We start from the raw sequence: 57,671 nt of genomic DNA, 5'->3' as shown, positions 1-57,671 counted from the left end.
GGACAGCTTCTGTACCCGATCGAATAGCTTTTTCCGCATATCCGATTCGATATTAATACCCAGCTTATGTCCCCAGTAGGTGACTACAAAATGCATGAACGAGCTAACCACATAGATGCCCAACAAGCCCAAGCAGGAATATAGAATTACCCTCCAGTTGCCGCTAGGCAGGAGATCATCCACCACCCGGTTGACCGCGAGCGGGAATACAAGTTCCAGCAAAGCAGCGGCGATAGCACAAGTGAAATCTAGGATAAACAGCCCCTTATAAGGCCGATAGTAAGCAAAAAAACGACGCAGCATTTCCAGTTACACTCCTTACCGATGGTCCGAAGAAGAGGGAGCTGCAAGCCCCCGGTCTGCTTCCTCCGGACAGAATGATTACAGCAATAGTGAGGCCTTTGCCCCGCTAGGATTTCTTGCGTCCCAGCAAATACAGGAAGTAAGGAGCGCCAATAACGGCAACTACAATACCGGTTGGAATTTCCGATGGCTGCAGAATCCAGCGACCAATCGTATCGGCTGTAATGACGAGCAGTGCCCCCAGCAAGGCCGAAGTTGGCAGCATATACTGGTGCTTCGGACCAACCAGCCGTCTTGCCAGATGGGGAGCCACTAGACCGACAAAACCAATCCCGCCACTCACAGCCACACTTGCGCCAGCAAGGCCGACCGCAGCAGCCAAAAGGCGGAACTGTTCCCTATTGACAGGTGCGCCAAGACCGATCGCTGTCTGTTCCCCCAGATTAAGCACGTTCATAACCCGCGACTTGTAGAATATGTAAGGAAGCAAGATAACAACCCATGGTAGTAGAGAAAGCACAAACTTCCAGCTTGTTCCCCAGATACTACCGGCGAGCCAGGTTGCGACAAACTGATATTTGTCCGGGCTCAGACGAAGCGTAAGTACGATCATCGCAGCACTCATTCCAGCCGCAACCGCAACCCCGGTCAGCAACAAACGCGTAGGCGACAAGCCCTGATGACGTTTGTAGGCAAGTATATAAATCAAGGCTGCGGTTAAGCTTGCGCCGACAAAGGCCACAACGGGTAGCAGAAAGACCGGAGCCGCTGCGGTAGTCGGATAAAAGGAAATCAACAGCATAACCATGAGTCCCGCTCCGGCGTTGATACCGAGAATACCAGAGTCCGCCAGCGCATTACGTGAAATCCCCTGCATAACTGCACCACATACGGCCAGTGCAGCCCCAATCAACAGGGAGATGACAATACGTGGCAGCCGAAAATCAAACAGAATCAAGCTTTGCTTGTCTGTGCCTTGGCCGAACATCGTCCGGAGCAAGTCCAGAGGACTCAAGCGTATGTATCCAGTGTTAACACTGATTATAAAGACAACCACAATGAGAATAGACAAAATAGTCATGACAAAAAGTCCACGCCGATGTCTGATTTGCTCAAAAGATGAGAATACGGACTTCTCCATTATTACAGCTCCCTCCTTTCTTTACGCGCCAGATAGAGGAAGAAAGGCACACCAATCAGAGCAATGATCGCGCCAAGCGGCGTCTCATGCGGCGGGTTGATCATTCGTGCGGTAAGATCGGCAAAAACCGTTAGCAGACTGCCCAGAATCGCCGAGCATGGAATAATCCAGCGATAGTCCACACCAACCAAGTACCTGGTTAAATGCGGAATAATCAGTCCGATGAAACCCACTGTACCAACCACAGCAACCGAGGAACCAGCTAAGATCAGCACGATGATGACACCAGCCAATTTAACAAGACCCGTTCGCTGTCCAAGACCTTTGGCGATATCCTCACCCAAACTCAGCATCGTAATAGAGCGGGACAAAATAATTGCCCCCAGAATGGCAGCGCCAACCCAAGGGAACATGATCTTCAGCTGCAACCACTTCGTTCCAGCTACACCACCTGCATACCAGAAGGCCAGGTCTTGTCCAATCCGAAAATATAAAGCTATTCCTTCACTGAGTGCCTGCAGTAGCAAGCTGAATGCGGCACCAGAAAGAACCAGACGTGAAGGCGTTAACCCACCTTGGCCCAGTGATCCCACACCATATACGACACCTGCCCCCAAGCCGGCTCCAATAAAGGCATACATAATCAAATACATAAACGAAAGACCCGGGAAAAAGGCGAAACATAACGCAAGCGCAAAGCCCGCTCCAGCATTTATCCCCATCAGCCCTGAATCCGCGAGTGGATTTCGGGTCATCCCCTGCATAACAGCTCCTGCCACTGCAAAGCTCGCACCAACCATGGCACCACCAAGCACCCGTGGCAGACGTAAATCCTGAATAATCTGATGATCCGTCAGGTTCGGATTAAAATGGAAGATAGCTTGCCATACCACGGAAAGCTTGATGTCTGCCGCACCAAATGAGACCGATATCGCGATCCCCAGCGCCAGCGCAATCAATCCGCCAATCAATATCAGCGTTGCTGCCCATGGACGTGAACGGATTTTTTGCTTTTCCGCCTCGCTACTGGCCTCTATTCTACCTGTTGCCTGTAAACTCATGCATGTCACCCGTTTTCGTATGAAATTGATTCTCATTATCATCTTTGTATTGTAAATGAAATCTCTTCCTTTTGGCAATGGATAATTGTGATCTTATTATTTTTCTTTTCTGCATGAGCGTACATTTCTCCATCCCTTTTTCTGAAATCAAGTCAATTTCGTTGACAGGTTCACAAGTAATTTGGTAGATTCTATATTAATGTCCAAAATGATAATGATTATCATTATCTGATTGGTATCCACTATTTATACTGGGAGGTCCATCATGTTAAAGAAAAAGTCCCTACTGTCAGTCGCCGCGCTGATGATGCTATTCACGATCATTTTGACGGCTTGCGGAGGAACCAGCAACAATGCTTCAAGCCCTTCCCCGGCAGCTACTGCGGAAGCTTCAGCACCGGCGGCATCAGAACAACCGGCCGCTACCGATACACCGGCTGCTGAATTCCGTGATTACGAGACTCCCAAAGGGACCGTGAAAATTCCTACGAAACCCCAGCGCATCGTAACTGATTTTTACGGCGGTGAACTGCTCTCGGTGGGAGCCAATGTCGTTGGCGTTGAGCCAAGTGCTTTTGAGAATCCATTCCTGACCGATCTGCTCAAAAATACCACGGACGTCGGTTATCCTATCAGCGCCGAGAAAACCCTGGAGCTTGCTCCTGACCTGATCGTTGTCATGTACGATGGTAACTACGACGCGTTATCCAAAATCGCTCCTACAATCTATGTACCTTACGGAACTGCCACTAACATCTATGAGACTGTCAAGCTGTTCGGCGACATCGTTGGCGCTCCTGACAAAGCAGAGGCCTTCTTAACTGACTTTGACAAAAAAGCAGCCGAAGGCCGCGAGAAACTGAAAGGCATTGTCAAAGAAGAGGACACCTTCGGAATCTACGAGTTGACTGACAAAGGTGAACTGTGGATCTTCGGAGACAACGCCGGCCGTGGTGGACAAGTTCTCTACAATGCGCTCAAGCTGAAGATGCCGGAGAAAAACAAAAACGATAACCAAACACTTCAGCTCTCTATGGAACTGCTGCCGCAATACGCCGCAGATTATATGTTCCTGACTACCTATGATCCTGAGAAAAAAGGCGACAAGCTTAAAGAGCTGAAAGATTCCCCAGTGTGGAAAGGACTTCCGGCTGCCAAGAACAATCACTTGTTCTACAATGATTTCGATACCTACTACCGTTATGATCCCATCGCCATCACCGCGCAGATCGATCTGTTCGTGGATATGATCGTTGCACGGAATGAGGAGAATAAGAAGTAACTCGGGTGGGGATGGTGCTTATGAAAAGGAACGGGGTTTGGAACTGTAAGCGCGATGTGCTTGCCTGGATGCCTTCCATAGGAAAGCTTCCACTCGTACCGGGGCGCAGGCTGTCGACAGATTTCATCCGCTAGAAGCGGTACATTCCCTTTACCAGTTGCCTTAACAATGAAGAATAGGGTCCGCCTCCCTAACTAAGAGCATTTTTGCACCATATTTTCCTTCAATGCAGATAAATGAGGGATATAAGGACATTTTTGTATCTTATTTTTCGAAAAAGTATGCTAACCAGGGGATTCTGGAAGATTTAAGGTACAATATTGCACTTATTTTACGATCGCCCCTAGTTTTAGAAGATTTAAAGTACAAAAATGCCGTTAATCACACTCAAGACTCTTATAATAAGCTCTCTTTTCTCTTGGCTTTCTGGTTATTTTCATACGTTCTATATAGAGGTTTATTACAGAAAGTTGGAGCAACCGCGTCCAGTGCGAATGCGATGTTCCAAAATTAGGTATATTCCTTTGTGCGAAGCCTATCTGTCTGAAAAATCATACAAAAAAAGGAAATGGCAGTGCTCAGGAAGATTCCTGAACCTGCCGTTTCCTTTTTTCGTTCTACGCGCACCTGTTTGAGCAAGTGATGCGCAAACAAAAGCCACCCGGCCTCCGGGCGCAGGTACAATTCTTTTCTATTTGTAATTTCTAAGCTTCATGCACTGCGTTTTAAAATAAAAACCTACTCTACCGCATCAACTTTTTGATACCTTCCATTGTTAAATTCGCGGAGTAACGACAATCTAAAACTTCTGGATTCCCCAAGATAAACCAATAGTTCACTTCATCATATCCTATGATCTCAGCCCTAACTATTAAGTCCGTATGCATATTAGCTTTTTGTGAGTTTTTGGTACATTCATCATAATCAGCTACTCCCAATGCTCCATGACTTGGGATGCTCACCATCACCCCTTGCGGATAAAACACTTCGATATATCCTTCTACTTTGGTTCCAAGAGGGAGAAGCACTTTCAGCTCAAGCCATGTCTCCAATTGATTTATATTAATGTCATTCCATACTTTTTCGAATATTTCCTTAGGTATTCTTTTCAAATTTGGATCATCTAAAGACAACTCCTGATCTGATAAGAAAAAATCAAACTTCTTCAGATTAGAAATCTTACTTTCTTTCCCCTCTTCGATTAAAACCTGTCTGAATGCGGTTCCCTCTTCATCTACTTCAAAGTACCATGTTTGTTTGGCATAACAATCAGTTAAATAAATCATCTTCTTTCTTCCATGCCCAATTATATCTCTTCATTAAAAATGCCATTTGAGGTTATAAATTGCTAGTAGGGAAAATTCATAAGTTCATTCTATACATTAAAATACTGCTTTTTTCTTAACACGCCATCTCTTCCAAAAAACTGAAATTATAATGATTTGAACCACAAAAAATTGCATTGGAAAAAAATAAACCATCTCAAAATAATATTCCGTAAATTTAAACTCAACCAGGTTAACATATTCGTACTTAGATTGACCCCATTTCCAATCTACAGTTCCTTTTATAGTAATCAGAAGCAACAAACCAGATAAAATACTTGATATTATCCATATCATTAATTTTTTTGAATCAGCTTTTTTCAAACATAGGAAACAGACTAAATAAGATAGTGCTATTGGCGCAATATACGTAATGCATATTTCCAATAAAACGCCTGACCTCCAGCCATCTGAACGTATCCCTAAGGCATAGATCATAAAAGCATGAACTAAAATAACTAACAGTACATAGAACATTGCTTTATAGACGACCTTCTTCAAAAGATCACTCCTCAACGTTTCTCTTCTTTGTCGGGTTGCATCAACCAAAGCATAAATATTAAGAACAATTGTGTTGTTAGATAGAAAAATGGAAACGAGATAAGTAAGTCTATTAGAGTATAGGGTGGCTTTATACTTAAATAGTTCAGATCGATCAAACCAGCTACATTAGATTTTTGCCCATGAAGTCCTTTTAAATAATTTAAATACTTTAGACTAGGGGAAACACTAAAAACAAACCAAAGAATATTAGGTACGAATTTCCCCGCTTTTAATGACATCTTACAGCTTATGTATGTGAGAATTGTTAGAATCGAATAGACTAGAAAACATAGTCCTGCTTCCCCTCCGCCCCATTTTTCTAATCCGGCATACAAAAAAGAGATCGTGAGAACGTGTATAACAACCACAAAGAGAACTTCTATTATTGATATAATCTTTACTTTTCCTTTCAAACACTCCTCCCCCTTGTACTTAATCTGAAAATATAGAATTGGAAAAATATCACATAAATGAAAAATTACCCTTTAAGTATAATTATCGGATAATTCAGATCAACTATTGATTCCGACACGAAAAAAAGACAGCCCTTCTATAAAGAAGAACTGTCTCTTACGCCTTCTACACGCCTTTCAGATCCTACAACAACTTCCCAATCACAGTTCCACTCAAAATCTGCCCCAGCGTCTTATCCAGCGGCAACGGCTTGTTGCCGAGACAGGTGCGGACTGCGGTCAGCAGCACACGAACGTCGTACTTACTTGGGTGTACTGGAATCACTTCTTTTTCAAGCTTCAACAGCCCGTATACGGCCATCATGGCGGTGCGGACGGAGTATTCGACGGTGAAGACGCAGTCGTCCGGCACTTCGGCGAACTGGCCAAGGAAAGCTAAGTTCGTGCTGCCCTGCGGGATAACCTGCGGACGGTCGCCCATGACGCGTGGCATGAACTGTGAAGTGATGTATGGCATCATGCACGGAATGACGTTGGTCGTGTGGGCGAGAATTTCTGGAATGCGATCCTTCAGGCCCATATGGTAGCAAAGTTCCTCGAACAGCTCGCGTCCGGTACAGTCGGACATTTTCTTCTTGATATAGTCACCCTCTGCATCCGGGAACAGACCATATGCCCACAATACTTTGACGTTCTCAGGCTGGTTGATAAAGTGCGGTTGGGTTGGTGCGGTCCAGGACATGAGCCAGCTGGAATCCTTGATTGTGACTACGCCACCCATGCCCGGTTTGTCGCCAGTCCATTCCAGCAGGTGCGGGAACACGATGTCATCATCGGTTAGGGTGATGGTGAAGGACAACCATTTCGTTTTGTCGATATCGCCGCAGAAGACTTCAGGATGGCCGAAATCCGGAGACTTGGCGGCCAGCTTCTCCCATAGACTCCAGCAGCCCCGTTCGGACACGGAACGGTTCAGGATCGCCGGATGATTGAAATCGCCTAAGGTTGAATTTTCAGTCATAGAACCGTTAGTGACCAGCACTAAATCGCTATCTGATACCTTGATCACCTTCGGTGCGCCGCCTGCCAGTACATGAATTCCCGTTACCGTCTTCTCCCCATTCGAAAGATCGAGGTCGAAATCCACCACCTGATGGCCTTTATCGAAGTTGACGCCCTTCCCTTCCAGCCATTTGATCAACGGCAGAATCAGCGAATCGTATTGGTTGTATTCCGTATGCAAAATCCCTTTGAGCTGGTTCATACCACTAATGAGGTGCATAAAACGTTCCATATATCGCTTCACTTCAACTACGCTGTGCCAGTTCTCAAAGGCAAACATCGAACGCCAGAAGTACCAGAAATTCGTCTCCAAAAAGCTCGGGTCAAAGAACTCTTCAATCGTAGTCGCTCCCAGCCGCTCCTCGGTCAGCATGGTCAGCTTGCCAAGCTGCAACGAATCGGCAGTTGAAAGGCCCAGTGTGGAGAAATCGGCTTTCTGTCCAGCCTTCTCCACCAGACGGCAATGCGACTCTACAGGCTCAGCCAGGTTGAATTCACGGAATTCGTCCAGCACACTGCGGTCGGGATTTGTGAGGGATGGAATAAAGCCATACAGCTCCATAAAACATTCAAAATGCTCTTCAATTTCTCTACCTCCGCGCGCGCTGTAGCCATCCTTGGCGTTGCCTGCACCGTCCATAGAGCCGCCGTACACTGTCGATTCCTCTAAAATGTGAATGTTCTTGCCGGGCATATGCCCGTCGCGGATCAGGAAAGCCGCCGCCGATAGCGAGCCAATCCCTCCACCGACCAAGTAGGCTTTTCGTGAAGCAATACCTTCCGGCATTACAGGGTGAATCCGTTGATAAGTTCCCATGTTCATCTTCCTTCCGGGTTGAAGTAGTAAGGTTACTCATGAGCTGCCCTCACTATAACTCCATCCCGAAAAGAAGCCTATGGACAGCTTCCGCCATCTGTACAGAGATTGCACAATCACTCGCTTTTGTGTTCATTATGAAGAGTCTATGGCATACAAAAGCACCTCACTCCCGATTACGTTTCGGGAAATGAGGCGCCTCTAAGCTGTCTATCTGTTCAGGATAGCATCTACATCTTTCGCCAGTGCATCCAAGCTTTGCTGAACATCTTTATTATCTGTAAGAATGTCACCTAAACGGGACACAACCAGTGTCTCAACTTCATGATAAGCCCCGGTTGTTGGTCTCATTTTACTAAACTTCAGCTGATCTACTGCGACCTTATAGCCTGGAGATTCAGCCATAGTCTTTTTCATAAGATCCGTGTCCAGTGAGGAGAGCCGGGTTGGCAGATATCCTGTGCTTGCAGAAGCGAATGCCGCTTGGTCAGTGTCAGACAACCACTCCATGAATTCAAAGGTTGCTGCTTTCTCGATTTCCGTACCTGTGTTGGCCATGTAGACATTGGAACCGCCGACAGGTACGCCACGGGTACCCCCTTTGCCTTCAGGGATCATAGAAACTCCGAGGTCAAAATTGCCTTTTGCCGCCATCCCCAAAAAGATCTTGTAACCACCAATACTGGAGAAGGTCAGTAGTGTATCCGGACTTGACACAGCACCGATAAAGTCGTTCATCTGTGTAGCATTCAATACTTTGATCAAACCCTTGGATACGGCATCTCGCAGGAAAGTAATCAGTTCGACAGCACCCTTGCTGTTGATATTCGTAGCAGTTTCCTCGGCATTGAGCATGGACGTATCAGAGTACGAGAATAGCAGTGCCTCCAGAACCCAGAGGTCATTATTATACAGGTACATCGGTGTTTTCCCTGTCTCTTTGTAAGCGGCTTGCAAGTAAGACTCTAGCTCGTCAAATGTACCCGGTCCATTTTCATTCAAACCTACTTTTTTAGCCAAAGTCTTGTTCACATACATCACGGGCAAGCTTCTCATATGCGGAAAAGCATACATATCCTTGTCTACATAGAGATTCCCGAGATCACCAATCTTGAAGTCGTCATTCTTGAAATCGTTCACCTTCATAAAAGGTTCCAGATCCACAATTGTATTGCTGTCTGCAAAACCTTTGGTCTGGGATACTTCACCAATGAAAGCATTCGGAAGCGTTTGTGCTACCGCTGCTGCGTTAACTTTTTGCTGCATCTCTGAGTAATCGCCCTGATACTCCGCATTCACGTGAATATTCAGCTCAGCACCCTTGGTCTTATTGAACTGCTCCACCAGATCTTTATTAACCTGCTCCATGGCCGACGTCCAAAAATTAATCTCGACTACCTTATCACTTTTGGTGTACTTTTCTGCCCCTTGATTAGCATCTGCTTGTCCACACCCACTAAGAATGACAGTTGTTCCTACGACTGCTGTTAAAACTACTGCAAGTTTCTTCTTCATGTTAGTCATAACATCCTCCAGGTCATGTTGTTAGATTTACTTCACACCACTGTAAGTGAATGCTTTGATAATGTGTTTTCTCGCGAACATAAAGATGATCAGAATAGGAAGAATCAGCATCATATTACCTGCCATTACGATATTCGGATTCATCCCTTCTGCATCCTGAAGCTTCTTAACCCCGAGCGGCAAAGTACGTACTGTGTCAGTAGTTGTCCATACCAACGGGAAGAAGTAGCTATTCCATGTCCCGATAAACGTAAGCAGCGCCAGTGTAGATAGCGTTGGAATCGCCATTGGTAGCATAATCGTGCGGATGATTTTCCACTCACTGGAATTATCCAGCCGTGCAGCCTCCAGAATAGAATCGGGAACCTGCATAAAAGTCTGCCGGAGCATGAATATTGCCATTCCGCTCGCGATAAAAGGTACAATTAGTGACACATAGGTATTCAATAGTCCCACATTTGCAAACATCACGAACACAGGAAGGAAAATGAGCTGTCCGGGAACCATCATCGTCGCAAGTACGAGACCGAACAGTACCGACTTTCCTTTGAATTCATATCTGGCAAACGCATACGCGGCCGGTACAACAACCAGCATCTGTCCAACAAGCGTACCCAGAGTGATAATGATAGAGTTCTTCGTATAATGAAGAAAATTGATTCGGGTAAACGCATCTTTGAAGTTGCCCCATTGCAGCTTATCCACCCAGAACTTCGGAGGAATAGCAACCACCTCATCCAGTGTCTTGAATGCGGTCAGAAGCATCCAATAGAACGGAGCCAAAAAGATGATAATCAATAACACAGACAGCAGCAGTCTAACAGTTACTTTAGGGAGTCTCAGCCACATCTGTTTCTTTCTCCCCCTTATCTGTAATGCACACGGTTATTCAATACTTTAAAGTATAGGATCGTGATGAGTCCGACGATCAGCATCAGTACGACAGCCATAGCTGAAGCATATCCTACCCGGTAATACTCAAAGCCTTGCTTGTAAATGCTGTAGATCAAGGTATTGGTTGAATTGGACGGCCCACCATTCGTCATGACACTGATCGTCTCAAAGGCCTGAAACGAGCCAATAATGTTCATCAGAATTAAGAAGAACAACGTAGGCGAGATCATTTTCAGCGTAATTTGAAAAAATACCGAACGCCGGCTGGCATTATCCAAAGCTGCAGCTTCGTATAAATATGGAGGAATGGACCCCAGTGCTGAGAGAATGATCAGGACATTGAAGCCGAGCGATTTCCACACCGAGACCAATACGACAGAGAACAGAGCCACGCGCTTGTCTGTCAACCAGCCAACAGCATCCGCTCCAAACAGAGAAAGGATATAGTTGAACAATCCCTTGTCCGTATTCATGAGCCACATCCAGATCAACGATACCGATACCAGTGAAATAATATTGGGGGTAAAGCTGATGGTCTGAATAAAGCGGTTAATGAACGTATTTTTCTGCAAAAATAGCGCCAGCAATAAACCTAGTATGAGAACCATACTTACTTCCATCACCATGTACCCAATAGTGTTCATTAACGTATGGGCAAAGTCACTGCTGGTGAACAGCTCTTTGTAATTCTTCAAGCCAATAAATTTCATTGGCCCGCGCATATTCCAGGAAAAGAAGCTCAAATACATATTGTAGCCAATCGGATAAATGTAGAATGTCACCAGAATCAGGACGGCTGGAGCGATCATCACATAAGGGAGGATTCGCAGCGTGTTATTGTCTTGCTTCATACTCTGTTCGCTCCGTAGATTCTCTGTTCGTTCCCGTCAAAGAAGACTAAACTGGATTCTTCCACATACACCGTTACAGGTTCTAAAGGACGCTCCTGACTGTCAAAGCATTTGATGGCAATACTAGAGTTACTACCCAGCTCTGCTTTGTATATGATTTCAGAGCCCAAGATTTCGCGTGTAGTCAGCATGCCGTCGAAAGAAATAAATTGCGAGTTGCCCCCTGCTTTTTCATCCGCTAAAGTGAACTTCACCTTCTCTGGTCTAAACCCTACATACTTGGCTCCCGCAGGTGCAAGAGCCTGCAGTTTGCGATCATCACATTGCTCCAGTTCAAGAACGTTCATAGCAGGCGTACCGATAAATTTACTGGTGAAAATATTGTGCGGATCATGATAAATGCCCCGAGGCGTATCCTCCTGCATCACTTTGCCGCCATTCATTAACACAATTTTGGTGCCCATACTCATGGCTTCAACCTGATCATGCGTAACATATACGAAGGTTGCGCCCAGTCTTTGATGCAGTTCGATCAATTCGGAGCGCATCTGCTGCCTGAGTTTGGCATCCAGATTGGAGAGCGGCTCGTCCATCAGGAAGATCGCCGGTTTTTTAACCATCGCTCTGGCGAGTGCCAGGCGCTGTCTCTCCCCACCAGAGAGAAATTCCGGTCTCTTATGCAGATGCTTGGTTAAGCCAACCGTATTGGCAATATCCGTAATCAGCTGCATCCGCTCATCTTTAGGCACCTTGTTATTCTTCAAACCATACTCAATGTTCTGTTCTACCGTCATTGTCGGATAAAGGGCATAATTCTGGAAAACCATCGCCAGATTTCGTTTGCCCGGTTCCACACCGTTCATGTTCTTGCCACCAATGATGATCGAGCCTCCGGTATTATTCTCCAGACCGGCAATCATGCGCAGGGTTGTGGATTTCCCGCAGCCGGAGGGACCCACCAGAACCGTAAAGCTGCCGCTTTCGATATTCAGGTTGAGGTTCTCAATGATGGACTTGTCCCCGTATTTCTTCTCCACACGTTCCATTACAATACTGCTCATTTCCCATACCTCCGCCTAGCTGTCGATAATTGTGAGGGCCGATATAATAGTTAAGCTAGCCCAGATGGTTTAACCAGATTGGCGCAGATATCAGGATAATCTGTGATAATCGCGTCTACACCTGCATCGATCATTTGTTTCATGACCGAGACCTGATTGACAGTCCAGGCATTGACTTGAATACCGGCCTGATGGGCCTGCTCCACCACATCAGAGTCCACACAGATAAACAATGGATGAAGCGCATCAGCATGAACGGTCTTGGCATATTGCTCTCCTCTATGCAATTTGGAAAAATGCAGTAGAGCTGTTTTGATCTCCGGGCAAGCTTGCTTAAGCTCAAACATGGATTTGTGATTGAATGAGGAGAAGATCACCTGATCTACCAGATCATAGGTTTTCACCAATTCAGCCGCTGCCACGTTCAGGCCATCATACTTTTGCGATTGGAGCATAATATCCTTGACCTCGATATTCAGGTACAGATCATGTTCCTTGACCAGCTCCAGCACCTGCCGCAATGTTGGAATCTCTGCAGTAGCATACTTATCTTCAAAACGAGCGTTATAGTTATACTGCTTCAACTCCGCCAGTGTAAAATCGGTAACGTTCCCCTTGCCGTTCGAAGTTCTGTCGATGGTATCATCATGGATCACCACGATTTCCCCGTCTTTCGTAATATGAATATCTATTTCAAAGCCGTCCGCTCCCTGCTCTATGGCCAGCTTGAAAGCCTCCATCGTGTTCTCCGGAGCATACGCGCTGGCTCCCCGGTGTGCCAATACTTTGAGACTGCTCATGATTCCTGGCCCTCCTGTACTTCGTTCTTAGCCATCCTGTCATATAAGCTTTCTAAAAAAGAATAGGATTTCACTTCGCCATAACCGGCTCTAAAATTCACTTCATCAAGCCCGTCACGGGTGGCCTTATCCAGACCTCTAAGATCTGAGCAGATATCTGGGCAATCCGTAATGACAACATCCACCTCTGCATCGAGCATGGATTTAATAAAGGGAACATCGTTTACAGTCCAGGCATGCACCTTCACGCCGGCCTCGTGCGCCGCATGAACTTTTTCACGGCTGATACTTATAAAAAAGCCATGGAGTGCATTAGCGTCTACGGCTTTGGCGTAGGCTTCTTCGTGATGCAATTCCTCAAGATACAGAAGTCCGGTGCTGATATCCGGAAAATCTTGTTTCAGCCGGGCCATCGAGCTATGATCAAAGGACGAGAAACTAACTTGCTTCATCAAGCCATGCTCCGCAACCAATCTTGCAGCTTCCAAATGGATATCGGAACGATCAGCATTCGAAAAGATGAAATTCTCCTCAATGTTCAGCGCAAGATTATTCTCTTTAACAAATTGCAGGACCTCTACAAAAGTAGGAATCTCAGCTCTGGTATACTCCTGCTCAAACCTAGCATTGAAGTTGAATGCCTTCAGCTCTGCAAGGGTATAATTGGCAACTTCGCCAGTACCATTGGAGGTTCTGTCGATGGTATCATCATGGATAACCACAATTTCCCCGTCCTTCGTACGATGAATGCTGATATCCAGTCCATCGGCCTGCTGCTTGACAGCAAGCTTGAAGGCTTCCATTGTATTTTCCGGAGCATAAGCGCTTGCTCCCCGGTGTGCCCATATTTTTAGCTGCTCCATAACCAACTTCCTTTTTCATTTTATTGTTGAGCTGAGTTCCAGAGACTACGTGTACGAGTGTCTTGTTTGTTGTACTACCTTTATAGATTAGAGAATATTTATTCTCGTGATTTAAAAGAAACATTAAATATATCCGCAATTTTAAACATCAAATTTGTCCATATTTTCATATGAATGCGGATTCTTTCATCAAATCGTGGGATAATACAGAATTATTGTCTTAATTTCGGAAAAAAGACCGGTCTTTCATTTTACATTGGATTGATCATTCACTCCACATGTAAGCTATTTCTTCTGATACTGAGCTAGGCTTCTTTCTACACAACCACCCATAATTCTACTGACTTTATGCACAATTACGTCCGGATCGGTGTTGGCTCCAGCCTTCAACCATTGGATCACTTGTTCCAAAATAGCGAGCGTATAGAAGTCCGCTATCTCTTCCCTAGCTTGTGCGCTTGTCGTGTGCTCCCTCGCCAGCTCTTCAACGACTTTAATAGCTACGCCATAGATTACATCATACAGAAACTTCTCCAGATGCTCGCGGCCTAGTGAATGAAACGTATTGAGGCAGATCGTCTTATTCTTCTCGGTATAGTGCAGTACGCTACGGAAGCCCTGCTGCCAGCCGGCATAATTGCGGTATTGGTCCAGGCCCTCGATAATTTCCGTCTGATACACCCAGCCAAGCAGCTCATAAATATCGCGAAAATGATTATAAAAGGTATGCCGGGTCAGTCCGCAATCGTCGGTTATCTGACCGATTGTAATTTTATGAAGAGGTCTCGTCAGCATCAGTTTTTTCAACGAACGGGCCAGGGCGTTTTTCGTAATTTGCGAATAAGACATATGGTACCTCCTTGGAATGGGGTGAGTTGGTGTTTTAAAAATGTGCGTCATCGTACATGGGCGTGATCGCTGCGGGGCGAAGGGTGCTTACGATCGCTGTTAAAGTCCGATTTCAGTAATTGAATATTGCTAATGTGGAAATCGGACTTTAAAGGCGAACGCTTCGCTTCTTCAGCATCCCTTCGCCCCTCCGCTATGCGGCTTTTGTGCGTAAATCAACGTTTTTAAAACCTTAAAGATGGACGCTTCGATTCTACAACATCTCTTTGTTCCTCCGCTGTGCGGCTTATGCCCATAGGCCAATATTGTTCCATAGATACAGAAGCATAGAATTCACATGAAAATGAAGTGCTTGGTCTTACGTCAGAGAGGGCCTCTCTTGCGCAATAGTTGAAATATTCAGTATGAAAAAACAGCATTCAGTCTACCTTAGTTTAAGGATCTATACATAATTCTATATAAATGTGAAAAAAGGAACAAATAACTCATATAAAAAGGCGACCCCCGAAAATGCAGAAGTCACCTTGTTATATGAATCCTTTTATTGTCATACTCCTACTTCATCCATTTATAGCTCACTGGGCAATCTGCTCCCTGATATTCGCCAGGATCTTCTTCTCCAGTCTCGACACCTGAACCTGAGAGATGCCAAGCCGGCTGGCGACTTCGGACTGCGTCTGATCTCGGTAGTACCGCAGATAGACGATCAGCCGCTCCCGCTCGCTCAAGGCTCCGATGGCCTCGCTGAGCGCCAGTTTATCGAACCAGCGCTCCTGGGTGTCGTCGGCGATCTGATCAATCAGCGTAATAGGATCACCGTCATTCTCGAACACGGTCTCGTGAATCGAGGTTGGCGGCTTGTTGGCCTCCTGGGCAAACACGATTTCTTCCGGTGTTACGCCTAGTGCTTCGGCCACCTCGCCGATGGTCGGCAAGCGGTCCAGCGTCTTGGACATCTCATCCTTCATCTTACGCACCTTGTTGGCCATCTCCTTAAGGGAGCGACTAACCTTCAGGGTGCCGTCGTCGCGTAAGAAGCGCTGAATCTCACCGATAATCATCGGTACGGCATAGGTTGAGAATTTGACATCATAGCTGAGATCGAATTTGTCAACGGACTTCAGGAGTCCGATACAACCGATCTGGAACAAATCGTCAGGCTCATATCCGCGGTTCATGAACCGCTGCACCACCGACCAGACCAGGCGGATATTGCAGCTTACGAGCGTGTCACGGGCCAGGTTATCCCCGGCCTGACTAAGCGCGATAAGACGTTTGACCTCCGCATCGTCCAAGTAGGTCGGCGGAGCTTTTTTAGCTTCAGCATCCATGGCTCCAACCCCTAATTGTATAAAGCTTTTTTCGAGACGATGGTTTTCTTCATTGTGATGGAGGTACCGCGCCCCGGTTCACTGGTTACTTCAAACTCATCCATGAAATTCTCCATAATCGTAAAGCCCATTCCCGACCGCTCCAGCTCCGGCTTGGAGGTATATAGCGGCTGCTGTGCCAGCTCCAGATCCTCGATCCCCCGTCCCTTGTCCTCAATGGTCAAGCGTACGGTCTCGTTATCAATGGATGCCGAGATGCTGACAACACCGCTGGGGTCACTGTCGTACCCGTGGATAATGCAATTGGTGACGGCCTCCGACACGACGGTCTTCAGGTCATTCAGCTCATCCATCGTTGGATCAAGCCGGGAGACAAAAGCCGCCACAACCACACGTGCGAACGACTCATTCTCCGAGAGCGCAGCGAACTGCACCTGCATGAAGTTACCGGCTTGGCTATTAGTCATAACGCAACCTCCAAATCCGAGAGTGCAGCGCTCTCGTCGTCATATAAGGGCATAATCTTGAACAGGCCCGACATTTCAAGCAGACGCTGTACGGGTGCTGTCGCGTCGCACACCGCCATTTTGCCGCCTTTTGCGCGGATCAGCTTGTACCTTCCCAGAATAACACCAAGGCCGGAGCTATCCATGAACTGCAAATGTTTGAGACTCAGCACCAGATGCTCGACCTGGCCCCGCATGATCGCTTCATCCATATCCATCCGTACATAATCGGCGGCGTGATGGTCCAGCTCCCCTGACAAACGGACAATCAGCACTCCCCGGTGATGCTCCATTTCCACATGAGAATTCATGCTTGCCACTCTCCTCTTCGTTGCTTTGAAAAACTGCCCATGAACAGGAATCACTTGCTCACTCTTCACAGGACAAGGTTTTCTACGCGGCAAATCAGGAATCCTGCCTCCCGACAAAACTAGAAGAAAACCCCTATGAATCTACAGAATGCATAGGGGGCATCTACAAAATGTACGGAATTAATCCGCGTTGAACAGCGACCCTGCCGTCCGCTTGAACAGCTTCCACCAGCCTGCCTTCGCCACTGCCTGATCAGCCTTCAGCTCATATTCCTTAATTACGCTGGTGCCCTGGTATACGACCAGCTTACCGACAGTCTGTCCTTCGGCAACAGGCGCTTTAATGCTCTCCGGAAGCACCAATTCGTGCCGGATGCCCTCCTGAGTGACGCCTTTCTTCAGCAGAACGCTGTAGGCATCCTTGGCTGTAATCGGCAGCGTCTTCTTCTCGCCCTTCTCAATGTTAAGCGTGGCAATGGTATCACCGGTCTTGTGGATCGTATGCAGTTTATACTGCGAGAACAGGTAGTCGAACATGCCAGAAACCTCGCTGTTGCGGGTCTTCGTATTCGGCTCGCCCAGCACAACGGCCACGGCGCGCAGCCCATCTCTTGCAGCTGTTGCGGATAGGCAGAACTTAGCTTCCGAGGTATAGCCGGTCTTCAGACCGTCTGCTCCAGTGTAAAAACGGACCAGCTTGTTCGTGTTCACCAGCCAGAACGGCTTGCTCGAATCCTTGCGTAGGTAATCCTGATAAGAGCCGGTATATTTGATAATCCGCTCATGCTTCAGCAGCTCCCGGCTCATCACGGCGATATCATGGGCTGAGGAATAATGATTGGTCGCTGGAAGACCATTGCAGTTAGCGAAATGGGTATCCTTCAGCCCCAGCTCCTCCACCCGCTTATTCATCATATCGACAAAAGCACTCTCCGAGCCGGCCAGCTTCTCCGCCATCGCCACCGAAGCATCATTGCCGGAGGCCATAGCGATGCCTTTCAGCATCTCATCTACTGTCATTTCTTCACCCGGCTCCAGAAAAATCTGCGAGCCGCCCATCGACGCAGCATATTCACTGGTCCGCACTTTGTCATCAAGCTTAAGCCTTCCATCATCCAGCGCCTCTACCGTCAGTAACATCGTCATAATCTTGGTGATGCTGGCCGGCGGCAGCTTGTCATGGCTGTTCTTCTCATAGATCACTGTACCGGTGCCCGCATCCATCAGGATGGCGGAACGTGCCCCTGGCGCCAGGTCAACAGCGGCAGGCGTGCTGCTCTTCGCCTTGCCTTTTTCCTCCGCAAAAACACCTGAGGCCGGACCCAGGGCCGCGGTACTGATACAGAATGCTAGTAGCAGAGCTGCATAACGTTGTTTTCTCACAATAGTCCCCTCCTGAACGTTAACCCTCATTTCACAGGTACTGTGTTCCAGTTTCGTCAGAAAGGGACATTAATATTCCATTTTGCAGGGAAAAATCAGAATTATTTTCTGGCAGAATCCATCTCATAATGCGGATTTCAATCCGAATAGGTGCGATAACTAGCGACTTGGAAGTAATGTTTAATAGGCTTTAGGCTTAGAAAACTATTTTTTTACAGCATGAATATAATGTATTGTCTCGAATGCAGACAAATAATCCGTCCTATTCTTAAATAGGAGTTTGTTCATCATTTCAGGTGATAGATGCTCTTTAATTTGTAATCCTGACTTTTCCAACATGCTTGTAATTTCATCATATGTAAATCCTGATTTCATCGGTTCCCCGCTTGCTTCAGCAAATTTCACCAGGTTTTCCACCCGATTCGACATTCCCTTTTCTTCAAAAAGTTTTTCAGTTGCATAATCAAACACAATAGAACTACCTGATGGGACATTTGCAAAAAAATGTTGCAGCAAGGAAGCGTTTTCTTCTTTTGATAAATAATATGTGACACCCAACAGGCTAAAGAACGTTTTCTCGTTTTCAAATCCTTCCTTTACCAAGCTCTGATGAGAAAACTCAGTAGTAAAGTCCATTGCTACAAAATAAAGATTATCAGGGATGTCGAATTTAGCAGCTGTTAGCTTTCTTTTCTTTAACACTTGTGTATCCGGATGATCAATTTCAAAGATCTTTAAACTGCTTTGTAATTCCGGAAACCGGAGTGCGAAAGTATCCAGGCCAGCGCCTAATATGACATATTGCTTTAGGCCAGACTTCACTTCATTAAGTAATATTTTTTCACAATAGGCAGAGCGCGCTAGAGGTACTGAAGATACCTGAACTTGTGTAATCCATTTTAAAATTTTATCTGGTTCATCTTTAAACCTTTCTCCGATATCTTTATTAAAAAATTGTATACCGTCAATCAAATTTTTACTGATAGCTGAAAATTCCTCTTTGGAAAGCAACTTATTTACAATAAAATCATCTACCACTTTCGGTGAATCATACCTACTATGATACGCCTTACCAAAAGCTGATATTAAGGAAGTTAAACTAGCCCCATTTTGTTCTGAATCTGTTTCCACAGAAGTGTCTAATTCTTCTGGTATGTCGCTTTCACTATTGTATGTTCGGTCAAATGCTGAATCTAAAGCTGTTACGTTCGACTCAATTGGTTTCAATACGTTTTCCTCCCCAAATAATAATATAATTTTCCACGACTTAGAGTCAGTCCTATTCAACACAATATAATTGAATCATCAACAATAGCTGTCCGCACCGGGAATTGAAAATGTTACCACCTGCTCAAAGCAGGTGGTAACTCAAGTCTTTTTTTGACATTATTCTCTATCTGATTATGACTCAAATAGGTTTGCATACAGTCTCTAGTTATACCTAAACCATGTACAACTAGTTATCGATGATTAGATGCTCACTTATGGATTTATGAAATGGATTCGGTGCTAACGGCATTCTGGGCCGCTCCACGCTCATTGTAGCTTACAGCTGGACGGCTTTTGCCACTATGGCCGAGATAGAGTCTCGACAGAACTGGAAACCGGATGATCACCATAGCGAGTAACAGCGGAATCACCACACCCACCAGCGTGAACGCTACCAGTCCATAATCCGTCCCCAGTAGATACTTCAGGGCATAATTGATCGGCAAATGCAGGTACATGATCGCAATCGTATTACGTCCCAGATCTCCCAGCCATTTCAGCGGTAACAGCTTCGACAGCCAGAACACCAAGGCGCAGATCGTCAACGAGATGACTAGCGGAATGACCAGATCCAGCAGCAGCGCATCATATTGCTTGTATTTCATATTTAGGCTGTAGCTGATTATCCCGGCATGATCCAAATAGAACGCAGTCGCGCTTAGCAGCAATATGAACGGAACTATGAACCAGCGACCAATAATAGCCGGAATCGCCTTCTTCCCATAGTACCCAAGGGCATAATAAGTAATCGCCAGCAAGGACACATCGATGTTCCAAGGGAGATTATAGTTCTTCAGGGAAGTCATAGAAATCACATGAGCCAGCAGGTAACACGAGACGATCAGGATGAATTGGGTCGCGCCGCGGAAACGGGTAATGTACCCGAAGATCAGTTGGGTGAACAACAAGCAGGTAATGAACCAGAACACACCGTAGGGACCCGTCAGCGACAAGCCTCCATAAAGTAGCCTAGCGATATTTTCGGCAAACCCTTTTAAATTAAGTGTAGACAAGAGCAGAATAATCGTAATGAGTAATCCGTAGGCAATATAGGGCGTCATCAGCCCCTTAGTCCGTTTCACTGCCCACTCGATGTAGCGTGCCGGGTCCACTGGCTTGAATACCATACCGCTCAGCAAGAAGAACAACGGCATCCGAAACCAGGACAAATACTGATTGGCGAAGGCATCACCCGAATGTCCCATCACCACAAAAATAATACTTAGGCCTTTAGCCGCGTCAATCCACAGCTCGCGCCTTTTCTCCATGCGTACTCCAACTCCTCCCATATGTGTTCTCTTTTGTGAAGATAGTATAGGGGAGAGAGATGGTCATTTCAATTTTAAAATGATTATTTCCTGCAACTTTCATGCTGGGGACCTAGAGGAAACGCCCTTATTCCATTAAAAATGGGCCATCCGTTGACCGGATGACCCATAGTTTAAGCCTAAAAAAAGCTATCGTTCATTTTCCCTATTGGCATAGGTACAACAGTACCTTTTAATACCGCGTGACACCGTCTTTGGTGACTAAGGCATAGACAAGCGGCGGTGGTACCACCGGGCTGGAAGAGATCCGGTAAGCTTCAATAACCTTGCTCTCGGCTTCAGCCACCTTGTCTTCTGCAGCATCATTGACATGAAGCACTGCAAGCGTCTCGCCAGCCGCTACAGCATCGCCAACCTTCTTGGTCAGGTAAATGCCGACCGCAAGATCGATTATCGATTCCTTCGTCTCACGTCCAGCGCCCAGCAGCATAGCAGCGATACCAATTTCCTCAGCCTGAATGCCGTCGACATACCCTGACGCAGGTGCCTTGACTTCAATCAGGCGTTTCGCTGCCGGGAGCTTGTCCGGAGATTCGATCTGCGTCACATCTCCGCTTTGTGCAGCTACCATCTGCTTGAACTTCTCCAGCGCGGAACCGTCCGCGATGTGAGACTTCAAAATAGCCCTTGCCTCAGCTTCGTCGCGCGCCTTGCCACCTAGCACCAGCATATGGCTGCCCAGGATCAGGCTGACTTCTTCCAGGTCCTTCGGACCTTGGCCCTTGAGGGTCTCGATGCCTTCCTTAATCTCCAGCGCATTGCCGATGCCGAAGCCGAGCGGCTGGTCCATGTCGCTGATCACCGCGACCGTGTTGCGGCCCAGATGCGTGCCGATGTCAACCATGGCCTGCGCCAGCGCAATGGAATCGTCCAGCGTCTTCATGAAGGCGCCGCTGCCGGTCTTGACATCGAGCACGATGGCATCGGCTCCAGCAGCGATCTTCTTGCTCATAACGGAGCTCGCGATAAGCGGAATGGACTCTACCGTAGCGGTAACGTCACGGAGCGCGTACAGCTTCTTGTCAGCAGGCGTAATATTGCCCGACTGACCGATAACAGCGGCGCCGATTTCGCCAACCTGAGCGAAAAAGCGCTCGCGATCCATCTCCACAGAGAAGCCGGAGATAGACTCCAGCTTGTCGATGGTACCGCCGGTATGACCGAGGCCGCGCCCCGACATCTTGGCGACAGGTACACCTGCAGCCGCAACAAGCGGTGCCAGAACGACGGTCGTCTTGTCGCCAACTCCGCCAGTGGAGTGCTTATCTACCTTAACGCCTGCGATCGGGCTAAGGTCTACCTGATCGCCAGACTTGGCCATCTCCAGCGTCAAGTCCCCGGTCTCCCGGGCATTCATCCCTTGGAAGTAAACCGCCATTGCCCAAGCCGAAATCTGATAATCCGGGATATCGCCACGGCTGTAGCCTTGAATCAGAAATGCAATCTCTTCGCTGCTAAGCTCGCCGCCGTCTCTTTTCTTCTGAATAATGTCTACTGCTCTCATCCTGTAACCTCCACTTGGAATGCGGGATAGATAATAAAGTCCACAGCTGTAGCCTGTGACTACATGTTTGGAATAAAGCCCAATACCAGCTTCAAGAAGCTTTCGCGCACACGCTCAGCTGTCTCCATAACTTCTCCATGATCAAGTGGCTGATCGAGAATGCCGGCCGCCATGTTGGTGATACAGGAAATACCCAGCACTTCCATACCTGCATGACGGGCAACAATTGTCTCCGATACGGTGGACATGCCTACAGCATCAGCACCAAGTATGCGCAACATTCTAACTTCAGCAGGTGTCTCGTAGCATGGACCCAGCAGTCCGGCATATACGCCTTCCTTGAACTCGAAATTCTGTGCTGCTGCCGCTTCTTTCGCTACCTTGATGAGACGCGGGCTGTATGCGGTCGACATATCCGGGAAGCGTCCGCCTAGCGCCGGATCGTTCGGGCCGATCAGTGGGTTGCGTCCGGTGAGGTTCAGGTGGTCGGTAAGCAGCATCAAATCGCCTGGCTCAAATTCTGTATTCACTCCGCCCGCAGCATTGGTTACCAGCAAGCTGGTTACACCAAGCTCCTTCATCACACGTACCGGGAAAGCTGTCGTTTCTGGTCCATACCCTTCATACATGTGGAAGCGACCCTTCATCATTACCACACGGCGGCCTTCGATCGTACCGATCAGCAGTTCTCCCTCATGTCCTTCTACTGTGGACACCGGAAAGTGTGGAATTTCATTATATGGGATCGAGATTCCGTCTTGAATCAGGTCGGCTAGTACGCCAAGACCCGAACCAAGAATCAAACCGATCTCTGGTGCTACCGTGCTTTTTTCTTTAATGTAAATTGCGGCTTCTTGAATCTGATTTTGGCTAACTACGTTCATTGTCATTTCCCCCTTGAAGTTGGTAAAGCAGTTGTAATCCTTGGTTTCTATTGTAATTCTGCCAGGAAGCTTGTCCCGTACTGCGGCGCCTTAGCCCCGAAATTATCGGCAATGGTAGCCGCAACATCGGAGAAAGTATGGCGGATGCCCAGACTGTCCGGAGCTGTCAGCGCTGGACTGTAAATAAGCAGCGGCACATATTCGCGGGTATGGTCCGTTCCGGCATGAATCGGATCATTACCGTGGTCTGCCGAAATAATCAGCAGGTCTTCCTCACCCAGTGTAGCGATAATATCTGGCAGTGCTTTGTCGAACACTTCCAGCGCTCGCCCGTAACCTTCCGGGTCCCGGCGGTGTCCATACAGGGAGTCGAAATCCACGAGGTTAGTGAACAGCAATCCATTGAATGGCTTGCGCAGCTCATCGATAGTAACCTCAATTCCATGCTCATTGCTCTTCGTCGGATAAGAAGCGGTAACCCCTTCTCCTGTAAAAATATCGTTGATCTTGCCCACAGCAATGACATCCTTGCCGATATCGGCGAGTGCGTTCATCACGGTCGGCTCCGGTGGTTTCACCGCATAATCGTGGCGGTTTGGCGTACGGACGAAATGTCCCGGCTCGCCCACATATGGGCGGGCAATGACGCGACCTACCGAGAACTCGGGAGCCATGGTCAGCTCGCGGGCGATTTTGCAAGCCTCATACAGTTCCTCAAGCGGAATAATATCCTCATGTGCGGCAAGTTGGAACACGCTGTCTGCCGAGGTATAAACAATCCAGGCCCCCGTCTTCATCTGCTCTTCCCCGTACTCCACCAGGATATCAGTGCCGGAGGCAGGCTTGTTACCAATTACCTTACGACCGGTTGCCTTCTCGAATTTCTCGATCAGCTCTGCCGGAAAACCATCCGGGTACACATTGAAAGGAACTTCAATCTTGAGCCCCATGAGCTCCCAATGGCCGGTCATGGTGTCCTTGCCTACCGATACCTCTTGCATTTTACCGTAATATCCAGTCGGTGCCTCTACTGGTGCTAACGGCGGTAGAGGAGCAATATTAGCCAGACCGAGTTTTTGCAGATTAGGCAATTGTAAGCCCGGCACCCGCTCCAGAATATGTCCAAGTGTATGGGAACCGGCATCCCCGAAACCTGCTGCATCCGGTGCCTCACCAATCCCTACACTGTCTAGAACTATAAAGCCAATCCGTTTAAATGAAGACATGACCGTCTCACTCCTTCGTTATGTGACTGATTTGATGGTTGTACCCAACAGGAAGAAACGGTTGTACCGCCACTATAAGGACTGTATCCGTTCTTCGTGAAAAGAGGACCGCCGGCTGTTCCCGTGAGGCCTATCTTTTCAGTATGATTCCATCATACCCATATTACTCATAAAAAGCATCCTTAGCCTCATGCCCCAATGCTCTGGGATGATGCTGCTCATAGACTTCCTTCATATTCTTGCGGGCAATACCGCTATAGATCTGGGTCGTCGAAATATCCGCATGTCCCAGCATCTGCTGTACGGAGCGCAGATCTGCACCGCCTTCCAACAGATGGGCTGCGAAGGAATGACGCAGGGTATGCGGCGTTATGTCCTGCTCAATATGGGCTTCACGCGCATATTTCTTGATAACCTTCCAGAAGCCCTGCCTTGTCAAGCGTCCCCCCAGACTGTTCAGAAATAATGCCGGCTCCTCCTGATGATGTCGCAGCAGCTTGTCCCGCATATCGGCAGTATACGCTGCTACCGCCTCTGCAGCAATTACGCCAATGGGGACCACTCGCTCCTTGCCAGAGGTTCCTGTGCAACGGGCATATTTCATCCCGGTATGCACATCGCCGACATCCAGTGAGATTAGTTCCGACACGCGAATCCCTGTGGCATAGAGCAGCTCTAGCATCGCTTTGTCGCGCATCCCCTGAGGAGTGCTTTGATCGGGTGCTGCCAGCAGCTTCTCAATCTCCGCAACCGTCAGTACCATCGGCGGCTTCTTGTCCGGCTTGATGGATTCCATCTCCAGGGTTGGGTCCTGAAACATCAATTGTTCCTTCATTAAGTAATGAAAAAAAGCGCGGAGCGACACTGTATTCCGGTTCACCGTCGAGGCAGCCTTGCCTGCCGCACCCAGTGAGCCGAGATACAGCATAACTAACGGCTTCCTGATATCATCTGGTGATGCTGCGCCCCGCCCTTCCGCAAAATCCAGAAATTGCGACACATCCCGCCCGTAAGATTCCAGCGTATTCGCTGACAATCCTTTATCCCTGGACAAATAAAGCATAAAGGGCTGCAAGTGTGACCTCATCTCATTCACGCTCCTGTCTAACGCAGCTACTCTTGTGACGGCCTGCCTTCCGTGGCATGACTTTCAAATGATGCTGCCAAAAAGGACTCGGCCAAATTATGCCCAAGCTCACCTTAGCTTCATTCGACATAGTTCAACCTTTTTCCTGCTTCTATCTGTATACCCTCATTCACCATACCAGTAATAGTAGCGCAGACGCTCTCCCGCTTTCATTCCTTCACTGCCATAGTGGGCATCATGAAAAGCCCGGACCGCGGTGCCTTCCGGGATGTCTTGTTGTTTGATCGGGTTGATCCACTCGCCGATGAAGCTCATGACATGATAAAGCAAGTAGCTTAGCAGCACAAACATAAGCAGAAAATACATCCGCCGCACCGTTTTGGGCAAAGAAACGATCATCAATATTCCCCCTCCACGTTATTGACAAGGATCAGGCCTCCTCTGATCATTCAAATAGGCCCGTCCTTCAACTTATGCGATGGAATGGAACGTTATGTATCTTCCCCCTGATTCAAGAAAACCGGCAGATTCATTCAAAAAGCTCCCCCCGGCCATCTAGCCGTAGGAGAGCTTTGTGCGGTAAATCTTCATCTATAATCTTGCTCAGGACGGCTCGCCGTCCGTATTGTTCTTGTCCTTGCAGCGATGGCATATTCCATGAAAATCTAGTCTGTGATCAAGCACCGAGAAATTGTACTCCCTCTCCAGTCGCTCTTCCAGCGGACCTAACCAATCCTCACGGATCTCATCCATACTGCCACATTGCACGCAGATTAGATGGTGATGATGATGCTTCGCCGTATCTGTGCGCAGATCATATCTTGCCACGCCGTCACCGAAATTGATCTTCTCTACGACATGAAGCTCGCTGAGCAGTTCCAAGGTACGATATACGGTCGCCAGACCGATCTCGGGAGCCTTCTCCTTGACGAGCATGAACACGTCTTCCGCGCTTAAGTGATCCTCTTCATTCTCCAGCAGCACTCTTAAGGTCGCTTCCCGTTGAGGTGTTAGCTTGTATCCTTGGGATTGTAGCTGTTGCTTGATTTTATCTATTCGGGCTTCCACCTGTCTCCCTCCCCCTTGGAAAATTAACCACACCGGGCTTCAAACCACTTCTTTTATTATAGGGGGAGTCGCTTTGAGAAGTCAAACGGTTTTAATGAGCGGTTAGCAGGGACAGAGCTTGTACGAGCGATGGGGTGACCCAGCGCATCATCACAGGTGAGACCCAAGTCTCAAAGGAAGCTACGCCCAAGATCAGAAGAGCCATGGCAAAGGACAGTAAGGTGTACATGGCAAACGGCCGGGTAATGGGTGAACGGGTTCGCCCCAGCACTCTGCTGCGGATCATCAGCAAGGAGAAAGCAATCGCAGCTGCACTGGTAACCAGCAGGATCGGAATCAGCACCAGGTTGTGCGGAGCGACCGAGACCAGAGCAAACAACAAGCCATGCCAAGAGTATTGACTAACCAGACAACCTACCGTGAAACCAATCAGGACCCCTTTGAGAAAATCAAGAATAAGAATGCCCGGCAGTCCAATGACGGACAAGCCCAGAATCCAGATCAGACCCACCCATTTGAGATGCAAGACTGCGATACTCCAGAACGATTCCGCTGCCCCCGGAAGCCCCTGCTGGTCTACGGTGACAAAGAAGTTCCCCAAATAGTCACCCAGTTCCTGCTGTTGGTCCATGGTCAGCGCACTCACAATGAGAGCGCCGAAGACCACCCCCACTAGAAACAGTACGGCGACAAAAATATAGAGAGGCGTCTGCTCCTTCATCATCTGCCTTAAATTACGCATCGGGATGTGCTCCTTTCCGGTGTATGTTACACCATATGAGACAACATCCACTTCTATGACTTGTCCTTACGCCGAGGTGGACCTGGGGGTTCCAGCGTCCTTAGCTACTTGTCTTCCCGGACAACCTTGCCGTAGGTTCCTCCGCCACCTGCTGACAACGCAAGTGTACCTGAGCGAGCAGCGACAATGCTTGAAGCCAAATCCGTCCCGGCCACTGCGGCAATCTCATCCTCCCGGGCGGTATGCAAGATATTCATCTCTGTTCCGAACGCGTCCAGCAAAAGCTTCATTTTGGCCTTGCCGAGCCCCGGAATAAATTCAAGCGGCACCTGGTAATGATACTGTGGCCGATAACCTGGCACCTGCGGTGCCTGGCGGTCAGCAATATCCATAATTCGGTCCAGCACGCCCTTCACCAGTTTGAGACTCCCGCAGTAAGGACAGCGCTCTGAGGTGGCATAGGCTTCATCAATGATGCTGCCACAGCCGCCGCAGTATGTCCGGTGGTACTTGCCGAGCCGCGGATTAAGCCCGTAATTGGCGCTCACTCTTCGCCCGTCCTTTCGTTCCAGGGCCAAACGCAGCTCTGCAAACGAAGGCTTGGCCAGCTCCAGTGCGTTGTACTCCCGGCCGATTTTGCCCAGAGAATGAGCGTCAGAGTTGGTCAGAAAGGTATACGGGTCTAGCTCCGACACATAACTAGCCATCTCCGAGTCCGCACTCAGCCCCAGTTCAACTGCCGCAATGCGCTCCAAATCGAAAATATCGGCCATCCGCTCGGCAGAACAGCCATAAATTCCTTTGTGCGGTGTGAAGATATGGGCCGGAATCAATATTCCGCCCCGTTCGTAAATCTCATCTTGCAGCACTTGTGCCGGTGCATACAGACGCTGGGAGCTAAGATTCACATTAGTCATGTGATGACTCATCCAGTGACTAAAATCCGTCATGGTCTCTAAGTCCGGCATAAAGGCCAGGACATGGCACTCTTTTCGCCCCGGCTCACGAATTTCGATCTCCGAACCTAGCAGGATAGTCGTTCCGCGGTAGGTGATCCCCCCGCCTTCAGCCTCCGTCATCTCGCCCGAGTCCAATGCACTCCGGATGTCACGCTGTACGCCTGGAGAGTGGCAATCGATGATTCCAATCAGCTCGATGCCCTTGCGTTCAGCTGCCTCCCTGGCAATATTCGCAAACGTGAGATTGCGGCTGCCGCTGATTTTGACAGGCTGGCCTTCCGATGTCCTCCCGATATGGACATGCAAGTCAGCATAAAAGGTCTTAAGTTCCGGTGTTAGTGCCATTGTCCGGTCAACGTATACAGATGCCAGGCGTACACGGCCATCATCGTTTTGGCGTCGGCAATACGCCCGTCCGCAATATATTGATACGCTTCCTCCAGTGTCAGCTCCGATACTTCCAGGAACTCATCCTCATCCAGGTCCATCTCTCCAACCTGAGCATTCTCTGTGACATACAAATGTATGATCTCATCAGCAAATCCAGGTGAAGTGTAGAACGATTTCAGGTGCTTCAAATCACCGCTATGAAAGCCTGTCTCCTCTTGCAGCTCCCGGTGAGCAGCGACCAGTGGATCCTCGCCCGGGTCTAGCTTGCCTGCGGGAATTTCTACCTCAGTTCGAAGCATCGGCTGCCGATACTGTTCCACCACCAGCAGTTTGTTGTTGTTCAGTGCCAGCACCGCGACAGCACCTGGGTGCTTCACGACCTCACGGGTCGCGGTATTGCCATCCGGCAGTTGAACCGTGTCCACCTGCAAGGTAATAATCTTCCCATCAAAAATCGGCTGAGTGGACAAGGTTACTTCATCCAGGGCCGGATTGCTATTTCGTTTTTGATTATTTTCCATCACATTCTGGTCTCCTTTATCTCTGTTCTGCATACGGTGTATTATAGCAAACTTATCAGGAAAGAAGGTAACGGACATGAACAAGTTCTTCAGCCGTACAAGCTCAGCCGCCGTCATGATGGCAGGATCACCAACGCAAATTAAGGCCGTGCTGGCCGAATGGATCGAGCGATATGGTAGGGATATGCCGCTGGCTTACGTCCTCTCCCTGCATGACGAAGCACGGGCCCGCTCGCCCAAGGCTGGATAAATACATTCACTTCATTAAAATTCCAATTAAACCCCATATTATTTCCAAATGACAAAAGAGGTTCTATACATCCGATTATGTTTGGTCAACGTACGAAGGATGTGTGGTACAGATCGGCTAAAATAAAAACAAACATAGGGTACAACGGGGACAGGAGCAGTGGCAGTGGCTGTAAGAGTAGCTGTAGCGGCAATGGCTGTGGTAGCAGGGGCTGTGGCGGTAGTGACAGTAACAGCAGTGACAGTAACAGCAGTGACAGTAACAGCAGCAATAGTGAGAGTAGCGGTAGCAGCAATAACATCGATGGGCGACATAGACAGCACATGGATGACTAAGAGGAAAATAACCGGAATTTCTCCTGTTATTTGAAGCCATTTACTCATCCAGAACTAAATAACGGGAAAAACTCCCGTTAATTTAGGAATATCAATCAATAAGCTGGGCTTGGGCCTGAAATAACAGGAGTAAATCCTGTTATTTCTTGATCTATAGCGGATTCACCAGAATTAACGTGACTTTTTCCAGTTATTTTCTCATAACACGTATGTACCTTCACGATAACACAAGCTACGACAGGATAACCTACCTTTTCATGTAACTCGATTTCACTTCATCATTTCACATAATTCGCATCCAATTCACCTTTTCAAGTGACGCGCATCTACCTCATCTCTTAACATAACGCACCTACTCCATCTTTTCACGTGACTAGCAGCTACTTTTCCTTCTTACGTGACTCACATCTACTCCACCTCCTCATGTCACTCGTACCTACTCACCTTTTCAGGTAACTCGCATCTACCCTACCTTTGCGCATTACACGCGCACCTCACCGTCTCCTTTTTCGGCTACCGCCATCTTAAAACACCTACAAAAATAGGCCAATCAGAATTTTCTGGCTGACCTAATAATACGAAAAAAGCTGTTACCTGTTCTGGCAGTATGCCAGTCAGATAACAGCTCTTTGTGTTGAGTTCAGCAGGGAGGGGCTGTAGCCAGCCTATCCCTTAACGTTCTCCTGAATGATGGCGACCACCAGTTCAGCGGCTTTGGCGATATCCGCAGCCTTAATTCGCTCCTGGGTCGTGTGGATGTGCTCGTAACCAATGGCAAGATTGACTGTTGGCACCTTCAGTCCGTTGAACACGTTGGCATCGCTGCCGCCGCCGGAAGCAAACAGGCGCGTTGTCAGGCCAAGCGACGTGATCGCACGGTCTGCAAGCTGCACAACAGGATCATGCTGATTGAAGCTAAACGCCGGATAGATCACTTCGCTGCGGAATTCACATTCTGCGTTATATTCGCGGACCGTTGTCTCCAGCGCTTCGCGCATGGATTCAATCTGCCGATCCACCTTCTCCTGTACAATACTACGTGCTTCCGCATCGAGCTGCACATGATCGCATACGACATTCGTCGGACCGCCGCCAGCGAATTTGCCAATATTGGCCGTAGTTTCGCTGTCAATTCTGCCCAGCTTCATTGCCGAGATCGCTTTGCTGGCCACTTGAATAGCGCTAATTCCGTCCTCTGGATTAACCCCGGCATGCGCAGATTTCCCGTAAATTTGCATAGTAATTCTCGCCTGAGTCGGTGCAGACACGGCAATCGCACCTACTTCACCATTAGAGTCCAGTGCAAAACCAATCTCAGCGTCCAAATGCTTCGCGTCCATAGCACGTGCGCCCAACAACCCCGACTCCTCTCCGGCTGTGATAACGAACTGAATCTGTCCATGCGGCAGACCTTGCTCTTGGATCACCCGAATCGCTTCAAACAGTGCCGCTAATCCGGCTTTATCATCTGCACCCAGGATCGTGCTTCCGTCACTTGTAATCCAGCCGTCTTCATGCAGAGTTGGCTTAATGCCTTTACCGGGCACCACTGTGTCCATATGGCAAGTGAACAGTAGCTTAGGCGCCACTACTCCTTGATCTGCAGGCCATGTGACAAACAAATTGCCCGCTCCATGTCCTGTCCGCTCCTGGGAGTCATCTTCGACAACTTCCAGACCCAGCGCTTTGAACTTGCTCGTCAACACATCGGCAATTTCCCGTTCATTTCCCGTCTCACTGTCCACACGGACAAGCTCCATAAATTCCTGTATCAATCGGTCCTGTACAATCACTGGACTTCCCTCTCTTTCGCGGATACGTTACAATAGTTGTAATTGTGATATGTTCATAACTTAAACTAATTTAAAAGGAGTCACTCATGCAACGTCAAAAATGGTTTCGTATCGTTATCTACGTTATGCTGATCGCCATGATCGCATCCACCTTGCTAGGTTTCATCGAGCTCTTCCTTGTCGGCTAATCTCCTGCACAGGCAACGATAATAATAGCGGCCAGGGTTCTCCCGGCCGCTATTTGGATTTTCCATTTTTCCCGGGACCCAATCACACTTAAAGTTCATTCCAGGACGAAATGGCTTCACTATCAAAAGGAAAATGCTGCAGAAAATGAGGAATCAGCGACTGTGCCACTTCCTCAATCTCCACTGAGTGACCAACGCATGCCTCCAGAGAGGTCACCCCATACTCCGTAATGCCACAGGGGACAATGCCCTGAAAGCCTTGGCGGGCGATTTCCGCAGAAATGTTAAAAGCAAAGCCGTGGCTGGTAATAAACCCTCTGCGATGTTTGCTTTTATTAAACTTCACACCGATCGCGCAAATCTTCTCATCGCCTACCCATACACCTGTATATTCCGGCTTACGGCTGCCTACGATGCCATGAGAAGCAAGATAATCAATAATTACTGCTTCCAAAGTGCGCAAATAGCCATGAAGATCCACTCTGCCCTGTTCGCCCAGCTTCAATAGCGGATAGCCGACCAATTGTCCGGGCCCATGATATGTAATATCCCCGCCGCGGTCGATTTCAAACAAAGCAATGCCCTGTTCCTTCAATTGTACACTGTCCAAAAGAAGATGCTCGGGATGATTCTGCGATCCGATGGTATAGGTAGGCGGGTGCTGCAAAAGGATCAACTGCTCCGGCTGCTCGCCACGGTCAATCCCTTGCACAAGCTTCTTCTGCAGCTCCCATGCTGGACCATATTCCATCAATGGTGTATAGGAAATACGCAGCCTTTGATCATTCAAATTCTCCATGCGTCAGGGTCCCCTTTAGCGAGTCTCTGTTTCCTGTGATGGGCCGGGTATGGATCAGTAAAGCTTCGTTTCCGGCGTATAGCCTTCAATATTATCTTTTACACGTTGCAGGAAGCGTCCACAAATCACACCATCGAGAATCCGGTGATCGAGCGACAGACAGATGTTCGCCATGGAACGCACGGCAATCATGTCATTGATGACAACCGGCTTTTTCACGATGGATTCAAAGGTCAGTATTGCCGCCTGCGGATAGTTAATTATTGGATAAGACAGAATCGAACCAAATGAGCCGGTATTGTTGACGGTAAAGGTTCCACCTTGCATGTCATCGAGGCGCAGCTTGCCCTCCCGAGTCTTCTGTGCCAGTTCGTCAATTTCACGAGCCAGACCCGCGATGTTCTTCTGATCGGCCTTCTTGATCACCGGAGTCATTACGGAGTCTTCCGTGCCGACAGCCAGCGAGATGTTGATATCACGCTTCACGATGATTTTGTTAACCGCCCAGACCGAGTTCATGATCGGATAATCCTTAATAGCACTAACCACTGCTTTCATCATAAAAGCCAGGTAAGTCAGATTAATGCCTTCCTTGCGCTTGAAATCATCCTTTAGCTTGTTGCGCAGAGCAACGAGATTGGTTACATCCACTTCAATCATGGTCCAGGCATGTGGAATTTCCGACACACTTTGGCGCATTCTGGTCGCAATGGTATTACGGATCGGTGTGACATCGATCAAGTATTCGGAAGCGCCATTTTGCGCTCCTTCAATCTCAATTGATGGAATTCGCGGGGATTCACTTAAGTGCAATCCAGAATGGCGAACCGGCTCAAGCGGTGCCGATGCTTCTTCCGCCATTGGCGATGCAGTTGGAACTGCCGGAGTTGGTGTCTGTGCATATGTTGGTGCCTGTACGTATGTTGGCGCCTGCGTCGTAGTCGTAGTCGGAGCAGGAGCTTGTGCTACATTTTGCCCAGCAGCAGTGGCACCTCCCGCTTCCAAGTACGACAGCACATCCTTACGGGTAATGCGTCCGCCCATGCCTGTACCACTAACAGCAGTCAAATCAATGTTATGCTCTGCTGCCAGCGTCTGAACGGCCGGAGAATAGCGGGCACGCATCGGAGCATCAGCAGATGAAGCAGAAATCGCAGGTCTTCCAGCTGGCGGAGTAACTGGTACTGCCTGTGCTGCCACAGCGCCAACAGGCGATTGCGGAGTTGCGCTGGCTGCGACCGAACCCACTTCAGAAGATGATACAGGTACAGCAATACGGCAAATCACTTCGCCTACGTTAATCGTCTGGCCTTCCTCAGCCAGAAGCTCGCCCATAATTCCATCAACAGTAGAAGGCAGCTCAGCATTTACTTTATCCGTAATAAGTTCACACAGCGGCTCATACTGCTCCACCGGATCGCCCGGTTTCTTCAGCCATTTGCCAATGGTTGCCGACACAAGCGATTCCGCGAGCTGAGGCATAACCACGTCGGTCAACTTTTGATTGTCAGACATAATTTCACTCCTTAAAAGTTTTACGAAGCTATGCTTCCTAGAGTTACTCCGCAGTAAAACTGGCTTCCGAAGCGACCGCTTAGTTTTACGAAGCTATACACCTTGAGCTACTCCGCAGTAAAACTTGACTTCGAAAGCAACCGCTTAGTTTTACGAAGCTATACTCCTTGAGTTACTACGCAGTAAAACTTGACTTCGAAAGCATTCGCTCCGCAAAACAAATGAATGTTAGTATTGTGCCAGTCGAAGCATTTCTGCCTTCACTTTATCCTTGCTAAGCATGAAGAATTTCTCCATTGGCGGACTAATCGGCATGGCCGGTACATCCGGACCGCAGAGTCTGAAGATTGGGGCATCCAGATCAAACAAGCAATGCTCGGCAATAATGGCTGCGACCTCACCGCCGACACCACCGAATTTGTTGTCCTCATGAACGATCAGCACCTTGCCCGTTTGACGAACTGCAGCGATAATCGCAGCTGTATCCAGCGGCTGCAACGTACGCAGATCGAGGATATGTGCGGTGATGCCTTCCTCACGCTCCAGTTCTTCCGCTGCCTGCATGGCAAAATGCAACGGGAGGCTATAGCTGATGACCGTAATATCACTGCCCTCGCGCAGCAGGTTCGCTTCACCGATCGGCACTGTGTAGTCACCTTCGGGAACGTCCCCTTTTATCAGCTTGTAGCATTTTTTATGTTCAAAGAACAGGACCGGATCGGGGTCACGTACTGCGGCCTTCAGCAGCCCTTTGGCATCATAGGCCGAGTATGGTGCTATGATTTTCAAGCCTGGTGTACCGAAAAAGATGGATTCAGCACACTGTGAATGGTACAGGCCTCCGAAGATACCGCCACCGATAGGTGCACGAATCACCAGCGGACAGTCCCAATCATTGTTGGAACGGTAACGGATTTTGGCCGCTTCACTAATAATTTGGTTGGTTGCTGGCAGCATGAAATCCGAATACTGCATCTCGGCAATCGGCTTCATACCGTACATGGCTGCACCGATGGCAACCCCGGCGATCGCGGATTCCGCAAGTGGTGTATCCAGAACACGCTCTTCACCGAACTGTTCCTGCAGTCCCTTGGTTGTCGTGAATACGCCGCCTTTTACACCTACATCCTCACCCAGTACGAAGACGGAGTCATCGCGCTCCATTTCTTCCTTCATTGCCAGCCGAATAGCGTCAATATATTCCATCATAGCCATGTCTTATACCCCTCCTTGTGACTGGGAATCGCTGTACACATGCAGCAGCGTATCTTCCGGTTTCGGGAACGGTGCATTGTCCGCGTATTCAATCGCTTCTTTCAGCTCCAGATTGCACTCCGCCACGAGATCACGTTCCTGCTCCTCGCTCCAAAGTCCCAGCGCTGTCAAATAATCGCGGAAACGGGCTACGCCATCCTTTTTCCAGTTCTCGTCAACCTCTTCCTTCGTCCGGTAAGCCAGATCGTTATCAGAAGTCGAGTGCGGCGCTAAGCGGTACATCATCGCTTCAATCAAGGTAGGACCTTCACCAGCTAACGCTCGTTCGCGCGCTTCCTTCACTACACGATACACTTCCAGCGGATCATTGCCGTCAACACGAATACCCGGGAATCCATAACCTAACGCGCGGTCGCTGACCTTCCCGCCAAGCTGGCGGTGGGCCGGAATGGAGATGGCGTACTGGTTGTTCTCGCACATAATAATAACTGGAAGCTTGTTGACCCCTGCAAAGTTACATGCTTCATGAAAATCTCCCTGGTTGCTGGAGCCTTCCCCAAAGGTGACAAAAGAAACAAATGGCTTCTTCTTCATCTTGGCAGCCAGCGCAAAGCCAACCGCATGCGGCACCTGAGTCGTTACCGGACTTGATCCGGTTACGATCCGCAGACGTTTGCTGCCGAAATGGCCTGGCATCTGCCGGCCACCGCTGTTAGGGTCTTCTGCTTTAGCGAAGACGGACAACATCAATTCACGCACCGTCATCCCGACAGACAATACGAAAGCATAATCGCGGTAGTATGGCAAAAAATAATCATTCTGCCGATCCAGTGCAAAAGCCGCTGCCACCTGGGCCGCCTCCTGGCCGATACCGGAGACATGGAAATTGATCTTTCCGGCGCGCTGCAGCAACAGGCTGCGCTCATCGTATTTGCGAGAGAGCTGCATATATCTGTACATATCAATGACCTGGCCGTCGCTGAGTCCAAGCTGCTTATGTCGGTTAACGATTTCTACAGTACCTTGCAATTCCATAAATGAGGTACCTCCTAAAGTTTGGTAAGCGTAACTTCTTCGAGCTCCTTCGTACAAAACGCCTTCGAAGGGATACGCTTGTTCATAAAGTCTCAATTCTTAGACTGTTTTAGGACCACCTATACCCTGATCTTAAAACCAGGTACTAAGACTTGGCTTGAGTCTATTATAATCCCAACTTACTCAAAAAGAAAAGCCGGAAATACACGTTTGACAGCCCTTTTGAAGCCATTTGGGCAGCAGAACCTGTTGTCTGCTGTCCCTCATGTCCCGCGCAGTGCATTTTATAAGCCGATTGCCTTGCCATCGACTGCCAGCATGGCCTCGCCCACGATCTCCGACAACGTCGGATGTGCATGGATCGCCTCGCCAACTTCCCAAGGTGTCGCGTCCAGCAGTTGGGCCAGCGCCGCTTCCCCGATCAGATCGGTCACATGCGGCCCGATCATCTGCACACCAAGGATGTCACGGCTGCTGCGATCAGCCACGACCTTGACGAACCCGTCCTGTAAGCCGTATACAATAGCTTTGCCAATGGCCGAGAACGGGAACTTACCGGTAACGACATCATGCCCCAGTGCCTTGGCTTCCTTCTCCGTATAACCTACGCTTGCAACCTCAGGCCGTGTGTACACACAGCGGGGAACAAGGTGGGGATGATAAGGATGAAGTGGCTCCCCGGCCAAGTGATTCACAGCCCGAATGCCTTCATGGCTGGCTGCATGGGCCAGCTGCAATCCGCCAATGCAGTCACCGATCGCATAGATATGCGGCTCGCTGGTCTGCATGTTGGCGTTGACCGAGATAACACCCTTCTCTACGCGGATGTCCGTGTTCTCCAGACCAATATTCTCCACATTAGCTACCCGCCCTACCGATACGAGTAGTTTCTCAGCCGTCAGAACTTGCCGCTTTTCGCCTTTTACCGCTTCGATGGACAACGTGTCCCCACTGCTGCTGAAGCTCTCTGCCTCCACAGTCGTACCTGTTAAAATCTTAACGCCCCTTTTCTTCAGAAGACGCTGCAGTTCACGTGCCACTTCCTCATCTTCCTGCGGCAGAAGCTGGTCTGCGGCTTCCACCACGGTCACCTCTACGCCGAAATCAGCCAGCATGGAAGCCCACTCTACACCAATCACTCCGCCGCCGACGATGATCATCGAAGACGGAAGCTCTTCCAGCGTCAAAGCTTCTTCACTGCTGAGGATCATCTTGCCGTCAGGCTGGAGTCCTGGCAGAACACGCGGACGGGAACCGGTAGCGATAATGAGATGCTCCGAGACAACGGTCTCCATCTCGCCATCTTCCAGTTCCACTGCCACAGCACCGCTGCGTGGAGAAAAAATAGAAGGGCCAGTCACGCGCCCTTTCCCTTTAATGACTTGTATTTTATTTTTGCGCATCAAATACTGTACGCCTTGATGAAGTTGATCGACTACGGATTCCTTGCGCTGCTGTACTTTAGGGAATACGAGCTTTACGCCATTAGTCTCAATACCATAGCTTTCGCTCTCCTGTATTTCCGCGTACACTTCGGCGCTGCGCAAAAGCGATTTGCTTGGAATACAGCCACGATGCAGGCAGGTTCCGCCCAGTTTGTCCATTTCGATGACGACAACAGATTTCCCTAATTGCGCAGCACGGATTGCGGCCACATAACCTCCGGTTCCTCCACCTAGCACTGCCACGTCGCATGAAATTGTCATGATATGTATCCTCCAGTCATTACACTTAGCTTTGAATGTTAATCTACTACATTGTACTCCCTTTTCCGCCTATTACAAAATGTATAAACGTCATATGTCAATGGACTTTTAGAGAGTGAAGCGTTATCATAATGGTGAACTTACAGCGCCTAGAAGGGTAGGAGACACTTATGAGACTGCTCATTTCACGCTTTATTGCCATCCTTATCCTTGTAATTCCCGGCCTTGTCGCCATGAAAGGCTTTCTCATGATGAAGGATGATATCTTCGACTATTACTCCATGCATGGAGATGATAGCGTCACCCCGGTATTCGCCTGGCTTCATTTTGGCGGGGGACTAGTGTTGTTCGCAGCAGGCATGACTTTCCTCGGCGGCTGGATTCTCACCCGTGACCGCAAACGTAATTACGTCGGTCCCCGGTTCCGGGAGAAGCAACAGACGAACGGAACAAAACAGTAAAAAATGCTTTACCGCCAGCTATTTATTGAATTCACTCTACTACATAACATAAAAATCGGCATTGTCCGGTGAAGTTTGGACTTACAGTCTCTATTGTCTTCAGGTTTCTTCTATGTTAACTGCTTGAAGCAGTGGTATGCAGGAGACAGCCGATGCTTTCGACTTTCGATACTAGCTTTCCGTTAGAAAGTTCTCAGGCGATCGCTATCGCACATTTACCAGTAGTTTTAACAGTGAAAAATGGTCTACCACCTAATTAAGTGCATTTTTGTATCTTATTTCTCTTCGATATAGGAAAAAGAAGCAAATAAGGACATTTTTGTATCTTAATTTTCAAAAAAGCACGCTTAACAGGGGATTCCGGAGGAATTAAGGTACAATATTGCACTTATTTCCCGCTAAGCGGTAACGTCAGCGTATTTAAGGTACAAAAATGCCGTTAATTGTAATTCGTTAATTGCAATTCGTTAATCACACTTCGTAAATCATTATATTAATGTGTTCCACATATTTGTTTCTCAAAAAACTCCTAAACGTTAGCACATCAAATAAGAAGCTCCCCAAGATAGCGCAAATGCACCTTCGGGGAGCTTCTTATGGTTACTGTGTATAAGACGAAACTTGGCACTCGAACGTAAGCTTGAACGTAAGCTCGAACGTAAAATTCAAACGGAGGCTCGAATGTAACGCTCGAACGTAAAATTCAAACGGAGGCTCGAATGTAACGCTCAAACGTAAACTCAAACGGAGGCTCGAATGTAACGCCCAAACGTAAAATTCAAACGGAGGCGCGAATGTAACGCCCAAACGTAAACTCAAACGGAGGCGCGAATGTAACGCTCAAACGTAAACTCAAACGGAGGCTCGAATGTAACGCCCAAACGTAAACTCAAACGGAGGCTCGAATGTAACGCCCAAGCGTAAACTCAAACGGAGGCTCGAATGTAACGCTCAAACGTAAGCTAAAACGTAAACTCAAACGTAACGCTCGGTCTTCCTACGGTAGATATTTGGACTTCTAGTCACTGTTGTCCCCAGGTCAGTTAACTGCTGCTTTCCGCTGGCCTTGCACCAGATCCTGATACAGCCCCTCTTCCTGAAGCAGCTTCTCGTGGGAACCCTGCTGGATCAAATTTCCACCCTGCAAGACGAGAATACGATCAGCTGAACGGATCGTGTTCAAGCGATGGGCGATAACAAAGCTGGTTCGGCCCTTCATCAGTGCCTGCAAGCCTTCCTGGATTTTGACCTCTGTCACCGTATCAATACTACTGGTCGCTTCATCCAGTATAAGCATGGCTGGATCGGCCAGAATGGCTCTGGCAATCGCCAGCAGCTGCTTCTGGCCTTGACTGATTCCACTGCCATCTGCAGATAGCATGCGATCATAACCGCCAGGCATTCGCATGATGAAAGAATGCGCGTTAGCCAGCTTCGCGGCCTGCTCGACTTCCTCATCGGTAGCATCCAGCTTACCATAGCGGATATTGTCCCGGATGCTGCCCTTGAAGAGAAAGGAATCCTGCAAAACAAAAGCCATATGCCCACGCAGACTCTCGCGCTTGATCGAAGTGATATCCCGGCCGTCTATCATAATGTGGCCTTCGCTCGGATCGTAGAAACGGGATAACAGGCCTATCAGCGTTGTTTTGCCAGCTCCTGTCGGCCCAACCAAGGCAATCATCTCGCCAGGCTTTGCCTCGAAACTGATATTTCGCAGCGTATCCCCTTCACCGTCATAAGAAAAAGCCACCTCACTGAATTGAACAGCCCCTGCTACATGATCCAGCGCGATCGCCGCCCCCTCATCACGGGCCTCTGTCTCCTCATCCAACACCTCAAATACCCGTTCTGCCCCAGCGATTGCCGACAATAGTGTATTCCACTGGTTCGCCAGATCGTTAAGCGGCCGGGTGAATTGGCGGGTGTACTCCACGAAGACGAGAATGACACCGACTGAAATGGAGCCATGGAGCGCCAGCAAGCCGCCGACTCCGGCAACAATGGCGAAGCTCAGGTTGTTCAAGCTGTTCATCAGCTTCGGAATGAAGCCGGAGATCGACTGTGCCCAGTACCCGGAGAGCATGATCCGGTTATTCCGCTCACGGAAGCCCTCGATCACTCTTGTCTCCTGTGAGAACGCCTTAATAATCCGCTGGCCGGACAACGTTTCTTCAATATAGCCGTTCAGTTCACCCATATTGCGCTGCCGCTCCTTGAAGAGCGGACCTGTCCGCCGTGTAATCCAGCGCATACCAAACACCATTAGCGGCACCACAATAAACGTCAACAGTGTCAGCAGCGGGCTGAGCCATAACATAACGGCCAGTGTTCCCACCAGTGTAAGCACGCTGGAGAAAATCTGGATCGCTGAGCTGTTCAGCGTAGAGCTGACATTCTCGATATCATTAGTCAGACGGCTCATAATCTCGCCCTGCTGTCTGCGGTTAAAGAACGAAATCGGCAGCCTGTGAAGATAAGCGAACAGTTCCGTTCGCATCCGGTAGATGGTCTCCTGGGCAACCTCGATCATCCAAATATTTTGCAGCCAGGAGGTAAGTGAATAGAGAACATAGACCAACGACAGTGCACCGAGGAAAATCCCCCAGGACCGGCCCCCTGCACCTTCCAAATAATCGTCCACCGCCACCCCAATCATATAAGGACCTAGCAGCGACAACCCCGAGCTCAGGATTACCATGAACAGTACCAGTCCCAGCTTGGCTTTGCGCTCAGCAAGGTAGCTCCAGATCCGTTTTAGCGTACTGGACCAGTCCTTAGCCTTACCCTTGGGCTTGTGTCCGGAAGGTGTCCCGAAGCCGCTGCCAGTCCCCAGCTCAATGTCCGGCTTCGGATGGCGGAATGCTTCAAGTAAGGCTTTCAACATGTTGTTCCGCCTCCCCTGTCTGTGATTCAAGAATGGTCCGATAGAGCTTCGAACTGTCCATCAGCTCATCATGTGAGCCACGTCCAATCAGGCGGCCTTCATCCAGCACCAGAATCAGATCTGCAGATACTGTAGAGCTGATCTTCTGAGTAATCAGGAATGTTGTACAGGACATTTCCTTCAGAGCCTGGAGCAACAAGCCTTCGGTTACCGCGTCCAGCGCACTTGTACTGTCATCAAGAATCAGTATTGCCGGCTTGCGAACAAGAGCCCGGGCAATCGTTAGCCGCTGCTTCTGACCGCCGGACAGATTGACACCCCGTTGGCCCAGCAGTGTATCGTAGCCCTTCGGCAGATTTACGATCGTCTCATGAATCTGGGCCGCTGCTGCAGCCTGCTCGATCTCCTCCTGAGTGGCATGCTCATTGCCCCAGGCAATGTTCTCACGCACCGTGCCGCTGAAGAGCAGCACTTCCTGCGGAACATAGCCGATGGCGCCGCGAAGCTTCGTGAGATCCAGCTTGTCGGAATTCACTCCGTCTACTGTGATCACTCCGCCACTTTCTTCATAGAGACGGGGGATCAGGCCAACGAGTGAGGATTTTCCGGAACCGGTAGCGCCCATAATAGCCACCCGCTGTCCAGGCTGCACCGCAAAGGACACATCCTCCAGCACAGCGATTTCGCTGCCGGGATAGCGGAAGCTCACTCTGTCAAAAACAACACCGCCCTTGATTCCTGCCACAGGTTCACCGGCATGCTCTGAGTCTGATGTCGCAAGTGCCGGAAATCCGAGTGCTCCGTCTGTTTCGTCCGAAGAGGGATTGCCAGCAGCCATGACCTCTCCAATCCGCTGTGCAGACGCGCGAGCGCGAGAGAAGGTTACCACGATCCAGGATAATGCGGATAAGGCACCGATCGTCCGCAGCGAATAGTTGACCACTGCAACCGTCTCTCCCAAGGTGGCACTGCCCGCAGAAATATCTACACGCCCGTACCACAGAACGGCCACAATCGCCGCGTTTACAATCAATAGGATGAACGGCATCGTAGTCTCTGTAAGACGAAGTGCAGATATCGTTGTTCTCATCAAATTGCCGCTAAAGTTAGCAAAACGGCCGATTTCATGGCCCATCCGTACGAAGACCCGAATCAGGCGAATACCTGTCAGATTTTCCTGAATGACACCGTTCACGCCATCAAGACGGTTCTGAACCGTACGGAACAACGCGGAGGCTTTTTTCATCACCCAATATAAAAACACGATCAGAATCGGTAAGGTTACCGCGAGGAGCAGGCCCAGCTTAAAATGCACGACCAGCGCCATGATGACACTGCCCAATACCACGAGCGGAACCCGGGTCATAAAACGCAGACTCATGAACACCGTATCCTGAAGCTGGGAGACATCGACGGTCAGACGGGTAATCAGCGACGAGGTGGCAAAACGGTTAAACACTTCATACGTAAAGCTCTGTACTTTCTCATACAGCCGGTCCCGTAGATCGAAGGCAAAGCTCTGGCTGGCATGTGATGCGAGAAAAGAACTCAGCACACCGGCTATAAACGCCAGGGCCGCGCTGCCAATGAGCACCCCACCCCACAGCCACACCACCGATGCGTTCTGCCCCCTGATTCCGTCATCAATAATTTTGGAAATCAGGAGGGGCTGGGACAATTCCACAGCAAGCTCAATGACCATCATGACCAGTGCAGCGATGGAGGCGACTCTGTATTTTTTGAGAAAAGTAAAAATGATGTCCATAAGCAGTTCCTCCGTAATGTTCCATTACCCGTTATTCTGTTTATTCATACAATGCTTCCCGTAAGCGGGTAGACATGCTGGATGATTGGCCTGTTTTCAAAATCACCCGTCGCAATGCCTTGTTGCTGCGATTACTCTCGGTCAGATCTGCCAATATCTCTTCCATAAGAGCCTTGGCTGTCTCGGATAATTCCCCGTTCGCTTCGAGAGCCGCCATCCGTTCCCTGTAGTCATCATATTGCTCAGCCATGCCATTCCCTCCTTTCTTCACACGGTAAAAACCGTGCCATTCATACGAACTCATGTTTTACTGCAATAGAATTTATTATAGCATATCCTGTCATAATGATCTTTACGATAACCTGAGCCCCGAGAAGGCTGTAGAACGCATTATTGACACTGGCTTCTCCGGTACCGAATATGATACTCTGTTAAGGTCGCAATTTTCGGGATCATAATTAAGCGGGTACTAACGAAAGGACAGATGGACGTGGCACAGTTGTTTTTTAGATACGGGGCAATGAACAGTGGAAAATCCATAGAGATATTGAAAGTCGCACATAACTACGAGGAGCAGGGCAAATCCGTGCTGATGTTCACGCCCTCCATTGATGACCGGGACGAAGTAGGCTATATTACCTCCCGCATCGGACTGCGCAAACAGGCCATTCCGATTGACGATAACACCGATATCTTCGGGATTGTCAGCAAAAGTCTACCCAAGCCACACTGTGTATTAATCGATGAATGCCAGTTTTTGAACAAAGACAGCATTCTGCAGCTGGTACGGATTGTCGATGAGCTGGAGATTCCGGTGATGGCGTTCGGACTCAAAAATGATTTTCAGAACAACCTCTTCGAAGGCAGTAAATATATGCTGATCTATGCAGACAAAATCGAGGAGATGAAAACAATCTGCTGGTTCTGTGAACGCAAGGCAACGATGGCCCTCCGCGTGGAGAACGGTAAACCCGTCTACAGCGGCAAGCAGATTCAGATCGGCGGTAATGAAGCATACTATCCCGTGTGCCGCAGATGCCACAAGAATCCTCCCTTGTAACTATAAAAGCATTCCTAACCGGATTATCGGTTGGAATGCTTTTTTTAGATTAACGTTAGCGTATGGCCTGTAGGGCCGCGTGCTCGTCTTCCTCCCGGACGTATATCTCGTAGATCGGATTGGATCTTCCTCCAGCCGCCGCGCGCTGATTCAAGCCCCTGCTTCCCCCATCAATCTTGGAACGATGCGCAATGCCTTCAGCAAGTAGACTATTTTTAGCCTTGAAATATTGTACCTGGTCAAATGTGGTGATAAGCAAGGTGCGCTCTCTCGGAATAAAGAAATTCAGTATGCTCCGCAACAGACTCAATGAGTTCCCCTCCTCGTCTCTATCAAATACATTTTCAAGAATTTTTTGCCGAAAAGTGTCATTCATCATTGTTGTATTTTAGCATATTATGTATAATGTTTGGTAGATTAAGGATTAATTATCCTGATTACCGGGAGTGTCAGCATGTTGGATTTCGTGCTTTTTATGATTTTTTCTGTTGTAGAGAGTTCTACATTGTTTTACTTCGCATTTAAAGTTTTTAAAATTGATTTGTATGTAAAAGAAATCATATTTGCAGGAATTATCATGGCCTTCTTCTCTTATACTATTCGAATTGTATATGGTTTGGCTGAAATTGATATTTTGGTACAATACATATTGGTCTTTTGCTTTTTGTGGCAATTATTTCGTATACATATCTTCTATGCAGCAATCATGACAGGCCTGGCCTATCAAAGCTATATGTTTATTCAGTCCCTTATTTTTTTAATCCTGAACAGAACATTAGTTACTACAATTCACATTCCTACCAATTCAATAAGAACCTATTCCCTTCAATGCCTATCAGCTCTTGTAGTTTTTTCAATTGCTTTTTATGTAGGTAAAAAAAGAAAGGGTTTTGATTTCATTCCCGATAAGCCTGATGGAAAAATAAATACAAATCGCAGTGAAAAGATACTGTTTGTCCTGTCGTTCCCCTCTATTACTGTAGTCGTGCTAATGCTTTACCTTTTCAATAATTTATCGCCATACTTTAATTTAATGCCTCTCTTCTATGCTATCATCCTGTACGGTTATTTATATCTCTCACGAAAAAAGAATTTTGGAGACACGATATGAATAAATTAGCCTACAAAATTTCTAGTTTAATAAAAAATACCAATCCAGAAGAAACCTCCTCTGTTGAAGTAATGCAATATGCTTTAAATATAATTTTGAATAGCATATTAATTTTTCTCGGTACTTTGCTGATTAGTTGGCTGCTAGGGAATTTGAACGAGTCCATAATCTTTATAATATTCTTTTCGTCATTACGATTTCTCTCTGGTGGGTTCCATCTTAAAACCGCAACAGCCTGCAACATTGTTACGATTTTACTATGTACCCTAACTCCCTATTTGATTACCTTTCCAAATAACCGGGTTTGGATCATCAACCTCATTAGTTTGCTAATCATGTTTTTGTTCGCACCAAATCCAGACAAAAATGCCCAAATACAGCCTCAGTTGTATCCGACGCTAAAAATACTCTCCATAATCCTGGTTTCTCTGAACTTCTTCATTAGCTCCACTGTTATCGGACTTGCTTTTTTAGTACAGTCCTTAACAATAATACCTTTAAAAAGGAGGATTAAATCATGAAGAAAACTGCAGCCAAACTCGCCTCTTCGACGCTTTCCGCATCTGCCCGTTTTTTTGCATCCGTCATGAAGATCGGACTACACAGCCCAGAAATCCCAAAAGAACTGCGGAAGTAGTCGAACAAGGATGGGGAAAACATGCGTGTCTTGCTAAATGACGGTTCCTCTCAGGAAATTCTTGAGGAAGAAATATTGTATTTCTCCAATTACAAAAATACAATATTCGTCCATACGAAAGAAGGCGAATTTGTTCTCCCCACCACACTTTCCGATCTTTTCGCCGCTTATGGTAGCAAGGGCTTTGAACGTCTGGACCGCAGCAACGTCGTGAACATCAACAATATTGACGGTTATGATTCCGAACGGAAGATCGTTTTTTTCAATCAAGGGGAGCAATTTACTAACGTCTCGGAATCAAACGAAGCTCGAATCAAAAAGTACCTGTCTGACCGCAACAATACTCTGGATTAAAACAAAAACGGCGATACTGTCCCCTATGCGGGATGGATCGCCGTTTTTCGTTTCTTACAATACATAATTTACACAAAAAGTTAATTATCCTTTAACTTTAATAAAAAGTAAAGATGAATTCGCAGCGCGAATGGCAGGGGACGGATTCAATTCCAAATGGTACCATTTAAGTTAGGGTCCTGATTTTATTCTAACTACTCTTGGAGGAATCTTATGGAATATCATTTTCATCCCATTCCGCGCCCTTCATCACTTGATATGCTATCCGACGAACAATTGGTGGATATTTATGAATTGGCGATCGATGCCAAGGTATCCGCAGAATTTATCAATATTATTGAGAATGTCCTGGGCCGCAGAAACCTGCTTAGTAAGGGTACATGAGTTTACGCTATTTCCTCCCAAGCCAAGGATTTTGACCAGATATACTGATCATAAATTTATATAAAGCTTTTTTCATTAAAAAACCAGGCACCCCCACTTCGGGTGATGCCTGGTTTCTTTTCACTCCATATTGCTCATTGCAATACTATTCAACAATCTCTGTCTTGAAGACATTATCTAATTTGACGCCAATTCTTTTCTTCAAAGGAACTTTTACGTCGCGGCTCAGTTCTTTGAAGAAGGTCTCCGCATCACAGTTAACGTTCTTGGCCAACGCAGTGAGCACACCGTCACCAACGATGTTCGTGTTGCTCTCCGCAGGTATATCTACTTCAATATCATACTTTTTAGTTAGCGTTCTGATATATCTCGTAAAGATCTCCAGCAGTTCCTCGTTGTTAAAGTATTCAATGGCTGCCTTTCCTTTGCTGGTGAATTTCATGGTAATCTTCAATAGCGTATCCCCTTTTCTCTTCCCCACTGGTAATGTATGCTCTGATTCAACTTAAAATAGATGGCTGTAAGAAAGGGCAACAGATTCATTTCTTTCAGTACGATCCTATCTCTAATCATAACACATCAGGACAAGGGATGGTAAAGGGTTAGTTCTCAGAAGATTTTATCCATATATTGCATGGGCTAAATTCTTCGGCTTGCTCGCCATTTAGAAAGGAAATTTAAAAGTAACCACCCATAAAATTATTATTCCAACAATCACAGATATTAATCCCCGCTTATCTTTTCTTTTACTATAGAAATATGCCCCATTAGAAACCCCACCTTATTGAAGGCAGGGTATCTGTACGTTCCGATGATAAAAGTATATTGAACTTGGGACTTTTTGTAAATAAAATTTTAACATGTGTGGAACTCGCGATTCATGACTCACGAAGTAATCACACAACTACAGAGCCTCTCTTCTTCAGTGCATAGACTTATTTGGCAGTGGTCATAATAGGAAAGAAATGCGAAAGTAGAGAGAAGGTTCCATTCATGCGGCGAAATCCACCACCCAACACCTATCATCAAAATGATTCTCAGACTACTCTGCCGGGGGATGACCAGCTCCTAATTGATAAAGAAGTTGTGCCTAATACGCTACGTATTCGTCAAGACATGGGCGAAAGTAATGACTTAGTTATTCGCCAGGTTTTTTACGAGCATACGGAAAAGGTTGCTGCTGCAGTCATTTATATAGATGGCATGTCGGACGCAAACATTATTAATCAATTCATAACCGATGTAATCATTGCGAATATGAAAAAGCTTAGCCATCATCATGAGGGACTGGAAGTACGAGAGACTGACCCTGTCGTGCTTGCCAAAGAGCTTCTGATTGGTGTGGGTTCGATTCAGACTGTTACGGAGTTCGGCTTCTTATATAAAAACTTGCTGTCCGGCGAAGCTGTTATCTTTCTGGATGGCTCTGTCCAAGCCTACTGCGCCGATGTCCGGCAGTGGAAAGGACGTGAAATCGGCGAGTCCACCAATCAGACCTCCATCCGTGGACCGAGAGAGAGCTTCAACGAGACGCTCCGCACCAATACTTCATTAGTTCGCAGAAGAATTAAAGATCCCCGTCTTTGGCTTGAGACCTATTCCATCGGCTCGATCACCAAGACAGATGTAACGATAATGTATATCAACGGCATTGCCAAGCCTTCGGTCGTGGATACGGTCAAATCACGCTTACAATCCATTAATATCGACAGTATTCTCGACAGTGGATATATCGAGGAACTAATTGAAGATGGCAAATACTCGCTGTTTCCTACCGTTTACAATACAGAACTGCCTGATAACGTCGCCTCTCAACTGCTGGAAGGCAAGGTAGCCATTCTGGTGGACGGAACACCAAACGCACTGCTTGTCCCTACACAAATGATTTCTTTCTTCCAATCTACAGAAGATTATTACCAGCGCTCGGTCTATGCGAGCCTGTTGCGGATTTTGCGTTTCATCGGCTTCTTTATTTCTTTGCTGTTCCCGTCCCTCTATATCGCCATTACAACGTTTCACCGCGATATGCTGCCGGCTCCCCTGCTGATCAGTCTAGCCGCGCAGCGCGAAGGCGTGCCTTTTCCCGCATTTATCGAAGCTTTTATTATGGAAGTCACCTTCGAAATCTTGCGTGAAGCCGGCCTGCGTATGCCGAAGGCCACCGGACAAGCAGTATCTGTAGTCGGCACACTCGTAATTGGTCAAGCTGCGGTAGAGGCCGGAATTGTATCTGCTGCGATGGTCATCGTTGTCGCAATTACAGCAATATCTACTTTCACAGTTCCTGCCTACAGCATGTCGATTCCGATCCGGATTTTACGGTTTCTCTTTATGATTGTAGCCGCCAGCTTTGGTCTGCTTGGTATCTTTATGGCCATATTCGTGCTGCTGCTCCATCTTTGTGCACTTCGTTCCTTTGGAGAACCATATTTGTCGCCGATTTCCCCCTATCGGAAAATTGAAATGCAGGACTCTCTGTTGAGGATGCCAAGATGGCTGATGTTCAGACGCCCTGAAACTTCGGCGAGAAGAGGCGAGGAAAGGTTACGTTAACATGGATAAATTTAAGGTCATATTTCTAAAAATAATGATCGTGATGCTCTGCTTCCTCTCGTTAACTGGCTGCTGGAGCAGACGTGAGTTGAACGAGCTTTTGATTGTGCTCGGAATAGGATTTGACTGGGTAGATGATGAATTTCTCGTCTCCTTTCAGGTAGTCAACCCAAGTGAAATCTCTGCACAGAAAGGAGGCGGAACTCGTCCACCCACGACTTTATATCAGGGCAGGGGCAAAACATTGCTAGAAGCCGCTCGTTTCTTAACAGCAGAGGCGCCTCGTAAAGTGTATATGGGACATCTGCAATTCTATGTCATCGGTGAGGAGTTAGCGAAAAGAGGAATCAGTGATTTCATAGATAATGCACTACGTGACAATGAACATCGCATGGACTTCAATGTGGTCGTTGCTCGAGAAACCAAGGCCGAAGATATCCTGAAGATCTATACGCCTCTTGAAAAACTGCCCACTTACAGTATGCTTCATTCCCTTGAGACATCGGAGAAAAATTGGGCGCCTACAGTCTCCATTACAATGGATCAGGTGTTAAAACGATTATCTAGTGACGGCGTAGATTTGACTTTGACCGGGATCCGGCTAATCGGTAGTCTGGAGCAGGCGGAACACAAAAGTAACGTCGAAACCTTTCTCCCCGGCAGCCGCTTCCGGTACAACGGGATTGCCGCATTCAAAGGTGACAAGCTGGTGGGCTGGCTGAATGAGAAGGAGAGCAAGGGCTACACCGATATTTCGAATAAATTAGAAAGCACTTCTATCGAAGTTCCATGCGACGGAACCTCTTACACCGGAATTGAGATTACCTCCTCCGAATCGAAAGTTGAGTCTAAAATTATCGGGGATATCCCGGAGTTTATCGTCTCCATTCGTTCCGAAGGAAGTGTGAATCAGCGCTCATGCCGCGAGCTTGATTTAATGAATCCTGCTACCATCACGCAATTGCAGAAGCAGACGGTAGAAATTATTCGCAGTAATGCCGAAGTGGCCGTCAGTCGCTCCAAAATGATGAAATCCGATTATTTGGGCTTCGGTGAAGTGATAGCCCAGAATCATCCCCATTACTGGGAAAAAGTCAAAGGTCGCTGGATTGAGGAATATTTAGCGAAAGTAAAGGTTCGTTACAAGATTCAAATGTTAATACGCAAAACGGGTACAACGGGCAATTCGACCTTGAAACCATAGGGGAGTGTAGAGCATGGCCATAGCTTCAGTTATTGGGGTGCTGGCATTGGCGGCAGCTGCTCTTGGGCTGGAAATGCCCGGACTGCTGCAAAGGAAGCGTACAAAGGAGCTTGTGGTATTCCTTGCACTGCTACTGATCGGAACCTCACTATATATAGCACTGGTATTAAATGCTCCGCTTCCTAATCTGCTTATGCTTTTGAAAATCCGCTTCTCGTAGCAGTTCTATGGAGGGATACGGGAGAAAGGAAATACATGCCAACAAATACTATGGAGAAAATATCAGTACGGCAGTTTACGATACTGATCATCCTGGGGATCATCGGGGATTCCATTCTCGTGCTGCCAACCATGATTGCCTTTTTCGCCAAACAGGATTCCTGGATTGCGATGATTTTGGCTGGCATCTTTGGTCTGGTCGCGGGCTTTTTGTTCGCCGGGATTGCCAATCGACTCAAAGAGAAAAGTCTTATTGCGGCAATTCAAAGCAAATTGGGAATCGTAACGGGCGGTATAATCACACTACTGTTCCTGTTCCAATTCTTCATGTGTGCCTTGACTCTTATGAGCGAAATGAGCCAGTTCATGACCACGCAAATGATGCCGGAAACTCCTGTCAATGCGATACTTGTATTATTTGTAGCTGTTGTTATCATTGCTTACCGCTACGGAGTAGAGGCGTTTGCCCGCATGGGAGAACTCCTCTTTCCTGTTTTTCTAGTGTTATTCCTCTGTCTGGTCTTTTTTCTGTTCCCGCAGATTGAAGGCACCAATGTGAAGCCAATATTGGCTCATGGTCTGGGACCGGCTTTTAAAGGGATGTTCCCGGCTGTCACTCAAGCTTTTACGGAAGTGGTGTTTATTCTTATGCTGGCACAGCATGTCAACAGCAAGACCAAGCTGACCAAACCCATTCTGACCGGCTATGTCATCGGCGGATTTATTTTGCTCATCGTGGTCACGCTTTGCGTCCTCGTGCTGGGTCCATCGCTCATGGAAACCAAATATTATCCCGCCTTCGTGCTGGCCCAAAAAATAACCATCGGCAAATTCCTGGAACGCCTGGAGGTGATCCTTACCTTTTTATGGATCATTACTGTTTTCTATAAAACCACCATGCTTTTCTACGCCTTAACCACCGGGTTAGCTCAGTTCCTGCGCCTGAAGGAAAGCCGAATGCTAACGATCCCGCTCGGAATCATATTAATCGTATGCACCATCACCAGCACGCCCAACATAACCGTGTACAACCAAATTTTGCTCTTTTACTATCCCTGGTTCGATCTCATCTTCTGCTTCGGTCTGCCGCTGCTGTGCTTTGTGATTCTACTCATCCCAGGGAAACGGAAGAAAGGTGTGTCTAAAGCAGGCGAGCCCAATGAGACGGATAGAAATACTGCATAGGTAGTTCTGGTTTTTGAATTCTACCCAGCTAACACGATATAATCTGGTAGAGGCCGTCTTTGGGTCTGTACGAAAAAGTATAAGGAGCTGGGTACTCGTGTCGATAAAATCAATACAGGTACAGCGTAATGAAACCAAACTTGTGGGGTACACCGCAACAGCATCGTTAAATCAAGACTTGGAAAATGAAGTTGTCGTAAAATTACGCGAAGCACTGATAGCAAGACGTCATGAAATTGCCAACCAATTAGATGACACTGGCATCTACCTGATCCAAGTGTATCCTGACGTCGAGTGGACACCGGATGTCCCTTTTGAAAGTATCGTTGCGGTAGAAGTCAGTGAGTTCAGCACATTGAACGATGGATTCATAAGCCATACCCTACCGGCTGGAACCTACGCGAAGATCACCCATACAGGCCCCGAATCGCAGATTGGCGAAACGTATGATGCCATCCGTGAAGCGGATATCGGTAGTGATCGGATGTTTGATTTTGAATACTCGGCGGATCTAGGGTCACCGGAACACGAAGAGAGTGTTATTGAGATTTATTTGCCGCTGGGGGATTGAGTGGCGGGGTGCTGTGAAGATGGCTGTTGTGGTGCGGTAAAGAAGCGATTCTTGGAGTGAGAGAATCGCTTCTTTGTAACGCTTTTTGCACTATTTAGTTTATACGTTCTCCTTTAAAGGACTCTCTAATGTGTTTGATATCCTTTAGCAAATCGAAGATATCTTCTCTTGTTTAATTTGGCCGCTCTCCTGCCTCATCAATATTTTGTCCATTGGCAAATCTCCAAAGAAAATAGCCATTCGGTGCAGAAGGCCCGTCTTGCCCTTGTGTGAAAGCCGCCGTGCCACCAGGTGTTCCGCAAATGGGCTTGAGGACCTCGTAAGCATTTGCCATTTCTTTAATGAAGCCCTCACGGATTAAAAATGAAAAGTTTTCAGGGACCCATCCACTGTTAAAAATATTCTTGGATAAATAAGAACCTGGTAGCAGAGTAATCATTTCAAACTTCTTCGCTGTGCGATCATAGTAGCCCTTAGCTTCTTTCAAAAATACATTAGTTTCAAATTGTCCGATCTGCGCTGGTGAGATCGTATATCTGGTTCTTGGCATGGTTGCAACCTCCTTTCAATAAGGAAAATATAACCTGTGATTTTTATTTTTTCAACATTAAATCTGAAATATCCATTTTATCTTTGATTAAATCTATAAGAATGAAATAACCTATACTTTGAATGCCAAGTCTTATCATAGTAAAAGCTTCTACGACTTCCCTTCCGGATGGCATACAGTAAAAGAGGATGAACTTATAAACGAGGATATTGATCTTTATGAATGTCTCTAACTACTATAATCACTGGGAACTACCTTCAGAGATGATGAATAAGTAAATATCAGGTTCAAAAAACGCTCGGAGCTTATTGCTCTGAGCGTTCCGATTCAGCTACAACACTAAAGTTACTCCTGAACAGGCAAGCCCAGTAGTTTAGCAGCATTATCATAAAAAAACTTCTGCTGTACGCCGTCATCCCAACTCCAATTTTTCACCTTATCTAGTGTAAATTCATATGGCACATTGGGATAATTACTTCCATACAAGATCTGGTCCGATAAATGGAAATTCGCAGCTTCCAGATACTTTTCTCCGTCCGGGAATCGAACAAACAGGTCGGGCAATATATAAATATTGCGAAGGTACGAAGCGGTCCCTATCGCTTCATTTACGAATGGCCAAGCTCCGTGGTTGATAATAAAGTTTAAATCCGGGAACGCTTGGGCAGCTCTAACCAATTGGCTTGGTCTAGCGAAATCATAGTTCTGTCGCGGTCCGGTTATACCCAGATAAATGCTCAGTGTCAGCGCAAGCGGCAACTTATACTTTGTGCAGGCTTTGAATATAGGGTCCCACGCAGGGTCGCCTACTGGTAAATGAGGCAGTAACACAGATGCGTTGAGCGCCACCCCGCGGAACAGCCCTGTAGCGGCGTAGGTTTCAATCGTTCTTACCGCTTCGTCGACGTAGGGAGTATCTACCCCAATAAAGCCAATGAAGCGTTTGGACAGCGGACTTTTCAGAAAATCCGCAAGCTCCTCATTCGATGAGCCCGGCTCATTGCCACGCCCCATAATGACCGCGTAATCTATACCATGAAAGTCGAGCTCGCCAATCACCTCATCAAGCGTGCTTGAAGGTACTGAGACGACGTTTTGCAGCTTGCTTCTATCTCTGACAACATCCTTCCCGTCCACAAATAGCTTCTCCCATTTGGGAATCGGCGCCTTCATACGAAAATCAATAATCATAGTTGTTAACCCTCCTTCTTTTCCTAAGTTTGCACAGATGATATGCCCCCAGATGGTTCTCGATATGGGCTGCGATGTTACGTTTAATCTCCATGATTCGCACCAGATCGCGCTTAAAATTAATATCTGGCTTCTCCCAACCATCATCTGTCAGCCAGTGAAGCAGTAGCGTGTTATACTGCAGCAGAACGGGGAAAGCTGCCAGAATATGTGCGGCATTCCTTGATTAACATGCTGACCGCTTATCCAAGCATCCTGAGCGAATGCCCGCAATGTTACAGTAGTATCCATCAAAATACCGCTTATTCGAAAGGAAATCCCTCTCGCTAAGACTTTGAATTGCTTGGAGCAACCTTTCGTGTGTTTCCTGAAAGGCTTGAATATTTTGCTTTCTCATGCTTGCATTCTCCAAATCATGAATCCTATGGGGTCATGCACGCAGCCAAACAACCGATAGCAGTCTGCGGTATGTTGCAAAATTCACTCCTGAATGTATGGGCATCGTGCCCGGCTCAGCCATAGCCTTATTTCCATTTTACTTAAATTAATATAATTACCATATATTAAGTTTTATTCCCGTAACTTTCTTCACATAGTTCTCAGCCTTGTAATCCTTGCGCACCTCGTGCAGTACACCGCTATTCGCTTCAGACCAGGACTCCAGTATCATCCTTGGCTCTCCTTCAATGATATCACTCGCTGCAACAGTATCGCCGCTTCTAAACGCCTCAATGATATTCATCAAGTCAGTTCGATCGAGCAGCTTCACATAGTTGATGCCAGCCAGCGTTTCACATGGCTCCGTAAACTTGGCTGTAGCAATCACAATGGCTCTTTTAGCTTTGTAGTACCACATGCATGAGAAGACCTCCTACACAGCGCTGATGCTCACTGGATTGCCAACATGATACCGCTTTGCTTGTACAACATTCCTGACTCCTTCACGATCTGTAAACACCACATCAGCTCCAAAATCGCGACTCCCTTTAGTCTTGTATACTCCTGAATAGCCAAGCTCCATTAACAGTCTGTAAAGATACATCTCGAATCCTGAGCCATCCTCCATTCTGTCTATTTCAGCCATGTTGATAGCTGTTAAATCGTAATTCTCTTCAGTAAAGACTGCTATCCTCTTTTGTTTATGTTGGAAACTCACAACCAACAGACCAAACGTGATAATAACTACAACTATTGATACAGATAAAACATAGACCATTAGAGCTACCTCTAAAATCAACTAGTAAAATAATACCATATTACCTTGGAAATAAATTAAGTTATTGGTTTTTTCGACATGAAAAAGAGACAGTTAGATTAACTGCCTCTCCTCCATATGTTCCTTATTAACATTGCAATGCATCATCTTCCATATTCCGGTACATCATCTACATCCTGAGCTATCTTTGCACTTGCGTACAACAGCCACATAGAGTATTCAATCATTCTTTTAGTCTTCTGATTTTCAAATTTTTCCAATATATGCCGAAACACTATATGAGCATAGTTAATTGCAAGACTGGAAGTTGTTTTAATCTGTAGAGAATTGAACACTGGTGCAGCTTTAAAATTGCCTTTAGAAACAAATAAATGATCTACTACAGGAGAACCATGAACCGTCAAGGACAAAGCTCCATACAATCTATCGTAATCATCAGACATTTGCACGACTTCACATAGAGCTTTAGGTGTTGCATTTGGGTATTTACTTTGAGCTTAGCATCTTTATTTATGATAGACAGTAAGAGTTTACTATACCAGTTTGATCGTGGTATGTATTTATGTTTTATTCTATGATACGTTCTATTAATTTCTGCATGTTCACTTACAGGTATAATACTGCTATCCCTTTTTATCGCCAGGTACTTTTCTATATACTTTGAGTCCATAAACAACTGCATACGATTTTTAAAATCATCATAGATAAATGTAGTTGTGACCGCTGTTTCGAATAACGATCTGAATATAAGCGAGGCTTGATGAACACAGCCGTTTTTCAGACAATTATATATTGTAAACAAATCCGTAGATGCTTTGGACGCCAGCAAATAGCTTCCTTGTTCTGCATCTAAAATTGAAGAGTCTGCCAAGTAATTTAGAAAGTAATAGTATGTTAAAAGCAGATATAGCGTAGTATCATTTTCCACAGCTTGACCTTCCAGCCATTCTGGGAATCTTCGTTCTAAGTCTTGTATGTATAACTGAAACCCATCCTCCACATCTCCTAATGAAAATAGATCCTGTAATTCCTATTACATACCTCCCACCGTTGTATCCTCCTTCGAATTAAATCCCTCTAATTAGATAAAGCATTTATTTAATACCAGCATAGCATAATGCCAAACTCACATAACTACACTCCTAATAAATTCTCATTTTAACTTATTGTAAAGAAATCCATCACCATCCTCATTGACCTGTCGCGGTAGAACAGCCTGTGGTATATTATGGTAATCCAAAAAAACCTTTCTGATCTACAAGTATGGGGGTATATGAAAAAGAACATCCTGTGGATGCTCTCATGTTTTGTCCCTATTCAACTTTACTTAGTTTTATTTACATATATTAATTTATGTGTAGATTTTATCTTCTTACACCAGTTATTTTCAATATCAGTAAATATGCTGTTCCTGACTTTCATACAGCGCTAAAGCACATTCAACCTTCTTTACAAAAAAATACGATTATAAATTAGTTTTTTAAAATACTCATTACCTCTTCTAGTTTACTATAATTCTCATCTAAGATATATTGGGATGCCTTAACATTAATTTTTTTAAAGTAATAAGGAGTCTCATTGCTTAACCATAAATTTTTAAAAGCTGTAAAGCAAACACCCAAAGAATTGTATCGAAATCTATCATTTAAAATTTCAATCTTATGTATATTTGCTTTGTAGAACTCATTGGTTAGTGCATTTATTGCGTCATTCATTTCGAATTCCGTTTTATATCCATTTAGAGTGATCTTTTTTGAAATACAATTATAAATATCAATAAAAATCAAACCATATTTGTTATCAGTATTTGTAACTTCATTTAATTGTTTACCCGCTTTTTTATAATTCTCTTCTAGCCCATTTAGTGATCTCAGTCTCTTACATTCAATTAAAAAAGTATCATTTCCTTTAGTTGCTATTACATCAGTATTTTGATTGAAATCTATTTTATAACCTCTATTCTTAAGGTTTACTGCAACTGTTAGTTCATATAAGAAATCTCGAGAAGAGTCGTTTTTTGAAGTAATATCAAAAAAATCTTGACCTTTTACAACTTTTTCGAGTCTTTCATTGAATCCGTCACTCGTTTCATGCTTAAACGCTTCAAAAATATCAACAATTTGAATGCATTCTTGAAAAGCTTCATTCGCCTTAAGGAATGCGTCTGATTTAAAATTCTTATTTCCGCT

At 47.0% G+C, this 57,671-nt stretch carries 60 protein-coding genes and 1 pseudogene (2 of these 61 cut by a window edge); 15 read left to right on the top strand and 46 right to left on the bottom strand.

Features of this window, described 5'->3' with window-relative positions:
- From ACFORK_RS03630 to ACFORK_RS03620, 3 genes are all read right to left on the bottom strand, one after another.
- On the bottom strand, positions 1–303 hold the 5' end (the start) of the coding sequence (locus tag ACFORK_RS03630) for an ABC transporter ATP-binding protein (RefSeq protein WP_379195678.1). The gene continues 1,413 nt to the left of window position 1, outside the view; 303 of the gene's 1,716 nt are visible here — the first part of the coding sequence; the start codon lies at positions 301–303; the stop codon falls past the left edge of the window.
- A gap of 106 nt (positions 304–409) precedes the next feature.
- On the bottom strand, positions 410–1,444 hold the full coding sequence (locus tag ACFORK_RS03625) for a FecCD family ABC transporter permease (RefSeq protein ID WP_379195676.1): 1,035 nt from the start codon (positions 1,442–1,444) through the stop codon (positions 410–412).
- Positions 1,445–1,446: 2 nt separating this feature from the next.
- Positions 1,447–2,505: a FecCD family ABC transporter permease gene (locus ACFORK_RS03620; RefSeq protein WP_379195674.1), complete on the bottom strand. Its 1,059-nt coding sequence runs from the start codon at positions 2,503–2,505 to the stop codon at positions 1,447–1,449.
- Positions 2,506–2,770: 265 nt separating this feature from the next.
- Here ACFORK_RS03620 and ACFORK_RS03615 point away from each other — a divergent pair, with 265 nt between their 5' ends.
- Positions 2,771–3,787 (top strand): ABC transporter substrate-binding protein, encoded by a 1,017-nt coding sequence (locus tag ACFORK_RS03615; RefSeq protein WP_379195672.1) that lies wholly within the window; start codon positions 2,771–2,773, stop codon positions 3,785–3,787.
- Positions 3,788–4,530: 743 nt separating this feature from the next.
- Here ACFORK_RS03615 and ACFORK_RS03610 read toward each other — a convergent pair.
- The 26 genes from ACFORK_RS03610 to ACFORK_RS03485 form a co-directional block, all read right to left on the bottom strand.
- The gene (locus ACFORK_RS03610; RefSeq protein WP_379195670.1) at positions 4,531–5,073 is read right to left on the bottom strand and encodes a hypothetical protein; all 543 of its coding nucleotides are present in this window, start codon (positions 5,071–5,073) and stop codon (positions 4,531–4,533) included.
- Positions 5,074–5,169: 96 nt separating this feature from the next.
- The gene (locus ACFORK_RS03605; RefSeq protein WP_379195668.1) at positions 5,170–5,613 is read right to left on the bottom strand and encodes a hypothetical protein; all 444 of its coding nucleotides are present in this window, start codon (positions 5,611–5,613) and stop codon (positions 5,170–5,172) included.
- A gap of 11 nt (positions 5,614–5,624) precedes the next feature.
- Positions 5,625–6,068: a hypothetical protein gene (locus ACFORK_RS03600; protein ID WP_379195666.1), complete on the bottom strand. Its 444-nt coding sequence runs from the start codon at positions 6,066–6,068 to the stop codon at positions 5,625–5,627.
- A 184-nt stretch (positions 6,069–6,252) separates the two neighbouring features.
- Positions 6,253–7,947 (bottom strand): oleate hydratase, encoded by a 1,695-nt coding sequence (locus ACFORK_RS03595; RefSeq protein WP_379195664.1) that lies wholly within the window; start codon positions 7,945–7,947, stop codon positions 6,253–6,255.
- A gap of 210 nt (positions 7,948–8,157) precedes the next feature.
- Positions 8,158–9,462, bottom strand: a complete 1,305-nt coding sequence (locus tag ACFORK_RS03590; RefSeq protein WP_379195662.1) for an extracellular solute-binding protein — start codon at positions 9,460–9,462, stop codon at positions 8,158–8,160.
- A 36-nt stretch (positions 9,463–9,498) separates the two neighbouring features.
- Entirely contained in the window at positions 9,499–10,320 is an 822-nt protein-coding gene (locus ACFORK_RS03585) for a carbohydrate ABC transporter permease (RefSeq protein WP_379195660.1), read from the bottom strand.
- 17 nt (positions 10,321–10,337) lie between these two features.
- Entirely contained in the window at positions 10,338–11,216 is an 879-nt protein-coding gene (locus tag ACFORK_RS03580; protein ID WP_379195658.1) for a carbohydrate ABC transporter permease, read from the bottom strand.
- Entirely contained in the window at positions 11,213–12,277 is a 1,065-nt protein-coding gene (locus tag ACFORK_RS03575; protein WP_379195656.1) for an ABC transporter ATP-binding protein, read from the bottom strand. The genes ACFORK_RS03580 and ACFORK_RS03575 overlap by 4 nt, the downstream gene beginning before the upstream one ends.
- Positions 12,278–12,327: 50 nt before the next feature.
- Complete coding sequence (locus ACFORK_RS03570) at positions 12,328–13,077, bottom strand: glycerophosphodiester phosphodiesterase (protein ID WP_379195654.1); 750 nt, start codon at positions 13,075–13,077, stop codon at positions 12,328–12,330.
- Positions 13,074–13,940 (bottom strand): glycerophosphodiester phosphodiesterase family protein, encoded by an 867-nt coding sequence (locus tag ACFORK_RS03565; protein ID WP_379195652.1) that lies wholly within the window; start codon positions 13,938–13,940, stop codon positions 13,074–13,076. Before ACFORK_RS03565 ends, ACFORK_RS03570 begins: the two co-directional genes overlap by 4 nt.
- Before the next feature lie 285 nt (positions 13,941–14,225).
- Positions 14,226–14,789: a TetR/AcrR family transcriptional regulator C-terminal domain-containing protein gene (locus ACFORK_RS03560; protein ID WP_379195650.1), complete on the bottom strand. Its 564-nt coding sequence runs from the start codon at positions 14,787–14,789 to the stop codon at positions 14,226–14,228.
- A 575-nt stretch (positions 14,790–15,364) separates the two neighbouring features.
- Positions 15,365–16,120, bottom strand: a complete 756-nt coding sequence (gene sigF, locus ACFORK_RS03555) for an RNA polymerase sporulation sigma factor SigF (RefSeq protein WP_379195649.1) — start codon at positions 16,118–16,120, stop codon at positions 15,365–15,367.
- A gap of 11 nt (positions 16,121–16,131) precedes the next feature.
- Positions 16,132–16,587, bottom strand: coding sequence for an anti-sigma F factor (gene spoIIAB / locus ACFORK_RS03550; RefSeq protein WP_379195647.1), 456 nt, complete (start codon positions 16,585–16,587; stop codon positions 16,132–16,134).
- A complete protein-coding gene (gene spoIIAA, locus ACFORK_RS03545) occupies positions 16,584–16,937 on the bottom strand; it encodes an anti-sigma F factor antagonist (protein WP_066363552.1) in 354 nt (117 codons plus the stop codon). Before spoIIAA ends, spoIIAB begins: the two co-directional genes overlap by 4 nt.
- A 180-nt stretch (positions 16,938–17,117) precedes the next feature.
- Positions 17,118–18,350, bottom strand: coding sequence for a D-alanyl-D-alanine carboxypeptidase family protein (locus ACFORK_RS03540; protein ID WP_379195645.1), 1,233 nt, complete (start codon positions 18,348–18,350; stop codon positions 17,118–17,120).
- Between the two features lie 174 nt (positions 18,351–18,524).
- The gene (locus ACFORK_RS03535) at positions 18,525–19,451 is read right to left on the bottom strand and encodes a class I SAM-dependent methyltransferase (RefSeq protein ID WP_379195776.1); all 927 of its coding nucleotides are present in this window, start codon (positions 19,449–19,451) and stop codon (positions 18,525–18,527) included.
- Between the two features lie 359 nt (positions 19,452–19,810).
- Positions 19,811–20,857, bottom strand: coding sequence for an acyltransferase family protein (locus ACFORK_RS03530; protein WP_379195643.1), 1,047 nt, complete (start codon positions 20,855–20,857; stop codon positions 19,811–19,813).
- A 232-nt stretch (positions 20,858–21,089) separates the two neighbouring features.
- Entirely contained in the window at positions 21,090–22,421 is a 1,332-nt protein-coding gene (locus ACFORK_RS03525) for a pyrimidine-nucleoside phosphorylase (protein WP_379195641.1), read from the bottom strand.
- Positions 22,422–22,480: 59 nt separating this feature from the next.
- The gene (locus ACFORK_RS03520; protein ID WP_379195639.1) at positions 22,481–23,305 is read right to left on the bottom strand and encodes a purine-nucleoside phosphorylase; all 825 of its coding nucleotides are present in this window, start codon (positions 23,303–23,305) and stop codon (positions 22,481–22,483) included.
- Positions 23,306–23,352: 47 nt separating this feature from the next.
- Positions 23,353–24,531, bottom strand: coding sequence for a phosphopentomutase (gene deoB, locus ACFORK_RS03515; RefSeq protein ID WP_379195637.1), 1,179 nt, complete (start codon positions 24,529–24,531; stop codon positions 23,353–23,355).
- A 163-nt stretch (positions 24,532–24,694) separates the two neighbouring features.
- Positions 24,695–25,618, bottom strand: coding sequence for a site-specific tyrosine recombinase XerD (xerD, locus tag ACFORK_RS03510; RefSeq protein WP_379195635.1), 924 nt, complete (start codon positions 25,616–25,618; stop codon positions 24,695–24,697).
- Positions 25,619–25,783: 165 nt separating this feature from the next.
- Entirely contained in the window at positions 25,784–26,017 is a 234-nt protein-coding gene (locus ACFORK_RS03505; protein ID WP_379195633.1) for a DUF4227 family protein, read from the bottom strand.
- 204 nt (positions 26,018–26,221) lie between these two features.
- Complete coding sequence (fur, locus tag ACFORK_RS03500; RefSeq protein ID WP_379195631.1) at positions 26,222–26,686, bottom strand: ferric iron uptake transcriptional regulator; 465 nt, start codon at positions 26,684–26,686, stop codon at positions 26,222–26,224.
- A 91-nt stretch (positions 26,687–26,777) separates the two neighbouring features.
- Entirely contained in the window at positions 26,778–27,428 is a 651-nt protein-coding gene (gene spoIIM, locus ACFORK_RS03495) for a stage II sporulation protein M (RefSeq protein ID WP_379195629.1), read from the bottom strand.
- A gap of 104 nt (positions 27,429–27,532) precedes the next feature.
- Positions 27,533–28,732, bottom strand: a complete 1,200-nt coding sequence (locus ACFORK_RS03490; protein ID WP_379195627.1) for an endonuclease Q family protein — start codon at positions 28,730–28,732, stop codon at positions 27,533–27,535.
- Entirely contained in the window at positions 28,723–29,331 is a 609-nt protein-coding gene (locus ACFORK_RS03485) for an NUDIX hydrolase (protein WP_379195625.1), read from the bottom strand. The genes ACFORK_RS03490 and ACFORK_RS03485 overlap by 10 nt, the downstream gene beginning before the upstream one ends.
- A 43-nt stretch (positions 29,332–29,374) precedes the next feature.
- On the opposite strand from ACFORK_RS03485, the gene ACFORK_RS03480 reads away from it, so the two are divergent.
- A complete protein-coding gene (locus ACFORK_RS03480) occupies positions 29,375–29,548 on the top strand; it encodes a hypothetical protein (RefSeq protein WP_379195623.1) in 174 nt (57 codons plus the stop codon).
- A gap of 165 nt (positions 29,549–29,713) precedes the next feature.
- A complete protein-coding gene (locus ACFORK_RS03475) occupies positions 29,714–29,917 on the top strand; it encodes a hypothetical protein (RefSeq protein WP_379195621.1) in 204 nt (67 codons plus the stop codon).
- 631 nt (positions 29,918–30,548) lie between these two features.
- Here ACFORK_RS03475 and ACFORK_RS03470 read toward each other — a convergent pair.
- The gene (locus tag ACFORK_RS03470; RefSeq protein ID WP_379195619.1) at positions 30,549–31,676 is read right to left on the bottom strand and encodes a M20/M25/M40 family metallo-hydrolase; all 1,128 of its coding nucleotides are present in this window, start codon (positions 31,674–31,676) and stop codon (positions 30,549–30,551) included.
- An 86-nt stretch (positions 31,677–31,762) separates the two neighbouring features.
- Here ACFORK_RS03470 and prli42 point away from each other — a divergent pair, with 86 nt between their 5' ends.
- Positions 31,763–31,864 carry a stressosome-associated protein Prli42 gene (gene prli42 / locus ACFORK_RS03465; RefSeq protein ID WP_379195617.1) on the top strand — a complete coding sequence of 34 codons (102 nt, stop codon included), beginning with the start codon at positions 31,763–31,765 and terminating at the stop codon, positions 31,862–31,864.
- An 88-nt stretch (positions 31,865–31,952) separates the two neighbouring features.
- Here prli42 and lipB read toward each other — a convergent pair whose 3' ends face one another.
- The 5 genes from lipB to lpdA all read right to left on the bottom strand — a co-directional run bounded on the left by lipB (position 31,953) and on the right by lpdA (position 38,134).
- Complete coding sequence (gene lipB / locus ACFORK_RS03460; RefSeq protein ID WP_379195774.1) at positions 31,953–32,654, bottom strand: lipoyl(octanoyl) transferase LipB; 702 nt, start codon at positions 32,652–32,654, stop codon at positions 31,953–31,955.
- A gap of 63 nt (positions 32,655–32,717) precedes the next feature.
- Complete coding sequence (locus ACFORK_RS03455; protein ID WP_379195615.1) at positions 32,718–34,178, bottom strand: dihydrolipoamide acetyltransferase family protein; 1,461 nt, start codon at positions 34,176–34,178, stop codon at positions 32,718–32,720.
- 228 nt (positions 34,179–34,406) lie between these two features.
- Entirely contained in the window at positions 34,407–35,393 is a 987-nt protein-coding gene (locus ACFORK_RS03450) for an alpha-ketoacid dehydrogenase subunit beta (RefSeq protein WP_379195613.1), read from the bottom strand.
- Positions 35,394–35,396: 3 nt separating this feature from the next.
- Positions 35,397–36,428 (bottom strand): thiamine pyrophosphate-dependent dehydrogenase E1 component subunit alpha, encoded by a 1,032-nt coding sequence (locus tag ACFORK_RS03445; RefSeq protein ID WP_379195611.1) that lies wholly within the window; start codon positions 36,426–36,428, stop codon positions 35,397–35,399.
- A gap of 284 nt (positions 36,429–36,712) precedes the next feature.
- Positions 36,713–38,134: a dihydrolipoyl dehydrogenase gene (lpdA, locus tag ACFORK_RS03440; RefSeq protein WP_379195609.1), complete on the bottom strand. Its 1,422-nt coding sequence runs from the start codon at positions 38,132–38,134 to the stop codon at positions 36,713–36,715.
- Between the two features lie 170 nt (positions 38,135–38,304).
- Here lpdA and ACFORK_RS03435 point away from each other — a divergent pair, with 170 nt between their 5' ends.
- A complete protein-coding gene (locus ACFORK_RS03435; RefSeq protein ID WP_379195607.1) occupies positions 38,305–38,595 on the top strand; it encodes a DUF2627 domain-containing protein in 291 nt (96 codons plus the stop codon).
- Positions 38,596–39,634: 1,039 nt separating this feature from the next.
- On the opposite strand, the gene ACFORK_RS03430 is transcribed toward ACFORK_RS03435, so the two are convergent.
- Genes ACFORK_RS03430 through ACFORK_RS03420 form a run of 3 tightly spaced genes read right to left on the bottom strand, consistent with a single transcriptional unit; the run spans position 39,635 to position 43,497 of the window.
- On the bottom strand, positions 39,635–41,482 hold the full coding sequence (locus tag ACFORK_RS03430; protein ID WP_379195605.1) for an ABC transporter ATP-binding protein: 1,848 nt from the start codon (positions 41,480–41,482) through the stop codon (positions 39,635–39,637).
- Positions 41,463–43,247 carry an ABC transporter ATP-binding protein gene (locus tag ACFORK_RS03425; protein ID WP_379195603.1) on the bottom strand — a complete coding sequence of 595 codons (1,785 nt, stop codon included), beginning with the start codon at positions 43,245–43,247 and terminating at the stop codon, positions 41,463–41,465. Before ACFORK_RS03425 ends, ACFORK_RS03430 begins: the two co-directional genes overlap by 20 nt.
- 40 nt (positions 43,248–43,287) lie before the next feature.
- Positions 43,288–43,497 carry a Ni2+-binding GTPase gene (locus tag ACFORK_RS03420; protein WP_379195601.1) on the bottom strand — a complete coding sequence of 70 codons (210 nt, stop codon included), beginning with the start codon at positions 43,495–43,497 and terminating at the stop codon, positions 43,288–43,290.
- 240 nt (positions 43,498–43,737) lie between these two features.
- Between ACFORK_RS03420 and ACFORK_RS03415 the strand changes: the two genes are divergently transcribed.
- Complete coding sequence (locus tag ACFORK_RS03415) at positions 43,738–44,307, top strand: thymidine kinase (protein ID WP_379195599.1); 570 nt, start codon at positions 43,738–43,740, stop codon at positions 44,305–44,307.
- 55 nt (positions 44,308–44,362) lie between these two features.
- Here the strand turns inward: ACFORK_RS03415 and ACFORK_RS03410 are convergent, their stop codons facing one another.
- Positions 44,363–44,617 (bottom strand): putative signal transducing protein, encoded by a 255-nt coding sequence (locus ACFORK_RS03410; RefSeq protein ID WP_379195597.1) that lies wholly within the window; start codon positions 44,615–44,617, stop codon positions 44,363–44,365.
- Between the two features lie 144 nt (positions 44,618–44,761).
- On the opposite strand from ACFORK_RS03410, the gene ACFORK_RS03405 reads away from it, so the two are divergent.
- From ACFORK_RS03405 to sda, 4 genes are all read left to right on the top strand, one after another.
- Entirely contained in the window at positions 44,762–45,418 is a 657-nt protein-coding gene (locus ACFORK_RS03405; RefSeq protein ID WP_379195595.1) for a hypothetical protein, read from the top strand.
- Positions 45,415–45,939: an accessory gene regulator ArgB-like protein gene (locus ACFORK_RS03400; protein ID WP_379195593.1), complete on the top strand. Its 525-nt coding sequence runs from the start codon at positions 45,415–45,417 to the stop codon at positions 45,937–45,939. Before ACFORK_RS03405 ends, ACFORK_RS03400 begins: the two co-directional genes overlap by 4 nt.
- A 137-nt stretch (positions 45,940–46,076) precedes the next feature.
- A complete protein-coding gene (locus tag ACFORK_RS03395; protein ID WP_379195591.1) occupies positions 46,077–46,409 on the top strand; it encodes a LytTR family DNA-binding domain-containing protein in 333 nt (110 codons plus the stop codon).
- Positions 46,410–46,622: 213 nt separating this feature from the next.
- The gene (sda, locus tag ACFORK_RS03390; protein WP_379195589.1) at positions 46,623–46,793 is read left to right on the top strand and encodes a sporulation histidine kinase inhibitor Sda; all 171 of its coding nucleotides are present in this window, start codon (positions 46,623–46,625) and stop codon (positions 46,791–46,793) included.
- Between the two features lie 145 nt (positions 46,794–46,938).
- On the opposite strand, the gene ACFORK_RS03385 is transcribed toward sda, so the two are convergent.
- Entirely contained in the window at positions 46,939–47,247 is a 309-nt protein-coding gene (locus ACFORK_RS03385) for a hypothetical protein (protein WP_379195587.1), read from the bottom strand.
- Positions 47,248–47,786: 539 nt separating this feature from the next.
- Between ACFORK_RS03385 and ACFORK_RS03380 the strand changes: the two genes are divergently transcribed.
- The 5 genes from ACFORK_RS03380 (at position 47,787) to ACFORK_RS03360 (ending at position 52,525) form a co-directional block, all read left to right on the top strand.
- A complete protein-coding gene (locus tag ACFORK_RS03380) occupies positions 47,787–49,346 on the top strand; it encodes a spore germination protein (protein WP_379195585.1) in 1,560 nt (519 codons plus the stop codon).
- A gap of 1 nt (position 49,347) precedes the next feature.
- Positions 49,348–50,550 carry a Ger(x)C family spore germination protein gene (locus ACFORK_RS03375; protein WP_379195582.1) on the top strand — a complete coding sequence of 401 codons (1,203 nt, stop codon included), beginning with the start codon at positions 49,348–49,350 and terminating at the stop codon, positions 50,548–50,550.
- A 13-nt stretch (positions 50,551–50,563) separates the two neighbouring features.
- Positions 50,564–50,770 carry a hypothetical protein gene (locus ACFORK_RS03370; protein ID WP_379195580.1) on the top strand — a complete coding sequence of 69 codons (207 nt, stop codon included), beginning with the start codon at positions 50,564–50,566 and terminating at the stop codon, positions 50,768–50,770.
- Between the two features lie 35 nt (positions 50,771–50,805).
- Positions 50,806–51,954 (top strand): GerAB/ArcD/ProY family transporter, encoded by a 1,149-nt coding sequence (locus ACFORK_RS03365; protein WP_379195578.1) that lies wholly within the window; start codon positions 50,806–50,808, stop codon positions 51,952–51,954.
- Between the two features lie 97 nt (positions 51,955–52,051).
- Positions 52,052–52,525, top strand: coding sequence for a GyrI-like domain-containing protein (locus ACFORK_RS03360; protein ID WP_379195576.1), 474 nt, complete (start codon positions 52,052–52,054; stop codon positions 52,523–52,525).
- Between the two features lie 172 nt (positions 52,526–52,697).
- Here the strand turns inward: ACFORK_RS03360 and ACFORK_RS03355 are convergent, their stop codons facing one another.
- From ACFORK_RS03355 to ACFORK_RS03330, 6 genes and pseudogenes are all read right to left on the bottom strand, one after another.
- Positions 52,698–53,075 (bottom strand): hypothetical protein, encoded by a 378-nt coding sequence (locus ACFORK_RS03355; protein WP_379195574.1) that lies wholly within the window; start codon positions 53,073–53,075, stop codon positions 52,698–52,700.
- 345 nt (positions 53,076–53,420) lie between these two features.
- Positions 53,421–54,266 (bottom strand): amidohydrolase family protein, encoded by an 846-nt coding sequence (locus ACFORK_RS03350; protein ID WP_379195571.1) that lies wholly within the window; start codon positions 54,264–54,266, stop codon positions 53,421–53,423.
- 553 nt (positions 54,267–54,819) lie between these two features.
- A pseudogene (locus ACFORK_RS03345) lies at positions 54,820–55,332 on the bottom strand (restriction endonuclease).
- A gap of 293 nt (positions 55,333–55,625) precedes the next feature.
- Complete coding sequence (locus ACFORK_RS03340) at positions 55,626–55,925, bottom strand: hypothetical protein (protein ID WP_379195784.1); 300 nt, start codon at positions 55,923–55,925, stop codon at positions 55,626–55,628.
- The gene (locus ACFORK_RS03335; RefSeq protein ID WP_379195569.1) at positions 55,883–56,410 is read right to left on the bottom strand and encodes a DUF5677 domain-containing protein; all 528 of its coding nucleotides are present in this window, start codon (positions 56,408–56,410) and stop codon (positions 55,883–55,885) included. Before ACFORK_RS03335 ends, ACFORK_RS03340 begins: the two co-directional genes overlap by 43 nt.
- A gap of 544 nt (positions 56,411–56,954) precedes the next feature.
- On the bottom strand, positions 56,955–57,671 hold the 3' portion of the coding sequence (locus ACFORK_RS03330) for a PDDEXK family nuclease (protein WP_379195567.1). Its footprint extends 147 nt past the window's final position; the window shows 717 of its 864 coding nt (coding positions 148–864); its start codon lies off the right edge, out of view — the gene reads right to left on this strand; the stop codon is at positions 56,955–56,957.

Source organism: Paenibacillus sp. GCM10012306 (genome assembly GCF_042649265.1).
GTDB lineage: Bacteria > Bacillota > Bacilli > Paenibacillales > Paenibacillaceae > Paenibacillus_AQ.
The sequence above is the reverse complement of the archived record's forward strand: the minus strand, read 5'-3'. Positions and strand labels throughout refer to the sequence as shown.

What these genes read in the sequence shown, in the direction of transcription:
- ACFORK_RS03625 (WP_379195676.1), bottom strand. Translation starts at nt 1,444, where the DNA reads ATGGAGAAGTCCGTATTCTCATCTTTTGAGCAAATCAGACATCGGCGT.
- ACFORK_RS03620 (WP_379195674.1), bottom strand. Translation starts at nt 2,505, where the DNA reads ATGAGTTTACAGGCAACAGGTAGAATAGAGGCCAGTAGCGAGGCGGAA.
- ACFORK_RS03615 (WP_379195672.1), top strand. Translation starts at nt 2,771, where the DNA reads ATGTTAAAGAAAAAGTCCCTACTGTCAGTCGCCGCGCTGATGATGCTA.
- ACFORK_RS03610 (WP_379195670.1), bottom strand. Translation starts at nt 5,073, where the DNA reads ATGATTTATTTAACTGATTGTTATGCCAAACAAACATGGTACTTTGAA.
- ACFORK_RS03595 (WP_379195664.1), bottom strand. Translation starts at nt 7,947, where the DNA reads ATGGGAACTTATCAACGGATTCACCCTGTAATGCCGGAAGGTATTGCT.
- ACFORK_RS03590 (WP_379195662.1), bottom strand. Translation starts at nt 9,462, where the DNA reads ATGAAGAAGAAACTTGCAGTAGTTTTAACAGCAGTCGTAGGAACAACT.
- ACFORK_RS03585 (WP_379195660.1), bottom strand. Translation starts at nt 10,320, where the DNA reads ATGTGGCTGAGACTCCCTAAAGTAACTGTTAGACTGCTGCTGTCTGTG.
- ACFORK_RS03580 (WP_379195658.1), bottom strand. Translation starts at nt 11,216, where the DNA reads ATGAAGCAAGACAATAACACGCTGCGAATCCTCCCTTATGTGATGATC.
- ACFORK_RS03575 (WP_379195656.1), bottom strand. Translation starts at nt 12,277, where the DNA reads ATGAGCAGTATTGTAATGGAACGTGTGGAGAAGAAATACGGGGACAAG.
- ACFORK_RS03570 (WP_379195654.1), bottom strand. Translation starts at nt 13,077, where the DNA reads ATGAGCAGTCTCAAAGTATTGGCACACCGGGGAGCCAGCGCGTATGCT.
- ACFORK_RS03565 (WP_379195652.1), bottom strand. Translation starts at nt 13,940, where the DNA reads ATGGAGCAGCTAAAAATATGGGCACACCGGGGAGCAAGCGCTTATGCT.
- ACFORK_RS03560 (WP_379195650.1), bottom strand. Translation starts at nt 14,789, where the DNA reads ATGTCTTATTCGCAAATTACGAAAAACGCCCTGGCCCGTTCGTTGAAA.
- sigF (WP_379195649.1), bottom strand. Translation starts at nt 16,120, where the DNA reads ATGGATGCTGAAGCTAAAAAAGCTCCGCCGACCTACTTGGACGATGCG.
- spoIIAB (WP_379195647.1), bottom strand. Translation starts at nt 16,587, where the DNA reads ATGACTAATAGCCAAGCCGGTAACTTCATGCAGGTGCAGTTCGCTGCG.
- spoIIAA (WP_066363552.1), bottom strand. Translation starts at nt 16,937, where the DNA reads ATGAATTCTCATGTGGAAATGGAGCATCACCGGGGAGTGCTGATTGTC.
- ACFORK_RS03540 (WP_379195645.1), bottom strand. Translation starts at nt 18,350, where the DNA reads ATGAGGGTTAACGTTCAGGAGGGGACTATTGTGAGAAAACAACGTTAT.
- ACFORK_RS03530 (WP_379195643.1), bottom strand. Translation starts at nt 20,857, where the DNA reads ATGGAGAAAAGGCGCGAGCTGTGGATTGACGCGGCTAAAGGCCTAAGT.
- ACFORK_RS03525 (WP_379195641.1), bottom strand. Translation starts at nt 22,421, where the DNA reads ATGAGAGCAGTAGACATTATTCAGAAGAAAAGAGACGGCGGCGAGCTT.
- ACFORK_RS03520 (WP_379195639.1), bottom strand. Translation starts at nt 23,305, where the DNA reads ATGAACGTAGTTAGCCAAAATCAGATTCAAGAAGCCGCAATTTACATT.
- deoB (WP_379195637.1), bottom strand. Translation starts at nt 24,531, where the DNA reads ATGTCTTCATTTAAACGGATTGGCTTTATAGTTCTAGACAGTGTAGGG.
- xerD (WP_379195635.1), bottom strand. Translation starts at nt 25,618, where the DNA reads ATGAGGTCACACTTGCAGCCCTTTATGCTTTATTTGTCCAGGGATAAA.
- ACFORK_RS03505 (WP_379195633.1), bottom strand. Translation starts at nt 26,017, where the DNA reads ATGATCGTTTCTTTGCCCAAAACGGTGCGGCGGATGTATTTTCTGCTT.
- spoIIM (WP_379195629.1), bottom strand. Translation starts at nt 27,428, where the DNA reads ATGCGTAATTTAAGGCAGATGATGAAGGAGCAGACGCCTCTCTATATT.
- ACFORK_RS03490 (WP_379195627.1), bottom strand. Translation starts at nt 28,732, where the DNA reads ATGGCACTAACACCGGAACTTAAGACCTTTTATGCTGACTTGCATGTC.
- ACFORK_RS03485 (WP_379195625.1), bottom strand. Translation starts at nt 29,331, where the DNA reads ATGCAGAACAGAGATAAAGGAGACCAGAATGTGATGGAAAATAATCAA.
- ACFORK_RS03480 (WP_379195623.1), top strand. Translation starts at nt 29,375, where the DNA reads ATGAACAAGTTCTTCAGCCGTACAAGCTCAGCCGCCGTCATGATGGCA.
- prli42 (WP_379195617.1), top strand. Translation starts at nt 31,763, where the DNA reads ATGCAACGTCAAAAATGGTTTCGTATCGTTATCTACGTTATGCTGATC.
- ACFORK_RS03455 (WP_379195615.1), bottom strand. Translation starts at nt 34,178, where the DNA reads ATGTCTGACAATCAAAAGTTGACCGACGTGGTTATGCCTCAGCTCGCG.
- ACFORK_RS03450 (WP_379195613.1), bottom strand. Translation starts at nt 35,393, where the DNA reads ATGGCTATGATGGAATATATTGACGCTATTCGGCTGGCAATGAAGGAA.
- ACFORK_RS03445 (WP_379195611.1), bottom strand. Translation starts at nt 36,428, where the DNA reads ATGGAATTGCAAGGTACTGTAGAAATCGTTAACCGACATAAGCAGCTT.
- lpdA (WP_379195609.1), bottom strand. Translation starts at nt 38,134, where the DNA reads ATGACAATTTCATGCGACGTGGCAGTGCTAGGTGGAGGAACCGGAGGT.
- ACFORK_RS03435 (WP_379195607.1), top strand. Translation starts at nt 38,305, where the DNA reads ATGAGACTGCTCATTTCACGCTTTATTGCCATCCTTATCCTTGTAATT.
- ACFORK_RS03430 (WP_379195605.1), bottom strand. Translation starts at nt 41,482, where the DNA reads ATGTTGAAAGCCTTACTTGAAGCATTCCGCCATCCGAAGCCGGACATT.
- ACFORK_RS03425 (WP_379195603.1), bottom strand. Translation starts at nt 43,247, where the DNA reads ATGGACATCATTTTTACTTTTCTCAAAAAATACAGAGTCGCCTCCATC.
- ACFORK_RS03420 (WP_379195601.1), bottom strand. Translation starts at nt 43,497, where the DNA reads ATGGCTGAGCAATATGATGACTACAGGGAACGGATGGCGGCTCTCGAA.
- ACFORK_RS03405 (WP_379195595.1), top strand. Translation starts at nt 44,762, where the DNA reads ATGTTGGATTTCGTGCTTTTTATGATTTTTTCTGTTGTAGAGAGTTCT.
- ACFORK_RS03400 (WP_379195593.1), top strand. Translation starts at nt 45,415, where the DNA reads ATGAATAAATTAGCCTACAAAATTTCTAGTTTAATAAAAAATACCAAT.
- ACFORK_RS03395 (WP_379195591.1), top strand. Translation starts at nt 46,077, where the DNA reads ATGCGTGTCTTGCTAAATGACGGTTCCTCTCAGGAAATTCTTGAGGAA.
- sda (WP_379195589.1), top strand. Translation starts at nt 46,623, where the DNA reads ATGGAATATCATTTTCATCCCATTCCGCGCCCTTCATCACTTGATATG.
- ACFORK_RS03380 (WP_379195585.1), top strand. Translation starts at nt 47,787, where the DNA reads ATGCGGCGAAATCCACCACCCAACACCTATCATCAAAATGATTCTCAG.
- ACFORK_RS03375 (WP_379195582.1), top strand. Translation starts at nt 49,348, where the DNA reads ATGGATAAATTTAAGGTCATATTTCTAAAAATAATGATCGTGATGCTC.
- ACFORK_RS03370 (WP_379195580.1), top strand. Translation starts at nt 50,564, where the DNA reads ATGGCCATAGCTTCAGTTATTGGGGTGCTGGCATTGGCGGCAGCTGCT.
- ACFORK_RS03365 (WP_379195578.1), top strand. Translation starts at nt 50,806, where the DNA reads ATGCCAACAAATACTATGGAGAAAATATCAGTACGGCAGTTTACGATA.
- ACFORK_RS03355 (WP_379195574.1), bottom strand. Translation starts at nt 53,075, where the DNA reads ATGCCAAGAACCAGATATACGATCTCACCAGCGCAGATCGGACAATTT.
- ACFORK_RS03350 (WP_379195571.1), bottom strand. Translation starts at nt 54,266, where the DNA reads ATGATTATTGATTTTCGTATGAAGGCGCCGATTCCCAAATGGGAGAAG.
- ACFORK_RS03340 (WP_379195784.1), bottom strand. Translation starts at nt 55,925, where the DNA reads ATGTCTGATGATTACGATAGATTGTATGGAGCTTTGTCCTTGACGGTT.